At 64.6% G+C, this 53,693-nt stretch carries 55 protein-coding genes, 1 tRNA gene and 7 pseudogenes (2 of these 63 only partly in view); 30 read left to right on the top strand and 33 right to left on the bottom strand.

Annotated elements, in window-relative coordinates:
* Both ACTHQV_RS06595 and ACTHQV_RS06590 read left to right on the top strand, forming a co-directional pair.
* Window positions 1–532 carry the final stretch of a TonB-dependent receptor gene (locus ACTHQV_RS06595; RefSeq protein ID WP_440489029.1) on the top strand. 2,303 nt of this gene lie to the left of the window's left edge, so 532 of the gene's 2,835 nt are visible here — the last part of the coding sequence; its start codon lies beyond the left edge, outside the window; it ends in the stop codon at window positions 530–532.
* A 246-nt stretch (window positions 533–778) separates the two neighbouring features.
* On the top strand, window positions 779–1,741 hold the full coding sequence (locus ACTHQV_RS06590; RefSeq protein WP_440489027.1) for a family 43 glycosylhydrolase: 963 nt from the start codon (window positions 779–781) through the stop codon (window positions 1,739–1,741).
* 4 nt (window positions 1,742–1,745) lie between these two features.
* On the opposite strand, the gene ACTHQV_RS06585 is transcribed toward ACTHQV_RS06590, so the two are convergent.
* On the bottom strand, window positions 1,746–2,306 hold the full coding sequence (locus ACTHQV_RS06585) for an FKBP-type peptidyl-prolyl cis-trans isomerase (protein ID WP_440489026.1): 561 nt from the start codon (window positions 2,304–2,306) through the stop codon (window positions 1,746–1,748).
* Window positions 2,307–2,398: 92 nt separating this feature from the next.
* On the opposite strand from ACTHQV_RS06585, the gene asd reads away from it, so the two are divergent.
* The gene (asd, locus tag ACTHQV_RS06580) at window positions 2,399–3,241 is read left to right on the top strand and encodes an archaetidylserine decarboxylase (RefSeq protein ID WP_440489024.1); all 843 of its coding nucleotides are present in this window, start codon (window positions 2,399–2,401) and stop codon (window positions 3,239–3,241) included.
* Here the strand turns inward: asd and ACTHQV_RS06575 are convergent.
* Complete coding sequence (locus ACTHQV_RS06575; protein ID WP_440489023.1) at window positions 3,238–4,206, bottom strand: 2-hydroxyacid dehydrogenase; 969 nt, start codon at window positions 4,204–4,206, stop codon at window positions 3,238–3,240. The two genes, asd and ACTHQV_RS06575, sit on opposite strands and share 4 nt — an antisense overlap.
* Before the next feature lie 43 nt (window positions 4,207–4,249).
* Window positions 4,250–4,332: transfer RNA gene (locus ACTHQV_RS06570), tRNA-Lys, on the bottom strand.
* Window positions 4,333–4,451: 119 nt separating this feature from the next.
* On the opposite strand from ACTHQV_RS06570, the gene ACTHQV_RS06565 reads away from it, so the two are divergent.
* Window positions 4,452–5,729, top strand: coding sequence for a tyrosine-type recombinase/integrase (locus tag ACTHQV_RS06565; RefSeq protein ID WP_145150167.1), 1,278 nt, complete (start codon window positions 4,452–4,454; stop codon window positions 5,727–5,729).
* 283 nt (window positions 5,730–6,012) lie between these two features.
* Window positions 6,013–7,446, top strand: a complete 1,434-nt coding sequence (locus ACTHQV_RS06560; RefSeq protein ID WP_238995316.1) for a transposase — start codon at window positions 6,013–6,015, stop codon at window positions 7,444–7,446.
* Window positions 7,447–7,469: 23 nt separating this feature from the next.
* Here the strand turns inward: ACTHQV_RS06560 and ACTHQV_RS06555 are convergent, their stop codons facing one another.
* Window positions 7,470–8,114 (bottom strand): recombinase family protein, encoded by a 645-nt coding sequence (locus tag ACTHQV_RS06555; protein ID WP_145150242.1) that lies wholly within the window; start codon window positions 8,112–8,114, stop codon window positions 7,470–7,472.
* Between the two features lie 290 nt (window positions 8,115–8,404).
* Here ACTHQV_RS06555 and ACTHQV_RS06550 point away from each other — a divergent pair, with 290 nt between their 5' ends.
* Entirely contained in the window at window positions 8,405–9,580 is a 1,176-nt protein-coding gene (locus tag ACTHQV_RS06550) for a zinc-dependent alcohol dehydrogenase (RefSeq protein ID WP_035366856.1), read from the top strand.
* A 123-nt stretch (window positions 9,581–9,703) separates the two neighbouring features.
* Here the strand turns inward: ACTHQV_RS06550 and ACTHQV_RS06545 are convergent, their stop codons facing one another.
* From ACTHQV_RS06545 to ACTHQV_RS06535, 3 genes are read right to left on the bottom strand one after another with little or no spacing between them, the layout of a single operon-like run.
* The gene (locus ACTHQV_RS06545; RefSeq protein WP_440489022.1) at window positions 9,704–10,777 is read right to left on the bottom strand and encodes a putative bifunctional diguanylate cyclase/phosphodiesterase; all 1,074 of its coding nucleotides are present in this window, start codon (window positions 10,775–10,777) and stop codon (window positions 9,704–9,706) included.
* On the bottom strand, window positions 10,774–11,193 hold the full coding sequence (locus ACTHQV_RS06540) for a hypothetical protein (protein WP_440489021.1): 420 nt from the start codon (window positions 11,191–11,193) through the stop codon (window positions 10,774–10,776). Before ACTHQV_RS06540 ends, ACTHQV_RS06545 begins: the two co-directional genes overlap by 4 nt.
* Window positions 11,190–11,600 carry a hypothetical protein gene (locus ACTHQV_RS06535; RefSeq protein ID WP_238995143.1) on the bottom strand — a complete coding sequence of 137 codons (411 nt, stop codon included), beginning with the start codon at window positions 11,598–11,600 and terminating at the stop codon, window positions 11,190–11,192. Before ACTHQV_RS06535 ends, ACTHQV_RS06540 begins: the two co-directional genes overlap by 4 nt.
* Before the next feature lie 155 nt (window positions 11,601–11,755).
* Between ACTHQV_RS06535 and ACTHQV_RS06530 the strand changes: the two genes are divergently transcribed.
* Window positions 11,756–12,460 (top strand): hypothetical protein, encoded by a 705-nt coding sequence (locus ACTHQV_RS06530; protein ID WP_440489020.1) that lies wholly within the window; start codon window positions 11,756–11,758, stop codon window positions 12,458–12,460.
* 38 nt (window positions 12,461–12,498) lie between these two features.
* Here the strand turns inward: ACTHQV_RS06530 and ACTHQV_RS06525 are convergent, their stop codons facing one another.
* Entirely contained in the window at window positions 12,499–13,161 is a 663-nt protein-coding gene (locus tag ACTHQV_RS06525; protein WP_238995142.1) for a recombinase family protein, read from the bottom strand.
* Window positions 13,162–13,222: 61 nt separating this feature from the next.
* Between ACTHQV_RS06525 and ACTHQV_RS06520 the strand changes: the two are divergent.
* A pseudogene (locus ACTHQV_RS06520) lies at window positions 13,223–16,119 on the top strand (Tn3 family transposase).
* A 140-nt stretch (window positions 16,120–16,259) separates the two neighbouring features.
* A pseudogene (locus ACTHQV_RS06515) lies at window positions 16,260–16,566 on the top strand (integrase core domain-containing protein); the annotation flags it as partial.
* 164 nt (window positions 16,567–16,730) lie between these two features.
* On the opposite strand, the gene ACTHQV_RS06510 reads toward ACTHQV_RS06515, so the two are convergent.
* On the bottom strand, window positions 16,731–17,585 hold the full coding sequence (locus ACTHQV_RS06510) for an SDR family oxidoreductase (RefSeq protein ID WP_145147047.1): 855 nt from the start codon (window positions 17,583–17,585) through the stop codon (window positions 16,731–16,733).
* A gap of 29 nt (window positions 17,586–17,614) precedes the next feature.
* The gene (locus tag ACTHQV_RS06505) at window positions 17,615–18,454 is read right to left on the bottom strand and encodes a DODA-type extradiol aromatic ring-opening family dioxygenase (RefSeq protein ID WP_238995141.1); all 840 of its coding nucleotides are present in this window, start codon (window positions 18,452–18,454) and stop codon (window positions 17,615–17,617) included.
* A gap of 112 nt (window positions 18,455–18,566) precedes the next feature.
* Between ACTHQV_RS06505 and ACTHQV_RS06500 the strand changes: the two genes are divergently transcribed.
* A complete protein-coding gene (locus ACTHQV_RS06500) occupies window positions 18,567–19,454 on the top strand; it encodes a LysR family transcriptional regulator (protein ID WP_440489018.1) in 888 nt (295 codons plus the stop codon).
* A 218-nt stretch (window positions 19,455–19,672) separates the two neighbouring features.
* Here ACTHQV_RS06500 and ACTHQV_RS06495 read toward each other — a convergent pair whose 3' ends face one another.
* Window positions 19,673–20,689 carry a zinc-binding alcohol dehydrogenase family protein gene (locus ACTHQV_RS06495; RefSeq protein ID WP_075800947.1) on the bottom strand — a complete coding sequence of 339 codons (1,017 nt, stop codon included), beginning with the start codon at window positions 20,687–20,689 and terminating at the stop codon, window positions 19,673–19,675.
* 84 nt (window positions 20,690–20,773) lie between these two features.
* A complete protein-coding gene (locus tag ACTHQV_RS06490; protein ID WP_132884494.1) occupies window positions 20,774–21,709 on the bottom strand; it encodes a LysR substrate-binding domain-containing protein in 936 nt (311 codons plus the stop codon).
* Between the two features lie 113 nt (window positions 21,710–21,822).
* Between ACTHQV_RS06490 and ACTHQV_RS06485 the strand changes: the two genes are divergently transcribed.
* From ACTHQV_RS06485 to ACTHQV_RS06460, 6 genes are all read left to right on the top strand, one after another.
* Complete coding sequence (locus ACTHQV_RS06485; protein ID WP_145147043.1) at window positions 21,823–22,617, top strand: type 1 glutamine amidotransferase domain-containing protein; 795 nt, start codon at window positions 21,823–21,825, stop codon at window positions 22,615–22,617.
* A 71-nt stretch (window positions 22,618–22,688) separates the two neighbouring features.
* The gene (locus ACTHQV_RS06480; protein WP_132884492.1) at window positions 22,689–22,985 is read left to right on the top strand and encodes a putative quinol monooxygenase; all 297 of its coding nucleotides are present in this window, start codon (window positions 22,689–22,691) and stop codon (window positions 22,983–22,985) included.
* Window positions 22,986–22,995: 10 nt separating this feature from the next.
* Complete coding sequence (locus ACTHQV_RS06475) at window positions 22,996–23,175, top strand: hypothetical protein (protein WP_066781563.1); 180 nt, start codon at window positions 22,996–22,998, stop codon at window positions 23,173–23,175.
* Window positions 23,176–23,193: 18 nt separating this feature from the next.
* A complete protein-coding gene (locus tag ACTHQV_RS06470; protein ID WP_037528221.1) occupies window positions 23,194–23,934 on the top strand; it encodes an SDR family oxidoreductase in 741 nt (246 codons plus the stop codon).
* Window positions 23,935–24,036: 102 nt separating this feature from the next.
* Window positions 24,037–24,666, top strand: coding sequence for a cupin domain-containing protein (locus ACTHQV_RS06465; protein ID WP_420822845.1), 630 nt, complete (start codon window positions 24,037–24,039; stop codon window positions 24,664–24,666).
* A 10-nt stretch (window positions 24,667–24,676) separates the two neighbouring features.
* Window positions 24,677–24,970 (top strand): putative quinol monooxygenase, encoded by a 294-nt coding sequence (locus ACTHQV_RS06460; protein ID WP_037528225.1) that lies wholly within the window; start codon window positions 24,677–24,679, stop codon window positions 24,968–24,970.
* A gap of 215 nt (window positions 24,971–25,185) precedes the next feature.
* Here the strand turns inward: ACTHQV_RS06460 and ACTHQV_RS06455 are convergent.
* The 4 genes and pseudogenes from ACTHQV_RS06455 to ACTHQV_RS06440 form a co-directional block, all read right to left on the bottom strand.
* Window positions 25,186–25,425, bottom strand: a pseudogene (locus tag ACTHQV_RS06455) (integrase core domain-containing protein); the annotation flags it as partial.
* A gap of 11 nt (window positions 25,426–25,436) precedes the next feature.
* Entirely contained in the window at window positions 25,437–26,546 is a 1,110-nt protein-coding gene (locus ACTHQV_RS06450; protein ID WP_145147039.1) for an S-(hydroxymethyl)glutathione dehydrogenase/class III alcohol dehydrogenase, read from the bottom strand.
* A 418-nt stretch (window positions 26,547–26,964) separates the two neighbouring features.
* Window positions 26,965–27,255: a metal/formaldehyde-sensitive transcriptional repressor gene (locus ACTHQV_RS06445; protein WP_145147037.1), complete on the bottom strand. Its 291-nt coding sequence runs from the start codon at window positions 27,253–27,255 to the stop codon at window positions 26,965–26,967.
* Between the two features lie 284 nt (window positions 27,256–27,539).
* On the bottom strand, window positions 27,540–28,529 hold the full coding sequence (locus ACTHQV_RS06440) for a zinc-dependent alcohol dehydrogenase family protein (RefSeq protein WP_145147035.1): 990 nt from the start codon (window positions 28,527–28,529) through the stop codon (window positions 27,540–27,542).
* Between the two features lie 96 nt (window positions 28,530–28,625).
* On the opposite strand from ACTHQV_RS06440, the gene ACTHQV_RS06435 reads away from it, so the two are divergent.
* The 3 genes and pseudogenes from ACTHQV_RS06435 to ACTHQV_RS06425 all read left to right on the top strand — a co-directional run bounded on the left by ACTHQV_RS06435 (window position 28,626) and on the right by ACTHQV_RS06425 (window position 30,882).
* Window positions 28,626–29,246, top strand: a complete 621-nt coding sequence (locus ACTHQV_RS06435) for a TetR/AcrR family transcriptional regulator (RefSeq protein WP_145147033.1) — start codon at window positions 28,626–28,628, stop codon at window positions 29,244–29,246.
* Between the two features lie 151 nt (window positions 29,247–29,397).
* Window positions 29,398–30,228: pseudogene (locus ACTHQV_RS06430) on the top strand (aldo/keto reductase).
* A 6-nt stretch (window positions 30,229–30,234) separates the two neighbouring features.
* Entirely contained in the window at window positions 30,235–30,882 is a 648-nt protein-coding gene (locus ACTHQV_RS06425; RefSeq protein WP_145147031.1) for a TMEM175 family protein, read from the top strand.
* A 43-nt stretch (window positions 30,883–30,925) separates the two neighbouring features.
* Here the strand turns inward: ACTHQV_RS06425 and ACTHQV_RS06420 are convergent, their stop codons facing one another.
* The 5 genes from ACTHQV_RS06420 to ACTHQV_RS06400 are packed head-to-tail and all read right to left on the bottom strand — an operon-like array spanning window position 30,926 to window position 36,886.
* Window positions 30,926–33,172, bottom strand: a complete 2,247-nt coding sequence (locus ACTHQV_RS06420) for a xanthine dehydrogenase family protein molybdopterin-binding subunit (protein WP_440489016.1) — start codon at window positions 33,170–33,172, stop codon at window positions 30,926–30,928.
* A 12-nt stretch (window positions 33,173–33,184) separates the two neighbouring features.
* The gene (locus tag ACTHQV_RS06415; RefSeq protein ID WP_145147027.1) at window positions 33,185–34,198 is read right to left on the bottom strand and encodes an FAD binding domain-containing protein; all 1,014 of its coding nucleotides are present in this window, start codon (window positions 34,196–34,198) and stop codon (window positions 33,185–33,187) included.
* The gene (locus ACTHQV_RS06410; RefSeq protein WP_145147025.1) at window positions 34,195–34,707 is read right to left on the bottom strand and encodes a (2Fe-2S)-binding protein; all 513 of its coding nucleotides are present in this window, start codon (window positions 34,705–34,707) and stop codon (window positions 34,195–34,197) included. The genes ACTHQV_RS06415 and ACTHQV_RS06410 overlap by 4 nt, the downstream gene beginning before the upstream one ends.
* A gap of 23 nt (window positions 34,708–34,730) precedes the next feature.
* Window positions 34,731–35,813 carry a catalase family protein gene (locus ACTHQV_RS06405; RefSeq protein ID WP_145147023.1) on the bottom strand — a complete coding sequence of 361 codons (1,083 nt, stop codon included), beginning with the start codon at window positions 35,811–35,813 and terminating at the stop codon, window positions 34,731–34,733.
* 8 nt (window positions 35,814–35,821) lie between these two features.
* Window positions 35,822–36,886: an L-dopachrome tautomerase-related protein gene (locus tag ACTHQV_RS06400; protein WP_440489015.1), complete on the bottom strand. Its 1,065-nt coding sequence runs from the start codon at window positions 36,884–36,886 to the stop codon at window positions 35,822–35,824.
* Between the two features lie 204 nt (window positions 36,887–37,090).
* Between ACTHQV_RS06400 and ACTHQV_RS06395 the strand changes: the two genes are divergently transcribed.
* Window positions 37,091–37,927, top strand: coding sequence for an alpha/beta fold hydrolase (locus ACTHQV_RS06395; RefSeq protein ID WP_440489013.1), 837 nt, complete (start codon window positions 37,091–37,093; stop codon window positions 37,925–37,927).
* 420 nt (window positions 37,928–38,347) lie between these two features.
* Here the strand turns inward: ACTHQV_RS06395 and ACTHQV_RS06390 are convergent, their stop codons facing one another.
* Window positions 38,348–38,560 carry a helix-turn-helix transcriptional regulator gene (locus ACTHQV_RS06390; protein WP_145147017.1) on the bottom strand — a complete coding sequence of 71 codons (213 nt, stop codon included), beginning with the start codon at window positions 38,558–38,560 and terminating at the stop codon, window positions 38,348–38,350.
* Window positions 38,561–38,618: 58 nt separating this feature from the next.
* Complete coding sequence (locus tag ACTHQV_RS06385) at window positions 38,619–39,095, bottom strand: helix-turn-helix domain-containing protein (RefSeq protein ID WP_145147015.1); 477 nt, start codon at window positions 39,093–39,095, stop codon at window positions 38,619–38,621.
* A 398-nt stretch (window positions 39,096–39,493) separates the two neighbouring features.
* Here ACTHQV_RS06385 and ACTHQV_RS06380 point away from each other — a divergent pair, with 398 nt between their 5' ends.
* The 3 genes and pseudogenes from ACTHQV_RS06380 to ACTHQV_RS06370 form a co-directional block, all read left to right on the top strand.
* Window positions 39,494–39,817 (top strand): TrbC/VirB2 family protein, encoded by a 324-nt coding sequence (locus tag ACTHQV_RS06380; protein ID WP_145147013.1) that lies wholly within the window; start codon window positions 39,494–39,496, stop codon window positions 39,815–39,817.
* Between the two features lie 29 nt (window positions 39,818–39,846).
* Window positions 39,847–40,134, top strand: coding sequence for a type IV conjugative transfer system protein TraL (gene traL, locus ACTHQV_RS06375; protein ID WP_145147011.1), 288 nt, complete (start codon window positions 39,847–39,849; stop codon window positions 40,132–40,134).
* 11 nt (window positions 40,135–40,145) lie between these two features.
* Window positions 40,146–40,569, top strand: a pseudogene (locus tag ACTHQV_RS06370) (type IV conjugative transfer system protein TraE); the annotation flags it as partial.
* A 4-nt stretch (window positions 40,570–40,573) separates the two neighbouring features.
* On the opposite strand, the pseudogene ACTHQV_RS06365 reads toward ACTHQV_RS06370, so the two are convergent.
* From ACTHQV_RS06365 to ACTHQV_RS06350, 4 genes and pseudogenes are all read right to left on the bottom strand, one after another.
* Window positions 40,574–41,080, bottom strand: a pseudogene (locus ACTHQV_RS06365) (ParB/RepB/Spo0J family partition protein); the annotation flags it as partial.
* 103 nt (window positions 41,081–41,183) lie between these two features.
* Complete coding sequence (locus ACTHQV_RS06360; RefSeq protein WP_145151950.1) at window positions 41,184–41,642, bottom strand: PIN domain-containing protein; 459 nt, start codon at window positions 41,640–41,642, stop codon at window positions 41,184–41,186.
* Window positions 41,639–41,872: a type II toxin-antitoxin system Phd/YefM family antitoxin gene (locus tag ACTHQV_RS06355; RefSeq protein ID WP_145151953.1), complete on the bottom strand. Its 234-nt coding sequence runs from the start codon at window positions 41,870–41,872 to the stop codon at window positions 41,639–41,641. The genes ACTHQV_RS06360 and ACTHQV_RS06355 overlap by 4 nt, the downstream gene beginning before the upstream one ends.
* Before the next feature lie 74 nt (window positions 41,873–41,946).
* Window positions 41,947–43,860, bottom strand: a pseudogene (locus tag ACTHQV_RS06350) (strawberry notch C-terminal domain-containing protein); the annotation flags it as partial.
* A 101-nt stretch (window positions 43,861–43,961) separates the two neighbouring features.
* Here ACTHQV_RS06350 and ACTHQV_RS06345 point away from each other — a divergent pair.
* The gene (locus ACTHQV_RS06345; RefSeq protein WP_440489011.1) at window positions 43,962–44,456 is read left to right on the top strand and encodes a lytic transglycosylase domain-containing protein; all 495 of its coding nucleotides are present in this window, start codon (window positions 43,962–43,964) and stop codon (window positions 44,454–44,456) included.
* 21 nt (window positions 44,457–44,477) lie between these two features.
* Here the strand turns inward: ACTHQV_RS06345 and ACTHQV_RS06340 are convergent, their stop codons facing one another.
* The gene (locus ACTHQV_RS06340) at window positions 44,478–44,660 is read right to left on the bottom strand and encodes a hypothetical protein (RefSeq protein ID WP_145147289.1); all 183 of its coding nucleotides are present in this window, start codon (window positions 44,658–44,660) and stop codon (window positions 44,478–44,480) included.
* Between the two features lie 74 nt (window positions 44,661–44,734).
* Between ACTHQV_RS06340 and ACTHQV_RS06335 the strand changes: the two genes are divergently transcribed.
* On the top strand, window positions 44,735–45,385 hold the full coding sequence (locus ACTHQV_RS06335; RefSeq protein ID WP_203234456.1) for a S24 family peptidase: 651 nt from the start codon (window positions 44,735–44,737) through the stop codon (window positions 45,383–45,385).
* Between the two features lie 23 nt (window positions 45,386–45,408).
* The gene (locus ACTHQV_RS06330) at window positions 45,409–45,810 is read left to right on the top strand and encodes an HIRAN domain-containing protein (RefSeq protein WP_145147287.1); all 402 of its coding nucleotides are present in this window, start codon (window positions 45,409–45,411) and stop codon (window positions 45,808–45,810) included.
* Window positions 45,811–46,230: 420 nt separating this feature from the next.
* Here ACTHQV_RS06330 and ACTHQV_RS06325 read toward each other — a convergent pair whose 3' ends face one another.
* From ACTHQV_RS06325 to ACTHQV_RS06310, 4 genes are all read right to left on the bottom strand, one after another.
* Complete coding sequence (locus ACTHQV_RS06325; protein ID WP_145147285.1) at window positions 46,231–46,764, bottom strand: DUF4142 domain-containing protein; 534 nt, start codon at window positions 46,762–46,764, stop codon at window positions 46,231–46,233.
* Between the two features lie 69 nt (window positions 46,765–46,833).
* A complete protein-coding gene (locus ACTHQV_RS06320) occupies window positions 46,834–47,328 on the bottom strand; it encodes an arsenate reductase/protein-tyrosine-phosphatase family protein (RefSeq protein WP_162527095.1) in 495 nt (164 codons plus the stop codon).
* A gap of 4 nt (window positions 47,329–47,332) precedes the next feature.
* Window positions 47,333–48,274 (bottom strand): DUF1259 domain-containing protein, encoded by a 942-nt coding sequence (locus ACTHQV_RS06315; protein ID WP_238995162.1) that lies wholly within the window; start codon window positions 48,272–48,274, stop codon window positions 47,333–47,335.
* A gap of 17 nt (window positions 48,275–48,291) precedes the next feature.
* The gene (locus ACTHQV_RS06310) at window positions 48,292–48,621 is read right to left on the bottom strand and encodes a Rap1a/Tai family immunity protein (RefSeq protein ID WP_440489010.1); all 330 of its coding nucleotides are present in this window, start codon (window positions 48,619–48,621) and stop codon (window positions 48,292–48,294) included.
* Between the two features lie 115 nt (window positions 48,622–48,736).
* Between ACTHQV_RS06310 and ACTHQV_RS06305 the strand changes: the two genes are divergently transcribed.
* On the top strand, window positions 48,737–49,696 hold the full coding sequence (locus ACTHQV_RS06305; protein WP_238995161.1) for a chromate resistance protein ChrB domain-containing protein: 960 nt from the start codon (window positions 48,737–48,739) through the stop codon (window positions 49,694–49,696).
* 12 nt (window positions 49,697–49,708) lie between these two features.
* On the top strand, window positions 49,709–50,938 hold the full coding sequence (gene chrA, locus ACTHQV_RS06300) for a chromate efflux transporter (RefSeq protein ID WP_145147277.1): 1,230 nt from the start codon (window positions 49,709–49,711) through the stop codon (window positions 50,936–50,938).
* Between the two features lie 12 nt (window positions 50,939–50,950).
* Here chrA and ACTHQV_RS06295 read toward each other — a convergent pair whose 3' ends face one another.
* Window positions 50,951–51,271 carry a hypothetical protein gene (locus ACTHQV_RS06295; RefSeq protein ID WP_440489008.1) on the bottom strand — a complete coding sequence of 107 codons (321 nt, stop codon included), beginning with the start codon at window positions 51,269–51,271 and terminating at the stop codon, window positions 50,951–50,953.
* A 212-nt stretch (window positions 51,272–51,483) separates the two neighbouring features.
* Here ACTHQV_RS06295 and ACTHQV_RS06290 point away from each other — a divergent pair, with 212 nt between their 5' ends.
* Window positions 51,484–52,704, top strand: a complete 1,221-nt coding sequence (locus ACTHQV_RS06290) for a TolC family protein (protein ID WP_440489007.1) — start codon at window positions 51,484–51,486, stop codon at window positions 52,702–52,704.
* On the top strand, window positions 52,704–53,693 hold the 5' portion of the coding sequence (locus tag ACTHQV_RS06285; protein ID WP_440489005.1) for an efflux RND transporter periplasmic adaptor subunit. Its footprint extends 243 nt past the window's final position; 990 of the gene's 1,233 nt are visible here — the first part of the coding sequence; its start codon is at window positions 52,704–52,706; the stop codon falls past the right edge of the window. Before ACTHQV_RS06290 ends, ACTHQV_RS06285 begins: the two co-directional genes overlap by 1 nt.

Genomic DNA, 53,693 nt, shown 5'->3' with positions numbered 1-53,693 from the left:
CCGCTTCAACGGGGCTGAGGTCGCCTTCACCAGCTTCCTCGATTTCGACAGCCTTCCCGAATGGATGCGCGGCTTCGGCGTACAGGCGAACGCGACCTATATCGACGCACGCGGCGACCTCGCCACGGGCCTCAGCGCCTCGCCCAATGTCGCGGGCACGCGGGTGCCGTTCACCGGTGTGTCGGAATGGTCGGGCAACCTCGTCGGCCTGTACGAACGCTCGTTCTTCTCGGCGCGGCTTGCGTATAACTACCGGTCGGATTTCGTCAGCTATTACAGTGTCGAACCGCTCGATATCGGCGCGGACGGATCGCCGCGCACCCGCGCCGTGATCGAAAAGGGGCGGGGCCAGCTCGACTTCTCGACGACGCTGACCCCGGTGCCGAACGTCACGTTGGCATTCGACATCGTCAACCTGCTCGGCAACCCGATCAAGCGGACCCGCCAGTTCAACGATGCCGGCGACGTCTATACCCGCCAGATCCAGTATCTCGAACGCGTCTATTCGCTCGGCGTCCGCTTCCGCTTCTGATCGGGGACGAAGGCGAGACTTCTGCGCAAGGCTGCTTCACCGTATCCCCGCGAAGGCGGGGATCCAGGGCCGCAGTCGCAAGCCTTTGCTTGCTTGGCTCTGGACCCCCGCCTTCGCGGGGGTACGACAATTTTCGGGATTGAGCGGACAGCGCTTGCAGGCATGATCTGCAAAGAAACGGAGGAGCCGTTTCGCCAAAGTCCCGACGAACCGACATGCAACCCTCCGAACCTAAGGGACCCCACCATGCGCAAACGCCTGTTCCTCCCGCTGGTCCTCCTAACCAGCGTCGCCGCCGCCCCGGTCGGCAATCCGCAATTCGAGGGTGCCGATCCCCACGCCATGTTCATCGGCAACGAACTATGGGTGTTCCCGACCGGCGGCCCGGGCGGCAGCTGGGCCGCCGACCGCTTCGGTGCCTTCTCGACCCGCGATCTCAGGAACTGGCGCCCGCGTGGCGAACTGATCCGCCGCGACCAAATCGGCTGGATCAAGGATGACGGCGCACCCGAACATTTTCTCTGGGCGCCGGGCGTCGCGACGCGGAACGGCAAATATTATCTCTATTTCTCGGTCGGGCCGCAGAACCCGACACCCAGCCGCATTGGCGTCGCCGTCGCCGACCGGCCGGAGGGGCCGTATCGCGACAGCGGCCGTCCGCTGGTGACCGGAGGGCAGGGGTTCGAGGCGATCGACCCGATGGTCTTCAACGACGCCCGCTCGGGGAAAAGCTATTTTTATGCGGGCGGCAGCGCCGGTTCGAAACTGCGCGTCTGGGAACTCAAACCCGACATGGTGACGATCGCCCGCGAAGTACCGGTCGCCAACCCGCCGCAATTTACCGAAGGGGCCTTCATGCACGAACGCGGCGGCACCTATTATCTGTCGTACAGCCATGGCCGCTTCAACGGCGCCAGCTATTCGGTCCATTACGCGACCGCGCCTTCGCCGGTGGGTCCCTGGAACTATCGCGGCGCGATCCTGACCAGCGATGCGACGCACAAGGGGCCGGGCCACCACAGCTTCGTGAAGGCGCCCAATGGCGAATGGCTGATCGTCTATCACCGCTGGGAAAATCCGCAGGGCGCCGAACCCTATCGCGGCGAACGACAGGTGGCGATCGACCGCGTCCGCTACGCCCGCGACGGTCGCATCCTGCCGATCCGGATGACCGACGGCGCCGCCGCACCGACGTTGGCGGCGCGCTAAGAGCTTACGGTTTGGCCGGCGCGGCCGGCTGCGCCTCGGCCGGGGCGGGGGCAGGCGGGTTGTTCATCGCCTGCACCTCGGCGGCGGTCTTGAAATCGAGCAGTTCGACCTGGAACACCAGATCGGAATTGGCCGGGATCGATCCGGCTTCCCGCGCGCCATAGCCGAGCGCCGCGGGAATGCAGAACCGCACCACCGCCGTCCGGTTCATCGTCTGCAACGCTTCGGAAAAGCCCGGGATCACCTGATCGATCGGCAGCGGCGACTGCATGTTCTGGTCGAACACCGCACCGGTCGCCGCCAGATATCCGACATAGTTGATGAGCGCGATATCGCTCGCGGTCGGCTTCGCCCCGGTGCCGGGACGCAGCACGCTATAGCCGAGGCCCGACGCGGTCTTGGCCGAACACAGCCGCTGCGCCGCCGGGACGATCGGGTTGAGCGGCAGCGGGATGATCGCCGTGCTGGGCTTTACCGCCGGGGCCGGAGTCTGGGCATGGGCGATGGGCGATACCGCCAGCAGGGGTAAGGCGACGATGCGCGCGACGCGGGACAGGATGGTCATGGGCCGCGCCTATAGGTCGGACCGGCCCGCGGCGCCATGCGTTTCCGCTGGACATATCGTCCTGCTCGCCTAGCGTCGCAAACCGAGGCCCGATGTCCGACCGTCTTAAGATCCTGTTCCAGCATCTCCTGCCCAAACGCCACCTGACCGGCTTTGCCGGCCGGGTCGCGCGTGCGGAATCGGCGTTGCTGACGCCGCGCCTGATCCGCTGGTTCGCGCGTCGCTATGGTGTCAACATGACCGAGGCGGCGAATGCGGACCTTAACAGCTACAAATCGTTCAACGATTTCTTCACGCGCCCGCTGCGCGATGGCGTGCGTCCGCTCGCCGGTGTCAACTTCGTGTGTCCGGTCGACGGCGCGATCAGCCAGTTCGGCCCGATCGAGGACGGCCGCATCGTCCAGGCCAAGGGCCACTGGTTCAATACGGTCGAATTGATTGGAGGCGATCCGACCCTCGCCAAATCGTTCGAACGTGGCAACTTCGCCAACTTGTATCTCTCGCCCCGCGACTATCACCGCCTGCACATGCCCTGCGACGGCACGCTGACGCGCATGATCTATGTTCCCGGCTCGCTCTACTCGGTAAACCCCGTCACCGCCCGCGGCGTCCCCAATCTGTTCGCCCGCAACGAACGCGTCGTCTGCGTCTTCGACTCGGCCGACCATGGCCGTTTCGTCATGGTGCTGGTCGGCGCGACGATCGTCGGCAGCATGGCGACCGTCTGGCACGGCGTCGTCAACCCGAAACGCACCGGCCGGATCGCCGAATGGACCTATCCGCCAGGCGACATCGTGTTGAAACGGGGCGAGGAAATGGGCCGGTTCCTGCTTGGATCGACGATCGTCATGCTCTTCGAACCCGGCCGCATCGCCTTCAACCCCGACTGGGCCTCCGAACGCCCCGTCCGCCTTGGCGAGGCGATGGGCGTCTAACGACGGTTCAATGCGGCCGTCTCGGGCACCGGCGTCAGCGCCGGACGACCGTCGAACCACGCCACCAGATTGTCGACCACCAGCCGCCCCATCGCCGCCCGCGTCGCGACCGACGCCGACCCGATATGCGGCAACAGCACGACATTCGGCATTGCGATCAGAGCCTCCAGCACATGCGGTTCGTCCTCGAACACGTCCAGCCCCGCACCGCCAATAATACCGTCCTGCAATGCTGCCACCAGCGCCGCCTCGTCGACGACGCTCCCCCGCGCGACGTTGATGAGCACCCCCTCGCGTCCGAGCGCCTCGAGCACCGCTGCGTCGATCAGGTGCCGCGTGCCGCTGTTACCAGGCACGATCGCGATGACCACGTCCGACGCCTTCGCCAGCGCGACCGGCGTGTCGTGATAGCGATAGGCGACACCCTCCTGCCGCGACCGTCCATGATAGGCGATCGCGACGCCGAATGCTTCCAGTCGCCGTGCAATCGCCTTTCCGATCGCGCCCAGCCCGATGATCCCGATCCGCCGCCCACGCAGCGTCGGGGACAGCGGGAACGCGCCCGCGGGCCACTGTCCCGCGCGAACAAAGGCATCGGCCTGCGGAATGCGGCGCAGCGTCGCCAGCAACAGCCCGACGGCCAGGTCGGCTACCTCGTCGTCCAAAACCCCCGGCGTGTTCGTGACGATGACGCCCTGCGCCGCAGCCGCCTTCGCATCGACATTGTCATATCCGACCCCGAAGCTGGCAATGATCTCCAGCGCAGGCAGCCGGTCGAGCCACGCCGCATTGATCCTGCCCGCCAGCGTTGTCGCCGCCATGCCGACGATCGCCGGCCCGACCTCCGCCAGAAACGCATCGCGGTCGTCCTGCTCCCACAAGCGGTGCAGCGTGAAGCGTTCGTCGAGCGCGGCGACGACGTCGGGAGCCAGCGGGGCGGGCATCAGGATCTGGGGTTTGGCCATCGCCCGTCGATAGCATGGCAAATGCCGTTGCCGATGCAAAAACTGGTGGACGCACTTGGGCTCGAACCAAGGACCCGCTGATTAAGAGTCATTTTTTGGGGTGTCCCGCAAGGCCCCAGAACGTCCAAAAACCGCAGAAATCCGCCATTGCATTATCCCAAGGTTTCCCGCAGTTTACCGGGGTATCTGACCCCAAGTGATACCTAAGGTAACACATCAGCGGGTCCGGAATTGAGGTGGGACGAATGGAGAACATAGGTAACATCCTAGGTAACAAGACGGCTCTCACCGACGCGAAGCTGAAGGGTCTGAAGGCGCCGGAGCGCGGCCAGATCGAGGTCAGCGATCCTGCCGTTCCAGGGCTTCGCGTCCGGATTGGCGCCACCGGCTTGAAAACGTTCATCGTCCGGAAGCGGGTAGGCGGCAGGGTCAAGAACATGACCATCGGCCAATACGGTGCCCGTTTCGGTCTTGCCGACGCCCGGAAGAAGGCTCGCTCAATCATCAGCGACATCGAGACAGGCGGGGACCCTAGCTCCAAACTAAGGATGCCAAGTAAGCGAACCAGCGCGCTCACGATCCGCAGCATGGTCCCGGACTATCTGGCGGCAAAGGCAGATCGCCGGTCCGTAGGGGAGATGAAGCGGGTCCTTGAGAACTACGTCATCCCGGTGCTGGGCGACCGAATGGCGGAGGCGGTCACCCGGGGGGACATCACGGCACTGGTCGACAGCGTCGCCGCTACAGCGCCCGTGATGGCGCGCAACGTCCACGCGCAATTGTCCGCATTCTACTCGTGGGCACTACCGAGGCTAGATCGACTTCCCACAAACCCGTGCCGAGATGCCGGCCGTCCGAAGGCGCCGAAGGCTCGCGACCGCGTGCTCGACGACCGGGAGCTTGCGACCCTGTGGAAGCTGTTAGACGCCGAACCGCTTCCTTGGGGGCCTGCATTAAAATTGTTGATCCTGACCGGGCAGCGGCGCGCTGAGGTTTTCAGCGCGGACCGTAGCGAGTTCGACCTTAAGCGTGGTGAGTGGTGGATACCCGCTGAGCGGGCGAAGAACGGTGAGCGCCACTTCGTTCCGCTTTCCCGGGAGGCACTGGCCGTTCTCAAGAAGATCGACGAGGTGCCGGACAGCCCCAAGTTGTTTCCGGCGAAAGGTCAGCCGCAGAATGGACCGAGCGGCTTCAGCAAGGTTCAGGCGCGACTACGGGCTACAATGCTTGAGAAACTCGGTGTGGTACGCGACTGGACGCTCCACGACATTCGACGGACGGCGGCAACGGGGCTCCAGCGACTCGGCGTTCGACTGGAAGTCACCGAGGCGGTTTTGAACCATGTCTCGGGAACTCGAAGCGGTATCGTCGGAGTGTACCAGCGCTATGGCTTCGCGGCCGAGAAAAGGGCAGCTCTCGAAGTCTGGGGCGCTGAAGTTACAAAGCTCGTGACGGAACATCCGACGAAGGGGGCAGCCCGAGTCTCCCGTCGGAAGAAGAGCGCAGGCGCTGATACCGATTAGATCAGCTTAATGTATGGCGCACAAACACGGCGCGAGCCTAGCGCTCTTGCCGAGGTTGGTCGTGCCGCCGCTGAGCTGCCAGGCTCCTTCCGACCCGAAGGCAGTCATAGCCGGGGCAAGTTTCCCATCTCAGAACCGGACATTTTTAACCGGCCTTTTGACACCTGCAAACCCTCAGAAATCTGAATACGAGTGCCGGTGTCACAACCGACCGGGCCTGTTGAAAAATGCCGGACATGCCGGGTTACTCCTTCGTTTCACCCCTGCCGAGAGGAGCGCCGCCATGATGGGACCAACCTGTCGCGGTGGGCGGGAAGGGGCGTCCCGCCGCACCATAGAAGCCATGTTGCCCGCAGACCACCTGCTGCGTCGCATTGATAGATGTCTCGACACGAGCGAGCTGAGGCAAGCACTGGCTGGGCATTACAGCACACGAGGGCGACCATCGATCGATCCCGAACTGCTGATCCGCATGACTCTGATTGGCCGCATCTACGCGATCGCGTCCGAGCGGCGCCTGTGCGAGGAGCGGCGCTACAATCTGGCTTACCGCTGGTTCTGCCGCCTCACGCCGGGAGACAGGGTTCCGCACCATTCGACGTTCAGCAAAAACCGGCATGGTCGCTTCCGCGAGGCAGGCGTCTTTCGAACCCTGTTCGACAGCACAGTTCGACGCTGCATCGACGAAGGGCTGGTCGGAGGAAAAGACGCCGCGATCGACGCGTCGTTTATAGCGGCTGATGCAAGCTGGCAGCGTAAGACCGTTCCTGGCTACCTGCCGTATGTCGCCAACGCATCGCGCGCGGTTCGGGAATGGGTGCAAGACACCGGAGATGCCGTTTGGGAAATGGCGCGCTCGAAAAGCTGCCAAGGCGTCTCTCGAACAGATCCTGCCGCGGCCTGGTCGGCGCGAACGGTGCGGGGCCGGTTCGGCTACGCCCTCAACGCGCTGGTCGACACCCCAAGTGGCGTTGCGCTTGATGTCGAGGCGACGCCGGCTCGTTTCGCGGAGGAGGTCGATGCCGGCCGCGTCATGCTCGAGAGGTCGGCAGATCGGTTCGACTTCCACCCCAAGCGGGTTGCGGCCGATAAGGCCTACGGCAGCGCCGGTTTCCTCGGCTTCGTCCGTAACCACGGCGCGATCCCACACATCCCCGTGATCGACCGGACGCAGCAGGCCAAGGGCAAGCTGCCGCGAACGGCCTTCAGCTATGATCGTGACACCGACAGCTTTACCTGTCCGAACGGTAGGCTCCTCCGGCACCACGCATTTCACCTGCCCACCGGCGTACACCGTTATGCTGCCGATGCGCGTGACTGCGAGGCGTGCGTGCTTCGAAAGAAATGCACGACGGCGCGGCGTCGTACCCTGGTCCGACTGGACGATGAGGACGTTCGCGATCTTGCTCGAGCCGAGATGGAAACCGGGCTTTACAAACGGTCGATGCGGTTGCGGCGCGGGGTCGAACGGTTCTTCGCCGACGCCAAAGGCAAGCATGGCATGAGACGCCTTCACCTGCGCGGCATCCGCGGAGCGGAAGAAGAGTTTCTGATCGGCACGGCGGTGATGAACCTGATGATCCTGGCGCGACCACAGCGGCTCACAGGCAAGCCGCGCCGGGGAAGGTGTATTCCCGCGGCCATGACCCCGGCTGCAATCTCCGCCCGGTCCATCGAACATGACGTGATCGTCGCGCCCGCTCGGCGATATGCCTGATCGTTGAGGCGCGGCGTGGTTCATCACGCGGCGCACAGTCGTTCTTTGCGGTACGGCACACCGTCAAGCAGCGCCTGGCCCGGCGCTTTAGGCGTGCCGTCACCGTTCACGTACATATAGAGCGTCGTGGTCGTCATCCCAAGGCGCCGCGCGACATCGGCTGCAATCGCGTTGCGGTCGGACATTGCGGCCATCGCCATCGCCAGCGTCGCCTTATCCATCTTGCGAGGTCGTCCGCCCATCCGCCCCCGGGCGCGTGCCGCAGCAAGGCCGGCCTGTGTGCGCTCGGCGATCAACTCACGTTCGAACTCGGCAAAGGCGGCGAAGATGCCGAAAGCGAGGCGACCGTTGGCGGTGGTGGTGTCGATCTGCGCGCCGGCACCCGTCAGCACCTTCAACCCGATGCCACGCTCACGCAGCGCCTCGGCAGTGATGACCAGATGCCGGAGGTCGCGCCCGAGACGATCCAGTTTCCAAAGGACCAGTGTATTGCCAGGCTGCAACGCCTTTAGGCAGGCAGCCAAACCGGGACGCGCATCGTGGCGGCCCGAAGCGAGGTCTTCATAAATACGCGAGGCATCGACGCCGGCCGCGAGCAGTGCGTCGCGCTGCGGCGCCAGCGTCTGCGATCCATCAGCTTTGGACACCCTCACATATCCGATGAGCATCATTACCTCGCCAGAAAAGATATCCACCACCCCTGCAATATGCCGGTGGTTTCCGCAACGGGTTTTCCGATCTCTAGGAGGCGTCGTTGAGGCAAAAATCGCTGCCGCCAGAAAACCGGCCGTTTTACGAACAGTTTGAGCCTGATGTCGCGGGTGAGCTCGCCGATCGCTGCCCGAAATGGCTGCTCGTTCACGGATCCGACAGACGGGAACCATGCCGCAGCCCAAGGCGTTGGGCGCCTTAGACGAGGTCCTTACCACGGGGACGTCCGATTAGATGGGGAAACGACATGCGCGCACTATGCTGGCACGGTAAGGGCGATGTCCGTGTCGACACCGTCGCGGATCCCGAGATCAAGCACCCGCGCGATGCGATCATCAAAGTAACCGCCTGCGCGATCTGCGGGTCGGACCTTCACCTGCTGGATGGATATCAGCCTACCATGGAGGCCGGCGACATCCTCGGCCACGAGAACATGGGCGAGGTCGTGGCGCTCGGGTCCGAGGTCACCAACCTCAAGATCGGGGACCGGGTGGTGGTGCCGTTCACGATCAGCTGCGGCGATTGCTGGTTCTGCAAGAAGGGTCTGTTTGCGGCCTGCGATCGGACCAATCCGAACGCCGAGATGGCCGCCAAGGCGATGGGCCATTCGCCCGCCGGGCTGTTCGGCTTCAGCCACATGCTGGGCGGCTACTGCGGCGGCCAGGCGGAGTATCTCCGCGTGCCGATGGCGGATGTCGGTCCGATCAAGATTCCCGACAACGTTACCGATGAGCAGGCCCTCTTCCTATCGGATATCTTCCCGACCGGCTACATGGCCGCCGAGAATGCGCAGATCGAGCATGGCGACACCGTCGCGATCTGGGGCTGCGGTCCGGTCGGCCAGTTCGCCATCCGCTCCGCGCTGATGATGGGCGCCGGCCGCGTGATTGCGATCGACGAGGTGCCCGAGCGACTCGCCATGGCGGAGGCCGGTGGCGCTGAGACGATTAACTTCGCCGAAACCGATGTCTATGACGAGCTGCAGGCGCGAACCAAGGGCCGGGGCCCCGACAGCTGCATCGATGCTGTCGGCTGCGAGGCGGCCGCGCACGGGGCGGCGGACGCGGTCATGGACAAGGTGAAGGCAAGCATGATGCTCGCCACTGATCGCGTCCACGTCTTGCGGCAGGCGATCATGAGCTGCCGCAAGGGCGGCACGGTCTCCGTGCCCGGCGTCTACGTCGGGATGGGTGACAAGCTTCCGATCGGTGCAGCGATGAACAAAGGACTAACGATCAAGCTCGGCCAAACCCACGTGCAGCGCTATACTAGACCGTTGCTGGAAAAAATCGTCGCGGGCGCGATCGACCCCAGCTTCGTGATCACCCACCCGGCCAGTCTTGAAGACGCGCCAGAAATGTACGCTAAATTCCGCGACAAGGAAGAAGGTGTGATCAAGGTTGTTATGCGCCCGCACGGCTGATTGGCGGGATAACCGGGAACAGGACGCTTATCGATGCTGATCGACACCGCCGCTGTGGAGCACGTGTAGCGGCGGTGTCGATCAGCTTGCGTCCAAGTATGTCGGCAGACCTAGGCAGCTGCCTTAGCCGAGCGTGCCGCCTGGTCGAGTAGATCGGTGGCCTGAGCCGGTGAGAGCGGCTTTGCGAAAAGATAACCCTGGATCGCGTTGCACCCGGCTCGGGCCAGGATGTCCGCCTGCTGCTGCGTCGGACGCGGCGGCGGTCCTCAGCGGCAAACTGCACGAAGCGACCAACCACTGCCGGAAATCCTCCGCCTCGATTGGTCGTGCGAAGTGGTAGCCCTGTGCTTCCTCGCACCCCATCCCGGCCAGCATCGTCGCAGCGGCGGCGCTCTCAACGCCTTCGGCAACGACGCGGTAGCCCAGATCGTGCGAGAGGGTGATCATTGAACGAACAAGGGCTTGCTCCCGCTCTTCCTCCGCCAGATGCCGGATGAATGACTGGTCGATCTTGACCACCCGCGCCGGTAGGCGCTGGAGATAGGCAAGGCTGCTATAGACCGTGCCGAAATCGTCGATTGCCAGCGGCACCCCGGCGGCTTTCAGCTCGCGAAGCTGCGTCATGGCGCGACCGCCATTCTCCATCACGGCACTCTCCGTCACCTCCAGCTCGATCGCATCCGGGCGCAGCCGGTGCTTCAGGAGATAGAGCTGCACGCGTCCGGCGAAGTCGCTTTCTTCGAGATTGGCCGCAGAGACGTTGATCGAAAGCTGAAGGTGGAGTCCCTCTTTCCGCCAGGCTGCAAGCTGTCGCATGGCCGTATCAAGCACCCATGCGGTAGTGGGCTTCGCAAGCGAGGTCTGCTCGATGATCGGAATGAACTCTCCGGGTGACACTTCCCCCAAGCGAGGATGCTTCCAGCGGAGCAGCGCCTCCGCCCCGATGCACTGCCCCGAGGCGACATCGACCCGCGGCTGAAATACGAGCCTGAGCTGACCCGGCTGGTCGAGCGCAGCACCAAAATCGTTGAGGAGTGTGAACCTGCGGCCGTGAACGCGGTCCTCGTCGGGTGAGTAGAGGCTAACGGCGTTCTCTGACGCACGGGCGTCCTGGGCGGCGCTATAGGCGGTACGCAGCACGTCGCGCGGGTCCGCCTCACCAAGAATGACGGGCGTGACGCCAATCGCGGTGGTCATGGCGAACCGAACGACGGAAGCATTCTGGGCTGTCGCCAGCATCGAGTCGAGCAACGCCAGATATGCGTCCCGCTCCGGCTCAGGCGGGGACAGGAACGCAAACTGCGTTGCAGCGACATGGTAGGCCGTTCGTCCGGGGCGAGTGCTGCCCGGAGCGACCTGGCGGCATCCTGCACCATGTCATCGACGAACGAAGGCCCCATCACGCGCAGGCCGTTGTTGAGCTGGTCGTTACGGGCAAGGTCGAGCAGCACGGCATATCGCCGCTCGCCAGGCGCATCCCGACCAAGGTCTTCAAGATCGTCGAGAAACTGGGTGCGGTTGGGAAGGCCGCTGAGGGGATCGATGCGCCCGAATGCGTGCTGCATCTCGATCTGCGCCATGACCATATCGGCCAGATCGCTCAGGCCGGTCATCTCCACCTCAGACACCGTTCGCGGCTCCGTGCCGAGCACACAAAGCGAGCCGAGGCCGAATCCTTCGCGGGTAACGAGCCGAACGCCAGCGTAGAAGCGAACTCCTGTTTCCGCCAGGAGGCTCGTCGCATAGCAGTTGTCGGCGAGAAGGCGGGGATGACCAGCACCTCGGTGGTCTCCGCCACCTGCGCGCACGGTGCCTTGTCGCGCGGTATGGAGCTATGTTCGACCCCGACACGCGATTTGAACCACTGCCGGTCCCGATCGGTCAGTGATACCGCCGAAATAGGCAGATTGAAGATCTGGCTCGCCATGCGCGTGATGCGATCGAAGCTCGCGCTCGGAGGCGTGTCGAGCAGGTTCAACTGGTATAGCGCGTCAAGTCGCGCTTCTTCGTCCTGTTTCACGATCCGTCCCTCTTCGCCCCCAGGACTAGACGGGGTCGGTTCCGGCTGAGGGCGAAATGACACCCTAAGTGGACTGGCTGGGTTTGGGGGGGGCGGCATTCGCGACTTCAGCGAAACTGGCTATGCAGCCCTGAAGGGCCATGTGATGTATGAGCATGATCCGATCTGCCTACATCGCCGCGGCGCTCGTCCTCGGCCAAGTCGCGCCCTTGGCGGCACAGGACACTCCGCGAGCATACGATTTCCAGGAACGCACTCGCGCACTTGCATTTGACCCGGCCCGCTTCTTCCCCGAACGGTCCGAACCGGCAATGGCGGTCCGCTATCTGGGAGACGATTACGGCTTTCCGGTTTACGCGATCGCAGTCCGCAGGGGCTGCACCGATGCCGACCTGGGCGAGGCACGTCGGACATGCGGAGATCGCCTGATAGCCCGGATGGTCCGTTCACCCTATGAAGGTAAACCGCCAAGGGCGCGAGCCCGCGGGCAGCGACTATTTGCCATGATCGCAAAGTCACCGCCGCAAAGCGATGATGCCCTGCTCCGTTCGCTCGATAAGGCAGGACTGGAGTGGCTCGAGGCTGACATTCGCAAATGTCCCATCGCAATGGCGCACCTAGCGACTGGACAAGACCCCAGGTTCTCGTCCGTGTTAAATCAGACCCGCCAGATGCCCGAGATCGTGCTGCACGCCGACAAGATATCGTTCGAGATTGGCGAGTACCTGATGCGATCACGCTACGAGGGATGGCTGAAGCCGGGTAGTCCCGGTGCGTGGGCGAACGACTTCGCAGCGAGCCTGGAATCTTGCTGGAAACCTTCTACGGCGCTCGTGCCTTGGCGGGTGGTCAAACGATAATTCAGCGTCTTCACGACAGGATCAGATGCCGAGAATTCTTACTCCGCGATTTTGATATCGGGAGCCGTGTGCACCCGCGCACGCCCGACGATTGCGGCGACGGTGTTCTTGCTGAGACCCAGGTCGCGGGCAATCCAGCGATAGCTACGGCCCTCGGCGACGAGCGCCAACACCTTGGGGGCGAGCCGGTCGGACTTGGGGCGGTCGCCGGTCTGTCTCCCCAATTTGCGTCCCCGTGCCCGTGCCGCAGCGAGGCCGGAGCGCACCCGTTCGCTCAGCATGTCGCGCTCGAACTGCGCGATGCCGGCAAGCATCGTCGCCATCATCCGCCCGTGCGGGGTGTCGACCTCAAACGTCATGCCGCTCATCGCGACTACCGAGACGCGCCAGCCTGACAGCCGATTGAGCGTATCGAGCAGGTCCTGGGTCGAGCGTCCCCAGCGGCTGAGTTCGGTGACGAGGATCGCATCGATGTGCCGCGCCTGCGCCAGCTTCATCACCTCGGCTCGCGCCGAGCGGTTGGCCTTCATGCCCGAGGCGGTTTCGCGGAAGACCTCGACCACCTCATAGCCGCCGCGTTCGGCGAAACCGGCAAGGTCGCGCAACTGCCGCTCGCACGACTGGTCGGCTGTCGACACGCGGGCGTAGATGGCGGCGCGTTGTCCCAATTGAACCTTCCCGAAATCCGGCCCCGAAAACACTTGATTTGCGTCGGGTCAGTGTTGTCCAAAACAGACTTCTGTTCAACCGGGGCACTGGGCCATGCCGCGCCGCCATATCCTGAGCGCCCGGCAGCGGTCGGCGCTGCTCGACCTGCCGACCGACGAGGCATCGCTGCTGCGGCACTACATCCTGGCCGACGACGACCTGATCCATATCGACCGGCGACGCCGCCCGGAGAACCGAATCGGCTTCGCGCTGCAACTGTGTGCGCTGCGCTATCCCGGTCGGATGCTGGCACCGGGCGAGGTGATCCCGCTGGCGGTGTCGGTCTTCCTCGGTGCCCAGCTCGGCATCACCGGCGACACGCTCGCCCGATATGCCGTTCGCCGCCAGACGCGCCAGCAGCACATGGAGGTGCTGCGCCGGACCTACGGCTACAGGATGTTCCCCGGTCAGGGCGCACCGGGACGGGCATTCCGCGACTGGCTGCTCGCCGAAGCCGAACAGGCCCGCTCCAACGACGATCTTGCCCGGCGCTTCATCGCCCGCTGCCGCGACACCATGACCATCCTGCCGGCGATCACCACCATCGAGCGGCTGTGCGCGGACGCGCTGGTCGCGGCCGAGCGCGGTATCGAGAAACGCATCGCCGCACGCTTCGATCGCGTCGCCTGCACCCGGCTCGACCGGCTGACGACCGAGATGCTGCCGGGCGCGATCAGCCGCTTCATCTGGCTGCGCCGGATCGAGCCGGGCAACAATTCCGCCGCGGCGAACCGGCTCCTCGACCGGTTGGAGTTCCTGCGCGCGATGAACCTCGATGCCGGACTGCTCGCCGGCGTCCCGCCCCACCGCGTTGCCCGGCTTCGCCGGCAGGGCGAGCGCTATTTCGCCGATGGTCTGCGCGACCTGAACGCCGATCGGCGCCGCGCCATCCTCGCGGTCTGCGTCATCGAATGGGTGGCCGCGACCGCCGATGCGGTGGTCGAAACGCATGACCGGATCGTCGGCCGTACCTGGCGCGAGGCAAAGCAGGTGCATGATGCGCGCGCCGCGGAAACCAGAGGAGCGGTCACCGCGACGCTGGACGGGTTCGCCACGCTCGGCCGATCGCTGCTCGACGCACATGGCGAGGGCGCATCGCTGGAGGATGCGGTCGCGCGCGCGGCGGGATGGGACCGGCTCGGCCGCCTCGTCGCGACAGCCCGGACGCTGACCGACACGCTGGGCGACGATCCGCTGGCGCATGTCGATCAGGGCTACCATCGCTTCCGCCGCTATGCGCCGCGTATGCTGCGCTGCCTCGATCTCGCAGCCGCGCCGGTTGCCCGGCCCCTGCTCGATGCGGTCACCGCCATCGCCGCCAGGGGCGAACTGCAGGCGACCGACGATTTCCTGCGCCCGCATTCCAAATGGCGGCGTCAGTTGCGGGTGAAGGGCGATGATGATGCCCGCCTCCGCGAAGTTGCGGTGATGTTCCACCTGCGCGACGCGCTGCGCTCGGGCGACATCTGGCTCGACCGCTCGCATCGCTATGGCGACCTGCGGCACGTCCTCGTGCCGATGGCCGTCGCGCATAGCATGAAGCTGGCGGTCCCGTCCGACCCGCAGGCCTGGCTGGCCGACCGCAAGGCGCGGCTTGCCGATGCCCTCGCCCGGCTCGGTCGTGCCGCGCGCAACGGGACGATCCCACACGGCAGCATCGAGGACGGCACGCTGCGCATCGACCGCCTCACTGCCGACCCGCCGGACAGGATCGAGGAATTGCTGCTCGACCTGTATCGTCGCCTGCCGCCCGTCCGCATCACCGACCTGCTGCTCGAAGTCGATGCCGCGCTGGGCTTCACCGATGCCTTCACGCATCTGCGCACCGGCGTGCCGTGCGGCGACCGGATCGGCCTGCTGAACGTCCTGCTCGCGGAGGGGCTTAACCTCGGCCTGCGCAAAATGGCCGAGGCCTGCAACACCCACGACTATTGGCAGCTCTCCCGCCTCGCGCGCTGGCATGTCGAGAGCGAGGCGATCGACCAGGCACTGGCCGCCGTGGTCGCCGCGCAAGGCGATCTGCCGATGGCGCGGGTCTGGGGCGTGGGCACCACCGCGTCGGCCGATGGCCAATTCTACCCCGCCGCGCGGCTGGGAGAGGCGATGAACACGGTCAACGCCCGCTACGGCAACGATCCCGGCATCAAGGCCTACACCCACGTCAACGACCGCTTCGCACCGTTCTCATCGCGCACCATTCCGGCGACCGTCAGCGAGGCACCCTATCTGCTCGACGGGTTGACGATGAACGAAGCTGGACGCCGGATCGAGGAGCAGTACGCCGACACCGGCGGGTTCACCGACCACCTGTTCGGTATCAGCGCCATGCTGGGCTACCGTCTCGTGCTGCGCATCCGCGACCTGCCGTCCAAGCGACTGTACGTCTTCGATCCTGCCGCCACGCCGACCGAACTGCGCCCGCTGGTGGGCGGCAAGGCACGCGAGGCGCTGATCGTCGCCAACTGGCCCGACCTGTTCCGCTGCGCCGCCACCATGAGCGCGGGGCAGATCGCGCCAAGCCGTATCCTGCGCAAGCTCGCCGCCTATCCGCGCCAGAACGACCTTGCCGCAGCCCTGCGCGAGGTCGGGCGGATCGAGCGGACGCTGTTCATCATCGAATGGATCCTCGACACCGGCATGCAGCGGCGCGCCCAAGTGGCCTGAACAAGGGCGAGGCGCATCACGCGCTGAAGAACGCCCTACGCATTGGCCGACAGGGCGAGATCCGCGACCGCACCACCGAGGGTCAACACTACCGGATCGCCGGCCTCAACCTCCTCACCGCTATAATCGTCTACTGGAATACCCTGCACCTCGGCCATGCCGTCGAGGCCAGGCGCCGCGAAGGGCTGGATACGCCTGACCATCTGCTGGCCCACGTATCGCCGCTCGGGTGGGCGCACATCCTGCTCACCGGCGAATATCTCTGGCCCAAGGACGCCAGCGCTTAGGGTGTCATTTCGCCCTCAGCCGGAACCGAACCCAAGCAGGCGGAGACGGGTACGTCGGTGGCGGAGGTGATCCGCCGGATGGGGATCTCGGAGCAGACGTTCTACCGCTGGAAGAAGGTGTACGGCGGCCTCGGCGTAGGCGAGTTCGTGTCGATAACGGGCCCGAGTTCATCTCGAAGGCGCTCGACCGCTGGGCCTACGAGAACGGCGTCACGCTGGACTTCAGCCGGCCGGGCAAGCCTACGGACAATGCCTTCGTGGAGTCGTTCAACGGGCGCCTTCGGGACGAGTGCCTGAACACGCACTGGTTCCCTGTCGCTGGAGGACGCCCGGGCCAAGATCGAGGCTTGGCGGCGCGACTATAACGAGAGCAGTCCTCACACATCGCTTGGCTGGCTGACGCCGGTCGAATATGCTGCTGCCGCGGCCAAGATCGCGGCCGAATGAACGCCGGAAACTCACCTTCGACCTGGATGAGAAACCGGGGGACCGTCAAATCGCAAAGCCAATTCCGGCCGTCGAACCTGTCACGAGCGCCGTCTTGCCGGAAGGGTCGATATTCATGCGCTATCTCCAGGGATGGTCTTTAACGGTCTGGGGATTGCGTAACGTCAGCCCTGCGCGGCGAGTTGCGCCCGCACGGCGTCGGCCAGCGGTGTCGTCGAACGCCCGATCAGCTTCGAGAGCTGATGGCCGTCATCGAACAACGCGCCCTTCGAGGCATCGACGTCCCACGCGGCAAGCCCTTCGGCGAAGCCGTCGGGCAGGCCGACCTGCTTCAGGATCGCGGCGTAATCTGCCTGCGGCAGATCACGGTACGGGATGTCGCGACCCGTCTGGCGCGAGATCTCGGCGGCAAGGTCGGCGAGCGTCACCGCGTCGTCACCGGCCAGCTCATAGGTCTTGCCCTCATGGCCGTCGCTGGTCAGCACGATGGCTGCGGCTTGGGCATAATCGGCGCGGGTCGCGAGCGACAGGCGTCCCTCGCCAGCGCTGCCGACGAGCGCGCCATTCTCCAGGGCTGCGGGAATCGAGCCGGTGTAGTTCTCGGTGTACCAGCCATTGCGCAGGAGGGTCGTCGAGATACCGGAGGAGGCCAGCAGCGCTTCGGTCGCACGGTGCTCCTCGCCCAGGCTGATCGGCGATCGGTCGGCGTGCAGCAGGCTGGTGTAGACGATACGCTTGATGCCCGCCGTCTTGGCGGCCTCGATGACGTTGCGGTGCTGTGCCTCGCGCTGCCCGACCTCGCTCGACGAGATCAAGAGCAACGTGTCGATCCCGGCCAGTGCCGGAGCGAGCGTCTCAGGCTGCGCGTAATCGAACGCGAGTGCCTCGACACCCAGGTCGCTGGCCTTTTCGGGCGAGCGCACCAGCGCCACGATCGGCTCGTCGGTCGACTTGCGCTTCAAGCTTTCGATGACGAGGCGGCCAAGCTGGCCGGTCGCGCCGGTGACGCCGATGGTCATGACAATTCTCCTTCAGTGACGCGGTGAGATCAGTTGAAACGGAAACCCGAGATGGCGGTCGACAGCACTTCCTCGGCATAGACCCGGGCGCCTTCGCCTTCGGCCGCGCCGGCCGCGACCATCAGGGGCAGCAGATGCTCCTCCTTGGCGGGTGGATGGGCGAACCGCGCCGATGGCGCATCGGCCCAATGCGCCAGACGCTCGGCTCGCTGCGCACCATCCAGTTCCATGCTCTCGGCCAGCCATTGGTCGAACGCCTGCGAGCCGGGCGTCGAGCGCGGGTCGCCATAGGCGCGCATGTTGTGGAAGCTCATGCCCGAACCCAGGATCAGCACACCTTCCTCACGCAGCGGCGCGAGGGCGCGCCCGGCAGCGACATGGAGGGCCGGGTTCAGCCCCCGCTCGACGGACATCTCGATCAGCGGAATGTCGGCATCCGGAAAGGCCACCTTGAGGGGCACGAACACGCCGTGATCCAGGCCCCGTGTCGCGTCGACAGACGAGGGGATGCCCGCATCCTTGAGCAGGGCCGCGGCACGGGCGGCGAGCGCGGGCGAGCCTGGTACGTCGTAGCGCAGCTGATAGGTATGGGGCGGGAAGTTGTAATAGTCGTAGATCAGCTCGGGCCGTTCGGCGCCGGTGAAGGCAAAGCCGTCCGTCTCCCAATGTCCCGAGACGACGAGGATGGCCTTGGGCTTCTCGGCGAGCGTGTTTGGCAGGCTGCGCAGGAACGCTTCCATACCGGTCCACACGCCGCGCGGGTCGTCCATGAAGAAGCAGGGGCCGCCGCCATGCGGGATGAAGTAGGTGGGCTGGACGCTCATGGTCATACACTCCGGTGCAAGCGCCGAGGAGGCGGCCTGGATCATCGTTCGATCTGCTGACCGGAATATGTGCCCGCTATCGCGCGATGATAATCTGCCGAGTAGAAGGATCAGCTTCAACCACGGGTAGGAAATCATGACGGATCGGTTGACGGGTATGGACGTGTTCGTCCGGGCGATCAGGCTCGGTGGCATCTCTGCCGCCGCCCGTGATCTGCACATGTCGCCAGCGATGGCGGCAAAGCATCTGGATGCTCTTGAAGCGCGGCTTGGCACCACGCTGGTGCAGCGGTCGACGCGTCGGCTGTCGCTGACCGAGGCAGGCACCGACTATTTCGAAAAGGCCGAACGCATCCTGATGGAGATCGGTGAAGCCGAGGCGGAGGCATCGTCGCGGTCGATCACCGCGCAGGGGCTGCTGCGCGTCAGTGCGCCCGCCACCTTCGGCGTTCTGCACCTTGCCTCTCTCATCCCTGCTTTCTCCGCACGTCATCCCGAGGTGACGATCGAACTGGGCTTCAACGATCGCTACGTCGACCTGCTGGAAGAGCGATGGGACGTCGCCGTGAGGATCGGGCGGCTGGCCGACAGTGCGCTTGTTGCCCGCAAGCTCGTGGCGATGCGCATCGTGCTGTGTGCCGCCCCCGCCTACTTGGCGCGGCGCGGAACGCCCACCCGCCTGGCCGATCTTGGCGTTCACGATTGTCTCGGCCACACCAACGCGTCGTTGGCAGGGACCACGTCGTGGGCGTTCGGCAAAGACGGGACGATCAAGGTGCCGATCTCCGGATCGATGTGCTCCGACAATGGCGAGGCCTTGGTTCGCGCCGCCATCGCAGGCCAAGGGCTGGTCTATGGGCCTCGCTTTATTGCGGCAGAGGCGCTTCGCGCTGGCCAGTTGAGCGAGCTTAAGCTGGATGAGCCGCCTATGATGCTGGGAGCGGCATATGCCATCACACACCCGACGCGGCGCCCCGCCGCCAAGACGCGGGCGTGGATTGACTTCTTAGCCGAAGCACTCCCCGCTCTTGGCACCGATTGGTGAGATGCCGAGCTAGAAGACGTCCCGAGTTTTCACCCGAGGATCGCGTCTGCTATCTCGAAACATCACGGTCTTTTATGATTGTAGATATCAGTGACCCAGCGAAAGCGACGCCCACAACCGCACATGGCTGGCATCGATAACGCCGAGGCTTGGTCCCTTTCAGTTGGTGCAGCGGGGGCCGCGGGCGCGGCGGACGTTGCGGGTGAGCGTGAACCGCATCACTGCCAACCCTCGATGACGATCTTGCCGCGTGCGGTAGTGCTCTCAAGCGCCTGGTGCGCGCGCTTGAGGTTCGCGGCGTTGATTGGGGAGAACCGTTCGGTGAGGGTGGTGCGCACCTCGCCGGCGTCCACGAGGCTGGCGATGGCCGACAGGATCTGACCCTGCGTTTCCATATCAGCGGTCTCGAACATTGACCGGGTGAACATGAACTCCCAGTGGGTCGACACTGATTTCCGTTTGAACGGTACGACATCGAGTGTCTTGGGGTCGTCGATGAGTGCGAAGCGTCCCTGCGGGGCGATCAGCTCGGCGATCTGCTCAATATGCTCGTCGGTGTGCGTGGTCGAGAAGACGAAAGCCGGCGCGCCGATGCCCAAATTCGCCACTTGCCGAGCCAGCGGCTGGCGATGATCGATGACATGGTGCGCACCGAGCTCACCCACCCAGGCCTGCGTTTCAGGGCGCGAGGCCGTCGCAATGACGATCAGCTCGGGTACTTGGCGAGCAAGCTGGATTGCCATCGAGCCTACCCCGCCGGCACCCCCGACAATCAACAGCGCATGTGCTGCACCGGCTACAGGAGTACGCACGGACAAACGCTCGAAGAGGGCCTCCCACGCGGTGATCGCCGTCAGCGGCAACGCCGCTGCCTCTGCCCAATCGAGGCTGGCCGGCTTCTTCCCGACAATGCGCTCGTCGACCAAGTGCAACTCGGCGTTGGTCCCATCACGGCCGATGCTGCCCGCGTAGAACACCTCGTCGCCCGGTTCGAAGCCGCGCACTTCAGGGCCAACAGCGCGAACGACACCGGCGGCATCCCAACCCAGGACACGCCAATCACCGTGGATCGAACCCGAGCCAGCGCGCACCTTCGTGTCAACCGGGTTTACCGAGACAGCCTTGACCTCGACGAGGAGATCACGGCCGGTAGCGTTGGGATCGGGAAGTTCGATATCGACGAGAGCTTCCGTGCGATCGATCGTTCCGGGCTGCTGGTAGCCGATTGCGCGCATGATAAATCCTATTGTCAGGGGCTGTATAGCGAACTTTGTCGTGTACGGGATACGCACAAGCGACGTCGCGGTTCGGCATCGTCGTCAGGCTGGCGACGGCGTGGCTGCCGCTGCCGTCTTCCCCGTGAGGTCGGTGATGACCGCGCCGATCAGCGCCCGTAGCCAGCGGTGTGCGGGATCATGCCGATAGCGGACGTGCCAAGCCATTTCCACGGGAAAGCTGCCAAGGTCGACCGGAGCCGGCAGGATCTTCAGCCGGGGGTCGTGCATCAGCCGCCTGCAGATGAGCGAGGGCAAGGTGGCGCAATAGTCGGTCACCGCCACCATCTCGGCTACCGCGAAGAAGTTTGTCACGGAGATTGCGACGTCACGCTTCAGCTGCTGCTGCGCCAGCGCCTGGAACAGCCCGGCGCGCATCCGTCCGGGCGGCACGATGTTGACGTGCTTCATCGCCTCGAACTGCTCGCGCGTCATGGCATCGCCGACGCCCGGATGGTCGGCGCGGACGGCGCAGGCGAGCCCTTCGTCCATCAGGTGCTGGACGACGAGGTTGTCGGGCGGATCGACGATGCGGCCCAGTACGAGCGCCGTCGTGCCCGATACGACGCCTGTTTCCACAAGATCGTTGCCGTAGGGCGTCAGACGAAGCTTTATGCCGGGGGCGACCTTCTCCAGGCGCGCCACGACAGCGGGGACGAGGACGAACTCGACATAGCCGTTCGGCGCGATCGTGAAGAGCCGTTCGGCCTGTACGGGGTCGAAGGCCTGCTGACCGAGGACCGCGTTGTCGAGCTGCGCGAGTGCCTCGGCGATCAGCGGTGAGAGTTCAAGCGCGATCGGGGTCGGCTGGATGCCGTAGCGCTCGCGGACGAACAGTTGGTCCTGAAGCATCAGTCGTAGACGCGATAGGGCGTTAGACAGGGCGGGCTGTGTCATGCCCATGCGCTCGGCGGCCCGCGTGACGCTGCGCTCCTCCATCAACGCGACGAAGATCGGCAGCAGGTTCAGATCGTAGCGCATGCAGTCATCCTGTTAGCGTTATATCTGAAATCAAAAAGATAAACTTCTGGAATATGTCAACGAGGCCCATTTCCCATCCATCGGCGACGGACGCCGCGAACATGGAGGTTCAGATGAGCAAGGGACAGGTTCTCGTTCTTGGATCGAACGCGACGCAGATCGGTCTGCGTGGCGGCGGTACCGCGACGGTCGGTCAGTATCTCAACGAGACGGCGGTCCCCGCGCTGGCTCTGCTCGACGCCGGCTATGACATTGTTCTCGCCACGCCCAATGGGGCCAAGCCGCACATCGACGCCGTCTCCTTTTCGGTTGATCATTTTGGCGGCGATCAGACGGCATTCCAGCGCGCCAAGGACTTTTTTGCCAGCCACCCGGCGATGAACGACGTCCGCAGCTTGCGCTCTGTCGTCGAGGGCGGCCTGGACGGCTTTGTCGGAGTGTTCGTGCCGGGCGGCCACGCTCCCGTCGTCGACCTGATGCAGGACCACGACGCGGGCACGATCCTCCGTCACTTCCACACGGCGGCCAAGCCGACCGCGCTCCTCTGCCACGGACCGGTAGCCGTTGTCGCTACGCTCGACGATGCTCCGGCCTTCCGCAAGGCGCTGGAGGAAGGCGATGACGCCGGGGCGGCCGACCTGGCGCGAGACTGGATCTACTCGGGCTACCGCATGACCGTCTTCTCGGCGAGCGAGGAGAAGATCGCCGAGGAGCAAGTGCTGAAGGGCGAGCTCTTCTTCGACATGGAAAAGGCGCTGCGCTCGGCCGGTGGCGACGTCTCGGTCACTGACAAGAACTTCGCTTCGAATGTCGTCGTGGACCGGGAGCTGATCACGGGCCAGAATCCGGCGTCGGACCAGGCCATGGCCGACGCTTTGATCGAAGCCCTCGATCGCGCCGCTGCGTGAGTACCAGGATGACGGGCGGGGCGCTCAGGATGCGCCCCGCTTCGCATATAACCATGACAAGGAACGGTGCCATGACAGCCAACGTGAAGATCGTCGCCGTGCTCACCGCCCGTGCGGATACCGTCGACCGCCTGCACGCTCTGCTCGACGCCATGTTAAAGCCGAGCCGTGCGGAGCCGGGCAATTTGCGCTACGATCTCTGGCAGGACCAGAGCGATCCGAACCGCTTCGTCCTCGACGAGCTGTACGCGGACTCGGATGCGGTTGCCGCCCACCGCGCGACGCCCCACTTCCAGAACTACCTCTCTCAGATCGGCGATCTGGCCGAGCGCGGCGCGTTCGTCCTCAACCCCGTCTCCGCGACCTGAAGGTGCTGCCATGGGCAAGCTTAAAGAATGGGTGGGGTCGGCGCTGCTGGCACAACCGTTCTATGTAGAGGAGCTGCGGATGATCGGCCTGTTGGCACCTGCGCTTCGCCTGGGCCTTATTGGCCTCGTTTATCCACGCGGCGGCTACCGCTGGCGCGGGGCCGCGATCCAGCGGAAAATCAACATCTGAAATCAAGGACACACAGTCATGACCAAAGGTATCGAAGGCAAGGTTGTTCTCATCACCGGCGGCAGCACCGGTATCGGCGCGGAAACCGCGCGGCTTCTCGCTGAACGCGGCGCCAAGGTGGCCATCGCCGCCCGTCGCAAGGACAGGCTCGACGAGGTTGTCGCGGACATCGCCTCAAGCGGCGGCACGGCACGTAGCTACGCGCTCGACGTCACCGACAAGTCGGCGGTCCAGTCCGTCGTCGCCGCGATCATCGCCGACTTCGGTCGCCTCGACGTGCTGATCAACAACGCCGGGCTGATGCCGATCCGTCCGATGGCCGAGGTCAACACCGACGAGTGGGACCAGATGATCGACGTCAATCTGAAGGGTACGCTTTACGGCATCGCGGCGGCCCTTCCCGGCTTTCTCGAGCAGGGCAGCGGCCACATCATCAACCTGAGCTCGGTTGCGGGCATCAAGGTCTTCGCACCAGGCGGCACGGTCTACTCCGGCACCAAGTTCGCCGTCAGCGCGATCAGCGAGGGCCTTCGCCAGGAGGTGGGCGAAAAGGTCCGTGTCACGTCTATCGAGCCCGGAGCCGTCGAAAGCGACTTGAAGTTCACGACGTCGGGCACGGCTGCCGAGACGGTACTCGACTTCTATAAACAGGCCATCCCTGCGGCGTCGGTGGCGCGTGCTATCGCGTTCGCTGTCGAACAGCCTGATGACGTCGACATCAACGCGATCGTCATCCGGCCGACCGCACAGCAGTTCTGACGATGGAGAGGAGGCGGAGCGGTGTGTGCTCCGCCTTCGTTACGTCAGTCAATCACACCGCCGTTCAGCTAAAATTGCGGCGTAGCGACAAACGTGCTGACGATGGTGTATCTCACACTTCAAATTAGTCCTTGGTCGGCGCAGCGAGCCTTCCGGAAAGCAGCCCATTTCATGCCGAACGCGAACCCTATCGATGGGGCGGCTCAACCCGATACTGACGCTGGCTTCCGCCAGCGTCCGCATGGACATGATAGCGCCAAGGACGCTCCTTCCCCATCAACGCCGTCCGAGGGTCCTGCAGTGGGCAGCCCCCCTTGGAGCGATCCGGGAGCAGCGCCAGAGCTTGCAGGTAACAAGCCGGCCGGCGGGGTGGATGCTGACCATCCGCACCTGTTTCATCTGGCCGAAGCGCCTGCCAATGTATTTGACGGCGGGGGTCTGCAAGGCGGACACGAGCACAATTGGCCAATCCTGAAGGGGCAGCAGGGGGCGTGCTACATCGCTCGCCTAGCGCCTGGCGGCATACGCGAACCGCATTGTCACCCCTACGCTTGGGAGATGAACTTCGTCCTTCAGGGTCGCGTTCGCTGGACCGTCGTGGGGCCGAACTCGGCGCAAGACGGTCCATTTGAGGCCACGAAGGGAGACATGATCTTCGCGCGTGCCCGCTGTGCAACGTTTGCACCCTCTCGTTCGTTATTTAGACAACTAATACCTAGTCATTTATCTTGAGGAGTTGGTCATGCCCAAACTTGCGCTGTACGTGCCACTGAAGGCCAAGCCCGGAAAGGAGAGCGAAGTCGCGGATTTCTTGACCTCGGCGCTACCGCTCGTTCAAGCCGAACCCGGTACCCTGACTTGGTATGCGATCCAGGAAGGCCCCGGTGCGTACGCGATCTTCGATACGTTCGACACAGAGCAAGATCGGCAGGCGCATCTTGACGGCAAGGTTGCCGCCGCACTCATGGACAAGGCCGATGAGCTGTTCTCCGAACCGCCGCAGATCCATAAGTTCACTCTACTGGCAGCTAAATAGCAAAGTGCTCGACACCGTTTCGTCGGGCTTGGCTGAACGGTGAGATACGCCTGCCATTCGGGATGAACGGGCCGGCTTTGGACTTCAATCAGAAGGACCACGACAGGCCATCCGCTGTAGTGGATGGCCTGTCTTTTGCGTTTTATCCTGCTTTTGATGCTGCTGCTGATGACGTGCTCCCGGTTGTTACCGCTCAGACGTAGAGTCCACATGGTTCATGGCTGGTGGTTGAGGACATACCAACTTGGTCCGGGGCATGCCGGACCAAGTTGGTCGGCGATCTGGGTGTGGGTACGCCCGCCGAGTTGTGAGGCCGACCTGACGGTGTTGTAGTCCTGCCGCCAGGCAGCCAGCACGGCCTTGGCGTGAGCCAGCGAGGTGAACAGCGTATCGTTGAGGCATTCGTCGCGCAGGCGGCCGTTGAAGCTCTCAACGAAAGCGTTCTGGGTCGGCTTGGATCGGCCGGTCAGTAGTGGATAACCGTGCGGATCGACTTTCCTTCGAGCATCAGTTCAAACGCCTCGTTGATTTCCTCTAAACCCATGGTGTGGGTAACGAACGGGGCCAGATCTATATCGCCTCTCATGGCGTCCTCGACCATGCCGGGGAGCTGTGTACGTCCCTTGACGCCGCCGAAAGCGGACCCCTTCCAGACGCGGCCCGTAACGAGCTGGAATGGACGGGTGGAGATCTCTTCGCCCGCGCCGGCAACGCCAATCACGATCGACTGACCCCAGCCACGGTGCGCTGATTCAAGCGCGGCGCGCATGACGTGGACGTTGCCGATGCACTCGAAGGTATGATCGATGCCCCAGCCCGTCATCTCGATCAGCACTTGCTGGATGGGCTTGTCATGGTCCTTGGGGTTGATGCACTCGGTCGCACCGAACTGGCGTGCCAGCTCGAACTTGGACGGATTGGTGTCGATGGCGATGATGCGACCCGCCTTCGCCTGGCGCGCACCCTGAATGGCCGCGAGGCCGATGCCGCCCAGGCCGAACACGGCGACCGAGTCTCCGGGCTGGACCTTGGCGGTATTGTGGACTGCGCCGATGCCGGTCGTGACGCCGCAGCCGAGCAGGCAGACATGTTCGGGGTTTGCCTCAGGATTGATCTTGGCGAGCGAGACTTCGGCGACGACAGTATATTCACTGAAGGTTGAACAGCCCATGTAATGGTAGAGGGGCTGGCCATTGTACGAAAAGCGGGTGGTGCCATCGGGCATCAAGCCCTTGCCCTGCGTTTCGCGGACAGCGACGCACAGGTTGGTCTTGCCCGACGCGCAGAAATCGCACTTGCCGCACTCGGCGGTGTAGAGCGGAATCACGTGATCGCCCGGCCTGACGCTCGTGACGTCCTCACCGACCTCGACAACGATGCCCGCACCCTCGTGGCCTAGAACCACCGGGAAAACGCCCTCCGGATCATTACCCGCCAGCGTGTACGCATCGGTGTGGCACACGCCGGTGTGCGTCACCCGGATGAGCACTTCGCCCTTCCGGGGTGGGGCGACATCAATCTCGACGATTTCGAGTGGCTTGCCTGCCTCGAAGGCTACAGCGGCGCGAGATTTCATGTTGGGATACCCTCGTTGATTGAAGCCGATTGCCGGTGCAAGGCCGTTGCGCCATCAGAAATTCGTCGACGCTCTCATACTGGCAGGGAGTATGTTTAATATACTCCCTGCCAGTATTCAAGAGGTGTCCAAGTGAGGATGTCAAACCAGAGAAGGCATGTGGGGGTGGCTTCGCTTCGCAGGCCTCCACCTCTGTGTCGCCCACAGCCTGCGACCTGCCCATCGATCTTGAAGGGTCCATCGATCCTGACGCCCTGAAAAACGCCGGAGAAGACGCTCGTGCTCGCTACGCCGACAACAAAATCGAGGGACAGAACGCCAAAAGGCTGCACTCTGGTGAACGGCACCGGGTAGCAAGACACGAGGCTTTTGCTCTAACCGCGGAAGAGCGGGGGCAAGAAGAAGATCGCTGATGTCGTTACTTAAGATATGTACGCAGAATCTTCATTACGCCCTCCACCTTGTCATCGTGATCGCCGTTCTCGCTTTTGACGGCCGGAACTGCACCGGCACCGAATGTTTCCCTAAGGTGACTCTCCATCACTTCTGCCATCAGTCCATTTGTCGCGCCTCGCATGGCGACAATTTGCTGCAGCAGAGGAGTGCAATCGGCCCCGGCTTCGATCGCGCGTTCCAAAGCGTCCGCCTGGCCCTTGATACGCCGCAAGCGTGTGATGGCTCGCTTCTTGTCCTCTGGTGAATGTGGCATCGCGCTTTCTCAAGAAATCGCTTCAGCATACTATACAGGGGGGGAGTTTCAATCCTGTCCAGAGACTGGCGCTTCTATAATAAGGCGAGGTTCCCCGGCCATTTTCAAAATGCGCCCCCTCTGATCGGGCAGGCATAGCCGCCATGTTACCCTGAGACAGGTCTGGCACGCGGAGGAGGAGCGGTCATGCTTTCAAGACTGCGCCACAGCGACGGCATGGGCGCTGAGGGTCCGATCCTGTGTCCGGGAGGGGGAGCCATCGCTCGCTCCCCCAGGTTTGCCGGTCAGACCGTAACGACGACCTTGCCGATCTGGTCATTCGATTCGAGGAAGCGGTGTGCGTCTTGGATGGCGTCGAGCGAGAAGGTGCGCGCGATCCGCGGCTTGAGCGCGCCCGATTCCAGTCCCGCCACAATGAACGCCTTGGCGCGATCGAGGGCGGCGTCGTCCGAGACGATCTCGCTGTAGAGATAACCCTTGAGCGTGAGGCTCTTGCCCAGCACGGAGAACAACGGGAACGGCGTCGGCTCGCCGCTGAGCGCGCCATATTCAAGCAGAATGCCGCCGCGCGCCATGCTCGCGGTCAGCGGCTCGAACGACGGGCCTCCGACCGGGTCGAGCACCACGCGCGCACCTGCACCATCGGTTATCTCCATCACCTTTGCTACCAGATCCTCTTCCCCGGTCGCGACGACATGATGTGCACCGGCATCAAGCAGGGCTTGGCGCTTGGTGCCGGTACGCGTCGTCGCGATCACCGTCGCGCCGACCATCCGCGCAATCTGGAAGGCAGCAAGACCGACGCTGCTGGAAGCAGCGGTGACGATGACGAAATCGCCCTCGCCGAGCTTCGCCTGCTCCACCAGCGCACCCCAAGCGGTGACATACTGCATCCACACGGCCGCCGCTTCCTCGAACGAAAGCGCCGCCGGATGCTTGACGACGAGGCGGGCAGGCACGTTGGCGACCTCGCCATAGGTGCCCCAGCGCGCGATATCGAGCGGGGGGATGAGGCTGACGGCTTCGCCTTCCGCAAACCCGGTCACGTCCGCGCCGACCGTGCCGACAATACCGGCAGCCTCGTAGCCGAGGCGGCTCGGGAACTCGGCTTCCTGAAGGTAGGCATGGTTGCGGAACATCACTTCGGCGCGGTTTATGCCTATCGCCTTGACAGCGATCTGCACCTCGTCGGCCGCGGGCGCGGGCACTGCCACATCTTCAATCTTGAGGACGCTGGCGTCGCCATATTCGTGGATCCGAACGATGCGGCTCATGGACCATTCCTTGATTATTGAACGATCGTTCTGTATCGATGTCAGCGACGAGGTTCAAGCTATTATTTATCGATCATTCCATATCGGGCATCAGACATGACAGACACGAAAGCTCGTCGTGGCGCAGGCCGCCCTCGAGAGTTCAACACTGACGCTGCGCTCGACAAGGCGGTACGGCTGTTCTGGCAGCGCGGCTACGAGGCGACGTCGATGGCCGATCTGGTGGCAGAGACTGGCGTCGCCGCCGCCAGTCTCTATGCGGCGTTTGACAACAAGGCGGGGCTGTTCGCGGCGGTGATCGAGCGCTACGCTGCGACGTTCAGCGTCCACCTCTATGAACCCATCAACGATCCGGCGTTGTCCACCTTCGAAGCCGTCAAAGGCCTGCTGGAACGAGCGGCGTCATCGTTCTCGGAACCTGGAACGCCGGCCGGCTGCTTCATGTATTCGGCAGCGGCAGCCGTGTCGCCGGCGTCCGCCGCCATCGAATGCCTGCTGCGCGACAAGCGTATCGCGGCGGAGGCCCTCCTGATCGAGCGTTTACATCGGGGCGCCGCGCAGGGCGAGCTTGCGGCCGATACTGATCCGGCCGTCCTAGGCAAATTCATCAATACGGTCATGGAAGGCATGTCCGTTCAAGCGCGCGACGGCGCTACGATCAACGAACTTCTCTCCATCGCCGAAATGGCACTCGATCGATGGCCGGCTGCGGTTTGATCGTCCAGGCGAGATCCCAGCAGCCTGTTTTTCAACAGCCACGGACGGTTGTGACACCGCCTCAAATGATGCCACGTTTGTACGTAGCGGTGACCGACATATCGGCGTACCTTCAACGAGTAGCCGAGAATATTAAAGGGAGCGAAAGCATATGAGATGCGTGACGCTACCGGGCGGGGACGTCGTTCCTTCGATGGGTCAGGGCACCTGGAAGATGGGCGAGCGTGCCGAGCGGCGATCCGATGAGATTGCCGCACTACGCGCAGGTGTCGATTTGGGCATGACGCTGATCGATACCGCCGAAATGTACGGCGATGGTGCGGCGGAAACGCTGATTTGTGAGGCACTAGGCAACCTCCGCGACCAGTTGTTCCTCGTCAGCAAGGCATATCCATAGAACGCATCGCGCTCCCGCCTTGCCGGTGCGTGCGAGGCAAGCCTGAAGCGGCTCGGCACCGATCGGCTCGACCTCTACCTGCTCCACTGGCGGGGATCTGTGCCGCTTGCCGAGACCGTGGAGGCAATGGAGGCGCTGAAATCGGCAGGAAAGATTCGGCATTGGGGTGTCAGCAACCTCGATACCGACGATATGGACGAGCTTGTCGCTGCCGGTGGGGATGGCTGCGTGACCGATCAGGTCCTCTACAATCTCGTCCGTCGAGGCCCCGAGCTGGACCTGTTGCCGTGGCTCACCGATCATAAAGTGCCAGTGATGGCGTATAGTCCCGTCGAGCAGGGACGGCTCTCAAGCCATCCCGCTCTCGAAAAGATCGCAGCCGAGGTCGGTGCAACCTCTGCCCAAGTGGCACTCTCCTGGACGTTGCGGCACGATGGCCTCATCGCCATCCCGAAGGCGAGTTCGATCGCACATGTGCGGGAGAACCGCGCGGCCGCAGATATCGTCCTCTCCGACGCCGACCTTGCGACACTCGACGCGGCATTTCCCCGGCCACGCGACCGCCGCCCGCTCGAAATGCTCTAGCGTCAGATGGCGATATTCTCTCTCGAAGGAAGCGAACGCAAATCGGATCGCCTCGAGGCTTTCATGGACGCGGTGCTTGCGATCGCGATCACCCTTCCGGTGGTGGAACTGCACGCACCGAAGCCTGAGGAGGGCGACCTCGCAGCGGCCTATCTGAAGCTGGCACCCGAATACGCCGCTTACGGCTTGAGCGTAATCCTCATCGGCCTCTATTGGATTCACAGCCATTTCAGCGGCAAGCTGCTGGAGAAAACCGACCACGGCTACAATCTGCTGAGCATCGGCTTTCTGGCTGCCGTCAGTATCACTCCATTTCCCGCGCGTCCGTTGGTCGAACACTTCGCCGGAGATACGCAGAGCTCAACCGCCGCCCTATGGTATCTGGGCATAGCAGCGACACCAGCGACCTGGTGGTTTCTTCGGTGGGTATACGCCACCGCCAGATGCCTCCCCGACCGGAGGCTGACCGAGGCTTATCTTCGCCGCCTGACCATCAAATATGGCCTGACCGCCGCTGCCTATTGGGCGGCATTCGGCTTGGCATTCTGGAATTGGCGTGCTGGACTAATCGCCGCGGGGATCGTGACGTTGAGCTACATCGTTCCGCCAGCAAAGCCCACCTACAAGCCAGGCTCAGAACCGAAGAATGACTGAAGCCGGCTGTTCGCCCGACACGGCGGATGCCGACTTTGGCTAATCAATCCAAGATTTTATCGATCGTGATCGGCAAAGACCGCACCCGCTTACCAGTCGCGTGATAGATCGCGTTGGCGATCGCAGCAGCGGTGCCGACGATGCCGATCTCGCCTAGGCCTTTCACTCCGAGCGGGGTCACTTCGGGGTCGGGTTCATCGACGAAGATCACTTGGATATCGTGGATGTCGGCGTGCACGGGCACATGATATTCGCCGAAATTGTGGTTCATCCAGCGACCTAGCCGGTGGTCGGGGAAGGTCTCCTCGTGGAGCGCCATGCCCATGCCCATCACTACGCCGCCCAGGATTTGGCTGCGCGCGGTTTTTGGGTTGATGATGCGGCCAGCGGCGACCGCGTCGACAATGCGTGTGACGCGGATCACGCCCAATTCCTCGTCGACCTTCACCTCTGCGAAGATTGCGCTGTGGGTGTTCTTTGACTTGTGCATACCCTTCCACATGTCGCCGAACCCGGGCGCCGCTGTCTCCTCCTCCTCGATCTGCGTCAGGTCCGCGGCACGCATCGCGTCGCCGAACGGCACCCGGACGGTCGGCGCGTCCTTCAACACGATACAGCCATCCTCGAACAGCACGTCGTCTATTGTCGCCTCGCCAAGCGGTGCACCGGCGATCTTGCCGGCTGCCTTCAACAGCTTCTTGCCGACCGCCTGGCACGCCAGCTGCACAGCCGCGCCGGACGACGCCGCGCCCCACGACCCGCCTTCGACCGGGGCGGTCGGCAGGTCGGAGTCGCCCAGCTTGGCGGTGATCTGCTCAGGGGGCAGGCCGAGCGTATCGGCGGCGACCAGGGTCATGACCGTGTAGCTGCCGGTGCCGATGTCCGACGTCGCGCAAGCCACTTCCAGGTGTCCGTTGGCCGTGAGCTTGGCGCTGGCGGACGTCTTCGAGAATTGCGCGTCCCACATGCCGGTCGCGCAACCCCAGCCGACCAGCTCCTTGCCGTCGCGCATCGACCGCACCTCGGCCGAGCGCTTGCTCCATCCAAATGCCTCGGCACCCTCCTGAAATGCCTCGCGTAGCGCCTTGCTGGTGTACGGCGTGCCATTCATCGCATCGATCGGCGAATAGTTGATGAGGCGGAATTCGAGCGGATCGACCTTGGCTTCATAGGCCATCTCATCGATCGCGATCTCGAACAGCGTCATGCCGGTTGCCGCGCCCGGCGCGCGCATGTCCGCCGAGGTCGCGGTATCGACCTGCGCGACAGTATATTCAGCGTCAGCGTTCGGGCAGTCGTAGTTCATCAATCCCCAGGTGACGACATTCTCCATATTGTCCTCGTAGCGCGAGGTGGAGGTGGTCGCCTCGTTGCGGATCGCGGTGAGCTTGCCGGTGGTCTCCGCGCCCAGCGCGATGCTCTGGATCGCCTGGGGGCGGTAGGCGTGGCTGAACATCTGATTGCGCGTCATCGTGACGCGCACCGAGCGTTCCAGCATCTTGGCGGCAAGCACCGCCAGGAACACCTGATGTTGCGGCCGGAGGCCCGAGCCGAAGGCGCCGCCGACATATGGGTTGAGGACGCGCACCTTCTTCTTGGAGAAGCCGAAGACGCTGGCAAGGTAGCCCTGCACGACCTGAGACCCCTGGGTCTTGTCGTGAACGGTGATGCTGCCGTCGTCGTGCCACTCGACGGTGGATCCGAACATCTCCATCGGATTGTGGTGCTCCGGCGGGAGCCGGTAGTCGCCAGACACCTTGAGCGGGGCGTCCGCGAACGCCTGCGCCGCGTCCCCACGGTCCTTGGGCGCCATGTAGCCGCTGCGCTTTTTCTTCGGCACGTACTTCTCGCCGACCGCAACCTCGAAGTCGGTATTGTGCGCCTCCGCCTCGTAGGCGACCTCGACCAGGCTGGCAGCGTAGCGCGCTGCCTCGAACGTCTCGGCCATGACCAGCGCGATCGGCTGCTGGCTGAACTGGATGCGGTCATCGTAGAGTGGCCGGAACGGCGAGCCCGGAATCTTCAGCTCGTCTTGGTAGCTGTGGTCGGTCCAGGCAACATGCGGCCGGTTCAGGTGCGTGATGACTTCGACGACGCCGGGTACGGCGCGCGCCGCCTCTTCGTCGATACTGACGATCCGCCCCTTGGCGATCGCGGCCTCGACGATGTAGCCGTACAGCAGGTTCTCCACCGGATGCTCGGCGGCGTAGCGCGCCGTGCCGGTGACTTTCTCAACCCCGTCGACGCGGTTGATCGCGCTTCCGATCCCGATTTTCGCTGCGGTAGCCATGATGTCTGTTCCTTAAGCGACGCGCTTGTCGGTCTGCGATTGCGGGGTGGCCTCGGCGGCCTGCTTCAGCGCACGGACGATGCCCTTGCGCGCGAGCGGGATCTTGAAGTCGTTCTCGCCCTGACCGACCGCCCCGGCGAGGAGGGCGTCGGCGAAGGTGCCGAACGCCTGCGGCGACGGGTGCTGGCCCTTCAGCAGCTTCTCGGCTTCCGTGCTGCGCCATGGCTTGTGTGCGACACCGCCGAGCGCCACCCGCGCTTCAGCGATCGTGCCGTCTTCGACCCGCATCGCGACGGCTATCGACACCAGCGCGAAGGCATAGGACAGACGATCGCGCAGCTTCAGGTAGGTGTAGGTCTGGGTGAAATCCTCGGCCGGCAGGTCGATGCCCGTCACCAATTCGCCTGGCTTCAGAGTGTTGTCGCGCCACGGCTCGTCGCCGGGTAGCCGATGATAATCGGCAATCGGGATCGCGCGGTCGCCTTCCGGACCGGTCACCTGGACGGTTGCGTCGAGCACCGCCAGCGCGACGCACATGTCCGACGGGTGCGTGGCGATGCACTGGTCGCTCGCGCCCAGGATTGCGTGGATGCGATTGACCCCACCGATCGCACCGCAGCCCGAACCCGGCTCGCGCTTGTTGCAGGGCGTGGCGACGTCATAGAAGTAATAGCAGCGCGTGCGCTGGTTGAGGTTGCCGCCATTGGTCGCGGCATTGCGCAACTGGGGGCTGGCGCCGGCGAGGATCGCGGAGGACAGCAAGGGATAGCGTTGCTCGACCCGCGCATCCCAAGCGGTTTCGGCGTTCGGCACGAGCGCGCCCAACCTCAGCCCGCCGCCGTCCAGCTCCTCGATCGCGTTCAGCGGCAGGCGGTTGATGTCGATCACCGTCGTCGGTCGATCGACGTTCTCCTTCATCAGGTCGATCAGGTTCGTGCCGCCCGCCAGGAAGCGGACCTGCTCACCTGCACCTGCCTGCACCGCTTCGGCAACGCTGGCAGGACGGGCATAATCGAAGCGGTTCATGCCTGCTCTCCGATCACGTCGAGCACCGCATCGACGATGTTCGAGTAGGCGCCGCACCGGCACAGATTGCCGCTCATCAGCTCACGGACCTCGTCGCGGGTCTTGGCCTTGCCCTCGTTGATGAGGCCTTGCGCCGAGCAGATCTGGCCTGGAGTGCAATAACCGCACTGGAACGCGTCGTGGTTGCAGAAGGCGGATTGCAGCGGATGGAGGTCGCCAGGCTGGCCCAACCCCTCGATCGTCGTGATGTCCGCCCCGTCCAGCGTCACAGCCAGCTTGAGGCACGAGTTGATGCGGCGCTCGTCGATCAGCACGGTACATGCGCCGCACTGGCCGTGGTCGCAGCCCTTCTTGGTGCCGATCAGGTCTTCGCCTTCCCGCAGCAGATCAAGCAACGTCGTCCAAGGCTCGATCGCGCGGGTGCGCGTCTCACCGTTGATCGTCAACGTGGTTGGCACCGTGCCGATCGGCACGGCGGCGTAGGTGGCGGTATTGACGGCTGTCGGCATGATCGACGCCTTTCTGCTTCGGGTCAGGCCGGGATGGCGGTGATGTCGGCGGTGTTTTCCTCGGCAACCCCGTTCTCGCGGTGGCGAAAGGCGGACAGCGCGCGATAGACCTGAAGCCGTGCGCGCATCACCGACCCTAGGGGCCGGTGCGCGGCCAGGCTGTGGGCCGGGCGGAAGGTCATTACCTCATCGAAATAGCGGGCGCGTGCCGTGCTGTAGGCTTCCTGCGCAGGGATGCGGATCGTGGCCACGGTGCGATACTGGCTGTCCTGCGACGGCCACTCGACCGAGGCGTCCTCGATCGGCTGCGTCTCCGCGTTTGCCCAGAGTTGGACCCTAAGCTCGAAGACCGCCTCGTGGCCGCGGAAATAATCGATCGCGGCGCGGCGGAAGCCGTCCTCGTCCTCATGCGGGTCGAGTTGCCACTCGCTGAGCGCGTCCTGCGCCTGCGACGCCGGCACGGCGCCGAGCTTGGCGACGTAGTCGCCGTAGCGCACCGGTGCCTGGCTGAAATAGTCGTCGCCGATCGGATGGCTGAACGGGTGGCCGAAGAAATCGGCCTTGGCATAGGCGGTGTTGAACAGGCCCAGCACCTTGTTGAAGTTGCGCGCCATCGACGACACCGCGCTCTTCACACCCTCGGGCATCGGCGTCGCCGCCCCGATCTTCTTGGCGTCGCTGAGAAAGCCCGACGCGGTCCCCGACGGGAATGTCCGTCCCGTGGCAAACACGAAGTCCTGCGTCGGCGCGTCATGACCGGGCAGTTTTTCGCCATCAACGCCGAACACCTTGATCGCCATGCCCCGGTGGGTGGAGACGCGGTCGCCCAGCGTCTCGCCCGGCCCCTGCGCGAAGCGGATCGCGACGTCGTAGGTGCCTGCCGCGGCGAACAGCCCCTGTGCCAGTTCCGGCGGAAGGTCGTCGGCGATCGTCAGCGTGCCGACGACGCAGGCCGAACTCTTGGCATGGCTGGCGCGCACGGCATGCTGCTCGCGCTTCTCGACCACCTCGCTTTGCTGGGTCATGCCCTGGATGATGCCGTCGATCGTTTCCTGTTCGTCGGGTTCGGGCGTCTCGATGTCGTCGCGGTAGCGCAGGTAGGTCATGGCGGTCCTCAACGGGTCGGAGCGAACGAGAACAGCTGGGTGCGGATCGACGGCGGCGCGCCCGGCGTGAACCATGGCGTGTCCTGGATGTGGCTCGCGGTGACGTAGATCGTCCCGTCGGATCCCTCGCTGAACGTATCGGGCCAGCGCAGCCGCTTATCGGTTAGCACGATCTCGGTGGACGAGCCGGCGAGCCGTCTGATCGAATAATCGGTCGGCGAGGTGATGTAGAGCGTTCCTGCCTTGCTCATCCACAGGCCGTCAGCGACGGCGGTGGTGGCGACGGTCTTCACCGCATCCGCGCGGTCGCGCTCGCTGACATCAGCGCGCAGCTTGTCGGTGGCGATCGAATAGAGCGTCTTGCCGGTCAGCGCCTGCCAGTAGAGCGTCTGCCCGTCGTTCGAGATCGCGATGCCGTCGGCGGCGAACGCGGGCTGCCGCCCATCGGGTCGGACCAATGGCTTGCCTTCGATCGCGACGGTGACGCTCTTGTCGATCTGGGTCGACGGATGGCCGTCGAGGGCGCGGAAGCTCTTCCCGCTGGTCAGGTCGACGACGATGATCGCGCCGCGCGTGCCGCTGTCGGTGATGTATCCGGTCCGACCGTCGGACGAGAAGCGGATATCGTTGAGGTAGGTGCCCTGCAATGCGACATCGCCCGGCACCGCAATGACCTTAGTCACCTTGTTCGTCTTGAGGTTTATGCGGACGAGCTTCGGCGCGCCCTCTAGGATCTTCTCGTTGCCCGGCGCGCCCGGGTCGACCACCCAGAGGTTCCCATGACCGTCGGGAACGATCGACTGAACGCAGACGAAGTGTTCGCCGACCGGCATCTCGTTGGCCCTGGCGTTGCGCCAGCTGTTCCACTTGGCGTCGGGATAGGGCCGGAGCGTCCCGTCGGGCATCACCTCGGCAACGGAGATCGGCGCGTCGTCGGTCCAGCGTGGGAAGTTGACGAAGCGGCGCCCGTCGGCAGTGACGGCGACGCCGGTGACCTGATGGTCAAAGCGCGCCACCTGCGTCAGCGCGGCGCTGCGTCCAGCCTGGGCATAGGCAGCCCCCGCCAGCGCCATAGTGAGGGCTCCTAGCCCGATCAGAACACCACGCTTCCGCATCGAACCTGCTCCCGTTCACCAAGCGCAACCCGTCAATTGCTGGTTAACGACCACGCCTCGTGCTTGGATCCGAAAAAAGGCACAGAAAAAAGTAGGTTAGGTAGAAACTTCATGAGCGCAGCTCGTCCACGGCTTAGCACGAGCCGTCGACAGCTGAAGCTGATGGGCTTCGACACCCTTACGCCCCCTCGATCGTTGACCGAATGCGAACGGGACGGAGTCTTCATGCATCAGATCACTCGTGGCAGCGGAAAGCCCCTGCTACTCATCCATGGCGTGGGCAGCAGCTGGCGTGCCTGGCGGCCGATCCTGGATGATCTCGCCGTGGAAAGATCGGTTATCGCCATCGATCTGCCGGGCCATGGAGCGACACCGGCCGAAGAAGATAGCGGCACATTCTATGGACTGGTCGGCAGCGTAGAGCGCTATCTCGTCGCGAACGACCTTGTCGGCGTCGATGTCGTGGGTAGCTCGATGGGCGCCCGGATCGTGCTGGAACTGGGGCGCCGGGGGAAGGTCGGCAACGTCGTCGCCCTCGATCCGGGCGGCTTCTGGCGTGGTTGGGAGCGTTCCTTCTTCCACACCACGATCGGCTTGTCCGCACGGTTGCTGCGCGCGCTGCGATCGCGCTTGCCGGCGCTCAGCCGCAGCGGCGCGGCGCGCATGGCGCTGCTGGCCCAGCTATCGGCGAAGCCCGCGGCGCTGTCGCCCGAGCTGGTATGCACCGAACTGACCAGCATCATCGACACGCCGACCTTCGATGCGCTGGTCCGTGACCTTGCCAACGGTCCGGAACAGCGGGGTCCCGCGGCTGATCCGACGCAGCGCATCGTCATCGGTTGGGGCAGACAAGACCGGCTCTGCCTGCCCCGTCAGGCCAACCGCGCGCAAGCGGCGTTCCCGTCAGCGACGTTGCACTGGTTTGCGCACAGCGGTCACTTTCCGATGTGGGACATGCCGGGGGAAACGACTACGGTCATCCTGCGGGCTACGAACTAAGACTGTCGGTCGTTTCCACGGAAAGGCTACTGGACGACGGACCCGAGACGACCAGTTTTGGAATTCCGGACCGATCTCCGCACGATCGGGAGCCTCAGAAGCCGCCGTGCCGCAGCCGGTGTCATAACCGAACGGTTGTGACACCCGTGCCGGCGGCTTTCGACCGTTCCAATCCTGAAAGCTGACTGGCAGGAAAGTCCCCAATGCCGGTCGTTTTCGACGGCGCCGGTGAGCAAGCGCCGATGGCAGCATCGAGGATCGGCCAGTTTGGCGACTGAAGCCGAGTGTATTGCGCAGAGCGGGCCAAACAGTTGTCCGAGGGACTGCCCGAGGCGTGCACTTGAGAGAGAGAGAGCGATCGCTACAGGAGCCCAGCAACTGCTGCATGAACAATTCGCTCTGCGAACGCGCCATTGCGCCTCAGTCTCTAGCTTGGTCCGTCAGCTTGCCCTCAATCCAGCTGTCGATTTCGCCCTCGGACCACGCAATCGCGCGAGGGCCCAACTTCCGCGCTTTCGGGAATGATCCGAGTTCCATCAGCCGGTAAATGGTTGAGCGACCGAGGCCGACCCGCTGTCTGACTTCGGGCAGCCTGATGAGGCGTTCCGAGGATCGGGAGAGATGAGCTTGCATCAAGCTGTCCTTCGTTGAAGCTACCGCGACCTCTCCCCAGTGGTCGGCTGCTAGTGGGTTAGGCGGTACGTCCGGGCGAGAAGTCGCCAAGACGCTGTTCTCGTTCGATCAGGTCGTGGATGTGGTGGGCAATCCGCTGCGCGACAAAGCGCGCGGCCTGCGTTCCCCAACGGGGGTCGACCCGATCGCTGGTTTCGCCAATTTCCGCGGCGAGCGCATCGGGGAGAGCGGCCACCATCATTTCCAAGAAGCCACCGAGTCCTGAGCGTGCCCAATCGGTCGCGAGATCCTGACGATCGAACAGTGCCAGCGTCAGTGTGCCGCGGGCCGGCAGCCCGGCTTCGTGCAGGATCGTCGCCGCTTCTTCTAGACTCATGTGTCGGGAGCCCTTCAGCGTACGGCTTAATTGATCCTTGGAGAGCCCGACGCGGGAAACGAGGTCGCGCTGGCTCACGCCGCTCTCGTCCACGAGATCGGCGACCACGGCATGCAGCGGCGCCGAGGTAAAAGGTGGAGGGTCGGCATTGGCGGGCACGAAATATCTCCAATTATCGAGTCGTACCGCACGCTAGCGCCAACATGGCCTGTAGGAAAACAAAACAGGAACATCCTAGCGAAGCGTAGGGGTGTGGGTCGGACTACGATGGCGTGGACGACCAACGAATCGAGCCGCAAGTGAGCCGAATCAGGGAAGATGCGGAAGTTGCGACAGCTGTCGCGACGCCGGCTGCTGAGGTGATCGACCGCCGCGACCCCAGTCGCGGAAAGTAGGAAGATTCCAAGGCCAGCTGCGATGGCGATCGCAAAATCCGCGACGACAGCGGTGATATGTTCTCTTCATGTTCCTTTCTGTTGAGGTGGCCCGGCGAGTGGCGCTTGGTGAGTGGGCGGTCGGCGTTCGGCCGCACCGACACTCCCACGGAGACGCTCTCGATGCACAGCCTCAAGCTCCCGCTGGCCCGCGCCAAACTCGGTCGTGCCAGTGACTATGTCCTGCCCGCGGTGGGGCTCATGCTCTGCGCAACCGCCGCCTATGCCGGCGCAGATGCGACCTTCAGCCCGGCGCTGACCAAGTTCACCGACTTTCTTGAGGGTTCGGGCGGCAAGATCATCGCCGTGCTCAGTCTCGCCGGCGGCATCATCGGCATGGCGTCGGGTCGGTTCAGCCTTGGCCAGGTGGCGCTGCCCGTCGGCGTCGGCATCGGTGTCGGCACCGGCGTGCCGATCGTCACCTCCACGGTCACCGCGCTCATCTGAGCGCGGGAAAAGAGGGCGGGGCGGCAGCCATGTCTGACAAGTATATCGTTCCCAGGCGTCTCGATGATCCCGAGCTCATCGGCCTTTGGACCCTTGATGAATTCATGGGGCTGGCGATCCCGTTCGCCTGGGGCATTCTCACCCAGCATATCCTGATTGGCATCATACTCTCCTGCGGAGCGTGGTTTGCGCTGCGCAAGGCAAAAGCTGGCCGAGCCAGCTCGTGGGTGATCCATGCCGCCTATTGGTATCTGGGTGCGACCTTTGTCAGGCTGAAAGCCACTCCGCCCTCCCATTGCCGCCTGCTGGCCGGCTGAGGGAGGACGATATGCTCGCCGACATTGCGCACCAGCGCAGCCAGTCCTTGTTGCGGCAGCGCAAGGTGCTGCTGCTCGCCGCCGCCGCCTCGTTCGTCATCAACCTCGCCCTGTTCTCAGCGCTCTCGTCGAAGGACCGGGAGATCATCCTGCAGCCGATCGCGACGCGTCCGCTGACGATCAGCTCGTCGGGCGTCGAGGCCGATTATCTGGAGCTGGTGACGCGCGACGTCGCGCTGATGCTGCTCAATCGATCGCCCGCCGGCCTCGACTATTGGATGGAGCAGATCCTGAAGCTCGCCGATCCGTCGGCGCACGGGGCGCTCAAGGCCGAACTCGTCAAGATCGTCACCGAGCAGCGCGGTTCCGATGTCAGCCAAGCCTTCGTGATCAACGGCATGACCGTCGATCCGAAGGGCCTGACGTCGGAAGTCGAGGGTGCCTTCGCTATATCGAGCGTGATCTCGCCATCGGCGAGCGCCTGGAAGACCACGGGTGCGAGGCTCGCCAGCCGCAGCCGGCCTTCGACGAACCGCACGGTGACCCCGAAGCGGCGAGCGACGCCTTCGACATCAGATCCCTGCTCGATGAAGTGCTGGAAGGCGAGGCACTCGTCTGCCGGATTCAGCGCAAGCTTCTGGAAGTTCTCCGCCAGGCTCGCTTCCGCCACGGCGCTGCCGAGGTCGTCGAGGACGAGGCAGGGAACGGCGAAGTCGGTGGGGAGCTTTCCTTCGTCGGCGAGAGCCTTCAGCGCGCTGTGCCGCCGTCCCCCGGCCTCGACGGCGTAGGTGCCCCTCGGCTTCTTGTTGGCGGTCACGATCAGGTTCTGGAGCAGCCCACGCGCCTCGATATCGGCACGAAGCTGGGCATCGGCAGCGGCATCGCTGCGGCGGCGGACGTTGCGCTTGGACGGCACGAGCTTGCCGAGCGCTATGGTCTGGATCATCGTCGGTCTCCTTGGTCACGAGCCTCGGGCGCGCCTGCGCCGGCTCGCGTCCTCGACGCCTCCTTTCCTCCTCCAAGTCGTGTGAGGTGGGGGTTGCCCGAACTCAGGCGATGAGGCGGGTCAGACGCTCATCGACCGTCGTTGCAAACGGGTTGACCACGACGGTTCCCCGCCAGGAGAAGCCGTTGGTCATGTCCTCGGACAGGAGGAGCGTGCAGCCGGCCTCGGCGGCGGCGTTCACGATCAACGAGTCCCAGAACTGCAGCTTGTGGGTTGTGGCCAGGTCGAGCGCCGAGAGGAAAGCCGAGCCGTTGCTGTCGGCGGTCCCAAAGGCCTGCGCCATGCGCAGCACGGCGTCGCGCGCTTCGTCGCGTGACGCGCCCGAGCGGGTCAGCACGACGTAGAGTTCACCCAGGACCTGGACGGGAACGACGAGAGCGGCACGTCCGCGCAGCTGCTTCAGGAGCGCGCGGCTGGCGTCGATCTTCGCTGCATCATCGGCATGCCGGTCGACGCCGGCGACATAGGCCAGCACGTTGGTGTCGAAGGCGACCCGGGTCACTCGTACAGATCTTCGCGGCGCCACGCCTCCGCGCGCCGGCGCGGCAGGGTGGCGACGAAGTCGAGCAGCGCATCGAGCGCGGGGCCCTGCCGGTCGAGATCATCGACCGGCGCGACCTTGGCAACGGGACGGCCGCGAGACGTGACGACGAAGGTCTCGCCGTCCTGCACGTCTCGCAGCATCTCGGAGAAATGCTGGTTGGCATCACTGGCGCTGATCGCACGTTCCATGGCCGAACCTTTCTAGTGGTAACGTCTAAATAGATGATGAGCGAGGCGCTGTCGAGCCGAACCCATGATCTCGACTATCTGCTCAATGCGGTCAGGATCTGCGGTGCCTTGGGAGCGGGTACGAACAGCCGGGTCTGGTACCGGATGATCTCGACGAAACAGCCGAGCGCCTTCAGCTCGGGCAGGCGCGCCGGATCAAACCCTGTGAGCTCAAGCCGCTGCGACCCGCCGACGAGCGCCCGCTTGGCGTGCAGCTTGCCACCGTTGCCTACGGGGACAGTTCGCCCATTCTCGAGCACCGCCCTGACGAGATCGTCCGGCGCGACCACGGGCGCATCGAAGCCGAACCGACGGCCAAGCTCCGCCAGCGCCAGCGCCGGGATCTGCCTCCCGAGCAACGATTGTCCTGTCTCGTCGACGACGCGCACCACCTGGGCGAGTTCATCGGGCAGGGCGTCCCAGATCGGCAGGAGCAGTCCGGTGACCAGGTGCATGGTCTCGGTCGACGTCGATGCGATCAGTTCGCCCACTTCGGCGGCCCAGGCGGACGCGAACCGGTCAGCTGTGGCGATGGTCCAGCGTGTGTCGGCGAACGCGTCACGATCGAGGCGCTGCCGACGCAAGGGGCGGACGATCTCGTAGCGCGGGCACAGCGTGCCGTCCTCGCTGAGCACGCTCCGGCTATCCAGGCGCAAGGCGCTGCGGCCTGACTGTTCGTTGACGAGGAAACTGGCATCCTTCCGTCGTGCAAGATCCATCACGTCGTCCAGCGACAAGGGTCGTGGGCGACGTTCCAGGCGCACCGTGAGCAGATGCGTGGTCGAACCGCTGGTGGCATCGGTCCGGATCACGCGATCCTGCTCCACGCGCAACCGCTCGACCGCCAGTGTCTCGACTCCGAGGTCGAGCGTACCCGCCTTGCGCGCCGCGTCCACGCGCGCCTCGACCAGGCCGAGATACTCGTCGAAGATCGCGTTCTGGAGCGCAATCGGGAAGGCGAGGAGGCGGTTGAGCCAGCGCTGAATCGGCGGCAGGTCGTCACGCAATCCGCCGTCCTCGGCCGCGAGGCGGAGCCCCGAACGATCCTCGAAGTCACTCAGCGTCGTCGACTGAAGCTTGCCGGCGTAGAGCAGGCGGTACCAGGCGATCAGCGCATCCTTGGCATAGTCGCTCTCGAGATTATCGGCGGGGTCGAACAGGTTCTGGCCACCGGTCTGGCGTTGCCCCCGAGTGAGGGCGCCAAGCGTGTCGAGACGGCGGGCGATGGTCGAGATGAAGCGTCGCTCGCCGCGCACATCGGTCGTGACGGGTCGGAACAGCGGTGCCGATGCCTGTGCGGAGCGATGGGTACGGCCAAGGCCCTGGATGGCCGCGTCGGCGCGCCAGCCGGGCTCGAGGAGATAGTGGATGCGGCGCGCCTGGTTCTTGGCGCGCAGGCAGGCGTGGTAGCTGCGCCCCGTTCCACCGGCATCACTGAAGACGAGCAGTGTCTTGATCCCGTCCATGAAGGCCTGGGACTCAGCGAGGTTTGACTTGGGTGTGCGGCGTTCGAGGCGCTGTGCACCGTTTGCGTCCACGACGAGGCGGCGGGTGCGCCCGGTTACTTCCGCAACTTGGGAGGTGCCGAACCGCTCAATGATCGCGTCGAGCGCCGTCGCGATCGCCGGCAGGGCGCAGAGTTGCTCGACCAGAGCATCGCGTGCGGCAAGTGCGGTCTGGCTATGTACCGGCCGGCCGTCTTCGTCGGCCATCGGCTCCGAGCGAACCGTGCCGTCCGCATCGGTGAAGACGCGCATCTGGCGGGTAGGAAAGGCACCAAGCAGATAGTCGACGACATATTCGCGAGGGGAGAGGTCGATCTCGAGCGCTTCGCGCTCGGCCGGATCGAGCTCGGCCAATCGCCGCGCGAGCATCGCCTCGGAGGTGGAGACCAGCTGAACCACGACGGCGTCGCCGCGGGCGAGGTCGGCTTCGATGGCCGGCAACAAGCGAGCATCCCTGTTCCGGCGGACGGTTCGAGCAGCGTGTCCGCCGAGGTAAGCGCTGCGGCCCGGCCCAGGAGCCACGCGATCGCAGCAGGTGTCGAGAATTGCTGGAAGGCGAGCTGCTCTTCGGTCCGGATGCTCTGCGTCGGCAGCCGATCGACCAGTGCCGCGAGGGCGGCGAGCGTGCCGAGGTTGTTGTCGTGCTCGCTCCAAGCGGACGAGGTGAGAAGAAGGATCTGCGCGAGCTCCAGCGCGTCATAGGCGTGGCGTATCGACCGATGGTCGCGCGTGCTCGCCTGCGAGCAGGCGGATTGGAGCAGCTGCCGCAGGAGGCGCTGATGGGGCTGTCGCAATTGATGCCCGCAACGGCGCGCGCGCTTGGCGTCCTTAATCCGTTCGACGCACGTGCCAATGTTGATGGGGGCGCCCGGTACCTTCGCGCAATGCTCGACCGCTTCGGATCGATCAATCTCGCGCTCGCCGCCTACAACGCTGGTCCTGGTGCCGTCCTGCGCTCGCGCGGCGTGCCGGCCAATGGCGAGACGCCGGCCTATGTCGGGAAGGTCCTTGCTGCCTGGTCACTTGGCGTCGTCCGATGAGCCGGAGTGGCGGAGGCATCATCAAGCGCCGTGGGCGACGAGGTAGGCCGTCACCTTGCCATGGACCTTTCGCCTAGGACGCCTTCCTGCGCGAAGGTCGAACACGAAGCGTGGATCGTGAACGACGATGCGGCCGAAGCGGGTTGGGCTGAGACCCGCGCGGGCGAGGTACTCCTCCACTTTCTGCAGCAATTCGTTCTCCATCGGCACCGACTCGCTTTACATCGTTCCTGTTATGTTCCATTCTCCTGCCGGTTTTGTCTAGGATGAATCCTATGATGCTTGCCCAGATTGAAGATCCTCGTGCAGCGCTCCAGCGCCTGATTGACGAGCGCAATGAGGAATATGCGGCGCTATCGCGCATGCTTCGGCGCAATGATGCTTACATCCAACAGTACATCAAGCGCGGTACGCCCAAGCGGTTGCACGAAGAGGACCGCCGCGTTCTCGCCGCTTACTTTGGCGTGAAAGAGGCCGTCCTTGGAGGGCCGCAGGAGTGGGAACAGCCGACCTTGCAGCAGGTGCCCGTGCTCGACGTATATGCGTCGGCGGGACACGGAGCCGCCGATTTCGGGGAAGCTCGCCGGGCCACGATCGGCTTTGATCCGCGTTGGTTGCGCGAACGGACCAAGGGATCGGCCGATGGTTTGTCGGTCATCCGGGTGAAGGGCGACTCCATGGCGCCGACCTTGGCTGATGGCGACGACGTGCTTGTCGATCGCAAGGACGGTGTCGGGCGACTTCGTGACGGCATTTACGTGCTGCGGCTTGACGACAGCCTCATGGTGAAGCGGCTTGCGCGCAATCCGTCCGGTCGAGGCATTTCGATCAGGAGCGACAATCCGGATTATCCGAGCTGGCAGAACATCGAGCTTGCCCGGATCGACATCGTTGGCAGGGTGCTATGGTTCGGCCGCACCCTGAGCTGATCGCGGTGGACCGAGACATGGCTATGAAGCAACTCAGCCTGCATGTCGTCGGCGCGAACCATCCGAATGCCGATGGCAGCAATCGTCGGTTCGAGATCCTGCTCTGCGTCCCGGGTGAGAGGATCGAACTCGTGCCGGAGCCGAAGAACCCGGCAGACCCGAATGCCGTTGCGGTATTCAGCGTGCGAGGCGTCCAGATCGGCTATCTGACCGCGGAGCGTGCCCCCTGGATCGGAGGAATGGTGCGCTTGGGGCGCGAGATCCAAGCTGTTTTCCAGGAGCGGACACGCATTGGAGCGGCAATCCGCGTGGCGTTCGATGGAGAGGCGCCGGTGATACCGGCGGCGTCGGTACCGCAGAGGCAGTCTCAGTCTGACCCGGACGATGCAGGCTTCTGGCCGGATTACCTTCCACCTGACGACTAGCACGTCGGGTCGGTCGTCTCGACTGCAACTTACAGCCTTGAACAGGAGACTGCATCATGGATGATCACAGATTGGCCGTGTCAGCGGCGAGTGCACCCGTGTCAGACAACGTAGAAGCGTGGGGCATCGCGGTAGACTTGGTCGCTGATCTTGGTGCCAGAGACGCGATCGCCTGGGCTTCCGACTATATGAACGACTTGGAAGATGATGATCGTCCCCACGCGATCGCGAGATGGCGCTTGGTGACCGAGGCGCTCGCTGAACTAACCCGTGCCCATCTTCACTAAGGTCGAGACGACAAAAGGGTGGGCCACACCACCACTGACACTTCATGCGTTTGAGCGCGGCGAAGCGTCACAGGTGATCCGGTACCAGCGCCAACCTACCACTCTTCATCTGGACCGCGCGCGGGGTTTGACCTTAGGCTTCGGGCAAGTTTCGGGCTGTCGCGAGGTGCTTCCGGATCTTGGGGATGGCCGCTTGAGCCTTGGCCCGTGCCGCCGTGTCACTCCCCCGCTCCGCGTAGGACGTGTGGACTTTCAGCGCCTCCTCGTGGGCGGCGATCTGCCCGCGCTTGTATGCCGCGTTGAACTCGACGCTCGGCGTATTTTCCAGGGAGTTCAGCATCTCCGACAGAGGGCCCGCCAACGCGCTTCCCGGCTCCGAGGTACTTGGAACGTCCAGCAGGCGAGCATGCTCTGCCATTGCGCGCGTGTGGTGAGCGACCATCTCCTGCGCGAACGCACGGGCCGCCGGGGTCTGCGATCGGGTCAGTGCAAGGCGGCTGGCGTCGACCTCGTACTTGCTGAGCGCGTGCACGGCGCTGAAATAATCCCTGGCTTCGACGGGAGCCGGATTGGTGCTGATCCCCGACTGAGCAACGGAGGACGAGAATGGTACCGCGAAGCACGTCATCGTGATCGCGCCGAAGACTGATCTGATCGGCATTCGCATGAGTCACTCTCCTGATATCAGATGGTGTATCGAGCCGCGGCGGATGAAGTTCCTCCAGGCACGGCGCCGTCAGCAGCGCCGCCGCAGGTCGTCCAGGAGTGCGTCGAGCCTCGCGGCGAGCAGCGGGCGGGCCCGGGCATAGTCTGAGTTGAACGAGGGCAGGTCGGACCAGTCGAGTGCTCCGGCTGGCAGTCCGCTTTTGGCTACCGGGTCGAATGCCACGATCGCATCCTGTCGCCGCCAGTCCGTAGACGCGAGCCCCGTCAGCGGCTGTGCGCGCGTGTCCACCCCCTCGGCGCGCAACGCGACTGCGAGTGCTGGCGACATGTGCTCCTCGGGCGTTATGCCGCGCGACCGGATCTCGATCTCAATGCCGCGGTGGGCCGCGCGCCGCTTCATCACCTCGCGCGCGACCGCACTCTTCACGCTCCCGAACTGGCAAACGAGAAGCACGCGCGCCGGGCGGCAGCGCGCAACGGCCCCGGTGCCGATACTTCCGACCACCGCAGCGGATAGCGCTAAAACCGCGCGGCGCGTCAGCGTCCCCGGGTTCGAAAGCTGCATGGGCTTAGCCGGCACCCGGCCGCGCGACGTTGGTCTTGTCCAGCGCTGCCCGAAGACCCCGTGCCAGCTTGGTCGCATCGTCGTTGGCCCAGAAGTGCATGAAGAACAGCCGCGGCTGGTCATCCAGCATATGGTTGTGGAGCGCCGTTACCTCGATCCCGCCAGCGCGCAGGGCGCGAAGTACCGGGTCGACCTCGACTGCGGTGAGCACAAAATCACCAGTGATCGCCGCGCGGCCTGGAGTCGTTGGCTGAAAGTTGATGGCGGTTGCCGTCCCCATCGGGGCGGGCGCAGGCACCCCGCCATCGGTCAGCCGCTCGGCGCGCGGGAAACTGAACTGATAGACGCCCGCGTTCGGCTTGCCCTTGGTGCCCATGAGTTGGTCGAGCGCGGCGGTATCGAGTGCCAAGGGCGGCGACGAGCCGGCACCCGCTGAAGGCGGCTGCGAGTCCCGGGACGGCGCCGTCAACGGCGTTCGGCTGGCGGCGAGCGCTTCGCGAAGCGCCGTCGCGAGCTTCACCGGATCGCCATGGCCGCCGATGTGCATATACATCGTTGCGGGTACGGAACGGAGTAGATGATTATGCAGCGCCGTGATGGTGAAGCCGGAAGCCAGCAGGCGGCTCATGACGGGGTTCACCTCCTCGTGCGTCAATACGAGGTCCCCCATGACCATCACCTCATTACCCATCGGATGGAACGCCGCCCAGGAGCCGAGCGCAAGTGCCGGTTTGATCGCGACACCGTCGAGCTGGACGTTGAGGTCGCTGCGCGGAAAGCCGTAGCGGCGAACCCCGTCCGGTTGCGTCGTTCCCGTCCGGCCAAGGCTCTTGTCAACTAGCGTCCACCTGTCAGCATTCGCATGGGGCGGTGCCGCTTGCGGGGTGGTCTGGGCGGCGGCGGGGACGGCGAGTGCGACCGCTAGCGGGAGCAACAGGTGGCGCAAAGCTTCTCTCCTCGATTTCAACTGGTCGGCCGGCATGGAAAGCGCTGGCGCAGCGCCATCGTCACGCCGGCCAGCCGGGGCATTTTGGCGTTGTGCGGGTTGTTGGTGGCCCATGCCAGAAAGATGCGGCTCAGTTCGCCCGAGCGCACGCCCCGCCCGCAGATACCCGCCGCGCTGCCACCGTTACCGAATGCAGAAAGCGTTTCGGCTGCGCCAGCCAGATAGGCCTCACATCGACCGTTCACCTTCCGCGCCAACTCATCGGCGCAAGTCTGCTGCAACTGCGCCACCGTTTCGTAGCGCGGTTGCGCCGGGGCAGGGGATGCAGCCGCGAGGTACGCCAACATGGCGAAGGCACTTAGTCGGACGGGGTGCATCGCGGTCTCCTCATCCCAAGCTTACCTCATCACGACTGAATGATACAAGTGTACGATACCCTAAAAGCTATGTTACATGTGCTGCATGGTTGAAGCTCCGTCGCCCGGTTTGCATGACTGGCTGTTGTTGATCCCACAGCTGCCGGCCAAACCCGCCAACCTGCGCGTGCGAGTGTGGCGACGCCTGCAAGCAATTGGTGCCGCCCCGCTCAAAAATGCAGTCCACGCGCTGCCCGCACGTGACGGCACGCGTACGCTCTTCGAGGATCTGAGGGCGGAGATCATCGTCGGCGGTGGCGAGGCACTGATCCTCCAGGCCCGCTTTGTGCAAGGAATGACGGATGCGGAGCTTCGTGCCGTCTTCGACGCCGCCCGCGATGCCGATTACGAAGAACTGGCGCGCGAAGCGCTGACGGTCGCCGAGGCGGAATATGTAGCCGCCGTCGAGGTCCGGCGCCTCCGGAAGAGGCTGGATGATATCTCGTCGATTGACTTCTTCGGCGCGCATGGTCGGCAGGCGACGGACTCAGCCATCGCTCGAGTAGAAGGACGCGTCGGCCAGCACCCGGATGTCACTGGCCCGGGCGCGCCGGCGCTGACCTTCACCGACCTGAAGAGCCGCATTTGGACCACGCGCCGACACGTCCATGTGGATCGCATTGCGTCCGCCTGGCTGATCCGCCGGTTCATCGACCCGGATGCGACCTTCAAGTTCGTCGACGGCAAGGGTTATGTGCCCGATCCCGGCGAGCTCCGGTTCGACATGGCGGATGCGGAGTTCACGCACGAGGGCGAGCGCTGCACCTTTGAGACGCTGGTGTACCGGACCGGGCTCGACGGCGATCATGCGCTCATCGCGCTCGCTGAAATCGTCCACGACCTCGACATCGCCGACGACAAGTTTGGCCGGGCGGAGACGGCGGGCATCGCCGCACTCATCAACGGCCTCTGTGCTGGCACGGACGATGATGGCGAGCGGATCGCGCAAGGGTCGGGGGCGCTCGACGGCTTCTACGCCCACTTCACCAAACGCCGCCGCATATAGGGGAGCTGCATCATGGCGAGCATCGAACATCCCGTTCTACCGAGCCCGGTGGCTGGCGAGGCTCGGCCCCCTGAACTCAGCTACCCCGCGCTGTTCCTCCGCTTCTTGCGCTTCGGCCTGATGGCGTTCGGCGGCCCGGTGGCACAGATCGCCATGATCCGGCGCGAGCTGGTCGACGAAGAACGCTGGATAGCGAGCGACCGATTCAACAACCTGCTCGCTGTCATGCAGGTGCTCCCCGGGCCGGAGGCGCACGAGCTGTGCGTCCACCTCGGCATCCGGGCAAAGGGCAGGCTGGGCGGACTGCTCGCCGGGCTCGGCTTCATGCTGCCAGGCCTCGTCCTCATGCTGGTCCTCGCCTGGGCCTATACGCGGCTGCCGATCCAGGAAACCGTGCTGGGCGCGATGTTCCTCGGCGTCCAGGCGGCGGTGATCGCGGTCATCGTGCGCGCCGTCCACCGTATCGGCGAGCATATCCTGCTAGACCCGTGGCTTTGGGCCGCTGCTCTCGCCGCGGCTGCCGCCTCGCTCGCCGGAGTCAGCTTCTGGATTGTACTCCCGGCCGCCGGTGCGGCCTATGCGCTCGGATCAAACGCGCGCTACGCTCTGGCGGCTACGGTGGTTCTGCTCGCGGTCGGCTTGGCGGTCCTGACCTGGGCGGAAGGCGCTGGCCTAGCGGGAGCGGCGACCGAAATCCCGGAGCCCGCGCCGACCGCCACCGCGCTGTTCTGGGCCGGGCTGAAAGGCGGGCTGCTGACGTTCGGCGGAGCCTACACCGCCATCCCGTTCATCCGGTACGACACGGTGGGTCGGGGCTGGATGTCCGACGCGCAGTTCCTTGACGGTCTCGGCCTGTCGGGCATCCTGCCTGCGCCGCTCGTCATCTTCGCCACCTTCGTCGGCTGGATCAGCGGTGGGCTGGCCGGAGCGCTCGCGATGACCGCCGGCATGTTCTTGCCCGCCTTCGCCTTCTCTCTCCTGCTGTACGAGCGGTTGGAGGCGGTGGTCGAGCATAAGCGGCTCCAGCTTTTCCTGGCGGGTGTCGCGGCCGGCGTTGTCGGACTTATCGTGGTAACTGTTGTCGACCTCGCCCGGACTACGGCCGTTCGCACGCCGAGCCTGACCGCGACTGCGGTCATCTTCGCGGTCGCGCTGGGAATCATGTACTGCTGGAAGAGCAAGCTCGCCACGCCGGCGGTCCTTGCGATGGGCGCGGCGATCGGCGCGATTGCCCTGAGCTAGACTGCAACGGCACTACTGAGTGGAGTCGTCAGGACGTTCGATCAGCGAGCTCCCGATGCTGGCGTTGTTTCGATTGTTGGTTGCTGCCCGTGGTGTTAAGCGACCCGAATGCGACAATGGCTCGCCATCTTCATGCTTTGCGTCATGCTCTTCTCGCACGGGAGCATGGGCGCGGCCGTGCCGCACGGTCACGCGCACGACGCTGGCCATGTCGATGCCGCAGATCGGGTAGTGGTCCATCACGCCGATGAGGATCATGACGATCACGCTGACGCGGTTGGCAACGAGGACGAGGACGAGGGCAAGGCGACCGGCCACGCGGTGCATACTCATGTCGTGGGCGACCTGGCCCGGACGACTGATGCGTTCGTGCCGGCTCTTCTCGACGGGGCGGCGAGGAGCGCCTCGACGATCGCGACTTTCGGGCCTTCTCGCGGCATAGCCCCGCTGCTCGAGCCACCCTCGGCCTGACTACCTGCGTCCGCGCGTCGCTATTCGCCGACGACTGTCGTTGAACGTCGGGAGAGTTTCCCATGAAACCATATTTGCGCGCCGCCGTTGTGGCGGCGGCGCTGTCGTTGTCGGCGGTCGTTCACGGCCAGACGCTGACGCTGGAGGATGCGGTCGCGCGCGCGATCGGCGCCTCACCGCAAGGTGCCGCTAATGCCGCGCGCGTCGATGTGCTCACCGCTGCGCGCGCGGGTGCGGATACGCGGCCGCCCGCGTCCATTGACGTGCTCGCCGAAAACTTCGGAGTCGGGGGAGACGATCTCAACCGTCAGATCCAGATTGGCGCGACCTACAGTCAGCGGATCGAGCGCGGTGGCAAGCGCGCCGCGCGCGTCGCCGCGGCCGATGCCGATCTCGACGTTGCACGCGCCGAAGCAGTGGTGCGCCGGCTGGACGTCGCGACGGCGGTGCAGCGCCTCTATGTGGAGGTCCAGGCGACCGAAGCCGCGATCGGCATCGCCCGCGAGCGTGTCGCTATCGCCGAGCAGTTAGCGCGCGAGGTCGGTCGCCGCGTCGCAGAGGCGCGTGATCCGCTCTTCGCGGGGACGCGCGCCCGAACGCAGCTCGCCGAGGCGAAGGTCGATCTGGAGCTTGCCGAGCACGCGCGCGACGCCGCGATGAAGCGTCTGGCATCGCTCTGGGGCGGCGACGCGGCGGGCATGACAGTCACGGCCGATCGCTTCCTGGTACTCGACCCTTCAGCTGGTCCGCTCCAACCCGCCGCCGCCGATCTCGCCATCTTCGAGGCCCGGCGGCGTCGCGCCGCTGCCGGGCTGACTCTGCAACAGGCGGGTGCCCGCACCGATCCGACCTGGACGGCGGGGCCGCGCTATATCGGCACGGGCGACGTCGCAGTGGTCGCGGGCGTGTCGCTGCCGCTCGCCAACCGCGGCCTCAATCGCGCCAACATCGCGCGTGCGGAAGCGGAAGCAAGACAGGTCGAGGCGGATCTCGCCGTGGAGCGGTTTCAGCGAACACAGGCTATCGCGCTTGCGGCGGAGAAGGTTGAGGAAACGCGCCACGAGGTCGAGGCGATCCGCGACCGCGTCGTCCCCGGTGCCCAGCGGACGCTCGCCGAAGTCCGCGCCGGTTACAACCGTGGCGGGTTCACCTTCCTGGACGTGTCCACGGCGCAAATCGCTCTCCACGAAGCGCGCGCACGGATGGTCCGTGTCGCCGCTCGTCATCACGAAGCTCGGGTCGAACTGGACCGGCTCACCGGCCGCTTCGGCGCCTTCGCTCAAGGAACACAATGATGCGGACGTTCACGCTCGCCCTGCTTCTCGTCCTTCCGCTCGCCGCCTGCGGGGACGGCGCCGCAAACACAAATGCGGAACATGAGGCACCGGCGGCCGGCGACTATGAGCGCGGACCTCACAATGGCCGGATGCTCCGTGATGGCGATTTCGCGCTGGAGATGACCGTGTTCGAGGACGGCATCCCGCCCGAGTACCGGCTCTACGCTTATCGCGGTGACAAGCCGCTGCCGCCGGGAGAGGTCCAGGCAAGCGTGACGATCCGGCGCCTCGACGAGGAGGTCACGACCTTCGCGTTCAAGCCGGAAGAGAATTATCTGCGTGGACAAGCGACGCTGGTCGAGCCGCATAGCTTCGACGTGGCGGTCACCGCCAGCGAGGGCGGGCGACGGCATCACTGGAAGTTTCCTTCCTATGAGGGCCGTACGACGATCGCCCCCGCGGCGGCGCGCGCCGCCGGCATCGAAACAGCGATCGCCGGACCTGCCGCGGTTGGCGAGACGCTGGAGATCGTCGGCCGGGTCGAGCTTGACCCGTCGGCGAGTGCCGATGTGGGAGCCAAGTTCCCCGGCCGCGTCGTGTCCGTCCATCGGAACGTCGGCGATCGGGTCGGCCGCGGGGCGCTGCTTGCGCGCATAGAAAGCAGCTACTCGCTACAGACCTACGCCGTCACCGCGCCGATCGCCGGCGTCATCACGCAGCGGAACACCAATGTCGGCGATGTGACCGGGGACGATCCGATCTTCGTCATCTCCGATCCCGCACGCACGGTGGCGACCTTCCCGGTCTTCCCTCGCGACATCGAGCGCGTCCGACCGGGGCAAGCCGTGCAGATCCGCGGACTTGAAGGCGAGCGCAGCCAGAGCTCGACCATACGCGACTTCTTGCCCCTGGCGGAGGTCCAGACGCAGACCGTAACGGCGCGGGCCGCGCTGCCCAACCCCGGCGGCTTCTGGCGGCCGGGCATGGCAGTGCGCGGGATCGTCACC

This window comes from Sphingomonas sp. SAFR-052 (assembly GCF_051965015.1).
Taxonomy (GTDB): Bacteria; Pseudomonadota; Alphaproteobacteria; order Sphingomonadales; family Sphingomonadaceae; genus Sphingomonas.
This window is presented reverse-complemented; position numbering and strand designations above follow the sequence as displayed.

Excerpts from the sequence above, each read along its gene's own strand:
- ACTHQV_RS06330 (WP_145147287.1), top strand. The coding sequence starts at position 45,409 with ATGAAGCAACTCAGCCTGCATGTCGTCGGCGCGAACCATCCGAATGCC.
- ACTHQV_RS06485 (WP_145147043.1), top strand. The coding sequence starts at position 21,823 with ATGAGCAAGGGACAGGTTCTCGTTCTTGGATCGAACGCGACGCAGATC.
- ACTHQV_RS06355 (WP_145151953.1), bottom strand. The coding sequence starts at position 41,872 with ATGGAACGTGCGATCAGCGCCAGTGATGCCAACCAGCATTTCTCCGAG.
- ACTHQV_RS06415 (WP_145147027.1), bottom strand. The coding sequence starts at position 34,198 with ATGAACCGCTTCGATTATGCCCGTCCTGCCAGCGTTGCCGAAGCGGTG.
- ACTHQV_RS06325 (WP_145147285.1), bottom strand. The coding sequence starts at position 46,764 with ATGCGAATGCCGATCAGATCAGTCTTCGGCGCGATCACGATGACGTGC.
- ACTHQV_RS06335 (WP_203234456.1), top strand. The coding sequence starts at position 44,735 with ATGCTTGCCCAGATTGAAGATCCTCGTGCAGCGCTCCAGCGCCTGATT.
- ACTHQV_RS06490 (WP_132884494.1), bottom strand. The coding sequence starts at position 21,709 with ATGCGCTACGATCTGAACCTGCTGCCGATCTTCGTCGCGTTGATGGAG.
- ACTHQV_RS06545 (WP_440489022.1), bottom strand. The coding sequence starts at position 10,777 with ATGACCACCGCGATTGGCGTCACGCCCGTCATTCTTGGTGAGGCGGAC.
- ACTHQV_RS06305 (WP_238995161.1), top strand. The coding sequence starts at position 48,737 with ATGGTTGAAGCTCCGTCGCCCGGTTTGCATGACTGGCTGTTGTTGATC.
- ACTHQV_RS06460 (WP_037528225.1), top strand. The coding sequence starts at position 24,677 with ATGCCCAAACTTGCGCTGTACGTGCCACTGAAGGCCAAGCCCGGAAAG.
- ACTHQV_RS06590 (WP_440489027.1), top strand. The coding sequence starts at position 779 with ATGCGCAAACGCCTGTTCCTCCCGCTGGTCCTCCTAACCAGCGTCGCC.
- ACTHQV_RS06405 (WP_145147023.1), bottom strand. The coding sequence starts at position 35,813 with ATGACCTACCTGCGCTACCGCGACGACATCGAGACGCCCGAACCCGAC.
- ACTHQV_RS06390 (WP_145147017.1), bottom strand. The coding sequence starts at position 38,560 with ATGCAAGCTCATCTCTCCCGATCCTCGGAACGCCTCATCAGGCTGCCC.
- ACTHQV_RS06575 (WP_440489023.1), bottom strand. The coding sequence starts at position 4,206 with ATGGCCAAACCCCAGATCCTGATGCCCGCCCCGCTGGCTCCCGACGTC.
- ACTHQV_RS06505 (WP_238995141.1), bottom strand. The coding sequence starts at position 18,454 with ATGATCCAGGCCGCCTCCTCGGCGCTTGCACCGGAGTGTATGACCATG.
- ACTHQV_RS06320 (WP_162527095.1), bottom strand. The coding sequence starts at position 47,328 with ATGCAGCTTTCGAACCCGGGGACGCTGACGCGCCGCGCGGTTTTAGCG.
- ACTHQV_RS06540 (WP_440489021.1), bottom strand. The coding sequence starts at position 11,193 with ATGACCGGCCTGAGCGATCTGGCCGATATGGTCATGGCGCAGATCGAG.
- ACTHQV_RS06480 (WP_132884492.1), top strand. The coding sequence starts at position 22,689 with ATGACAGCCAACGTGAAGATCGTCGCCGTGCTCACCGCCCGTGCGGAT.
- traL (WP_145147011.1), top strand. The coding sequence starts at position 39,847 with ATGTCTGACAAGTATATCGTTCCCAGGCGTCTCGATGATCCCGAGCTC.
- chrA (WP_145147277.1), top strand. The coding sequence starts at position 49,709 with ATGGCGAGCATCGAACATCCCGTTCTACCGAGCCCGGTGGCTGGCGAG.
- ACTHQV_RS06550 (WP_035366856.1), top strand. The coding sequence starts at position 8,405 with ATGCGCGCACTATGCTGGCACGGTAAGGGCGATGTCCGTGTCGACACC.
- ACTHQV_RS06425 (WP_145147031.1), top strand. The coding sequence starts at position 30,235 with ATGGCGATATTCTCTCTCGAAGGAAGCGAACGCAAATCGGATCGCCTC.
- ACTHQV_RS06510 (WP_145147047.1), bottom strand. The coding sequence starts at position 17,585 with ATGACCATCGGCGTCACCGGCGCGACCGGCCAGCTTGGCCGCCTCGTC.
- ACTHQV_RS06565 (WP_145150167.1), top strand. The coding sequence starts at position 4,452 with ATGGAGAACATAGGTAACATCCTAGGTAACAAGACGGCTCTCACCGAC.
- ACTHQV_RS06530 (WP_440489020.1), top strand. The coding sequence starts at position 11,756 with ATGATCCGATCTGCCTACATCGCCGCGGCGCTCGTCCTCGGCCAAGTC.
- ACTHQV_RS06295 (WP_440489008.1), bottom strand. The coding sequence starts at position 51,271 with ATGAGTATGCACCGCGTGGCCGGTCGCCTTGCCCTCGTCCTCGTCCTC.
- ACTHQV_RS06585 (WP_440489026.1), bottom strand. The coding sequence starts at position 2,306 with ATGACCATCCTGTCCCGCGTCGCGCGCATCGTCGCCTTACCCCTGCTG.
- ACTHQV_RS06310 (WP_440489010.1), bottom strand. The coding sequence starts at position 48,621 with ATGTTGGCGTACCTCGCGGCTGCATCCCCTGCCCCGGCGCAACCGCGC.
- ACTHQV_RS06395 (WP_440489013.1), top strand. The coding sequence starts at position 37,091 with ATGGGCTTCGACACCCTTACGCCCCCTCGATCGTTGACCGAATGCGAA.
- ACTHQV_RS06435 (WP_145147033.1), top strand. The coding sequence starts at position 28,626 with ATGACAGACACGAAAGCTCGTCGTGGCGCAGGCCGCCCTCGAGAGTTC.
- ACTHQV_RS06500 (WP_440489018.1), top strand. The coding sequence starts at position 18,567 with ATGGACGTGTTCGTCCGGGCGATCAGGCTCGGTGGCATCTCTGCCGCC.
- ACTHQV_RS06465 (WP_420822845.1), top strand. The coding sequence starts at position 24,037 with ATGGTGTATCTCACACTTCAAATTAGTCCTTGGTCGGCGCAGCGAGCC.
- ACTHQV_RS06380 (WP_145147013.1), top strand. The coding sequence starts at position 39,494 with ATGCACAGCCTCAAGCTCCCGCTGGCCCGCGCCAAACTCGGTCGTGCC.
- ACTHQV_RS06470 (WP_037528221.1), top strand. The coding sequence starts at position 23,194 with ATGACCAAAGGTATCGAAGGCAAGGTTGTTCTCATCACCGGCGGCAGC.
- ACTHQV_RS06555 (WP_145150242.1), bottom strand. The coding sequence starts at position 8,114 with ATGCTCATCGGATATGTGAGGGTGTCCAAAGCTGATGGATCGCAGACG.
- ACTHQV_RS06410 (WP_145147025.1), bottom strand. The coding sequence starts at position 34,707 with ATGCCGACAGCCGTCAATACCGCCACCTACGCCGCCGTGCCGATCGGC.
- ACTHQV_RS06400 (WP_440489015.1), bottom strand. The coding sequence starts at position 36,886 with ATGGCGCTGGCGGGGGCTGCCTATGCCCAGGCTGGACGCAGCGCCGCG.
- asd (WP_440489024.1), top strand. The coding sequence starts at position 2,399 with ATGTCCGACCGTCTTAAGATCCTGTTCCAGCATCTCCTGCCCAAACGC.
- ACTHQV_RS06445 (WP_145147037.1), bottom strand. The coding sequence starts at position 27,255 with ATGCCACATTCACCAGAGGACAAGAAGCGAGCCATCACACGCTTGCGG.
- ACTHQV_RS06420 (WP_440489016.1), bottom strand. The coding sequence starts at position 33,172 with ATGGCTACCGCAGCGAAAATCGGGATCGGAAGCGCGATCAACCGCGTC.
- ACTHQV_RS06560 (WP_238995316.1), top strand. The coding sequence starts at position 6,013 with ATGATGGGACCAACCTGTCGCGGTGGGCGGGAAGGGGCGTCCCGCCGC.
- ACTHQV_RS06475 (WP_066781563.1), top strand. The coding sequence starts at position 22,996 with ATGGGCAAGCTTAAAGAATGGGTGGGGTCGGCGCTGCTGGCACAACCG.
- ACTHQV_RS06450 (WP_145147039.1), bottom strand. The coding sequence starts at position 26,546 with ATGAAATCTCGCGCCGCTGTAGCCTTCGAGGCAGGCAAGCCACTCGAA.
- ACTHQV_RS06340 (WP_145147289.1), bottom strand. The coding sequence starts at position 44,660 with ATGGAGAACGAATTGCTGCAGAAAGTGGAGGAGTACCTCGCCCGCGCG.
- ACTHQV_RS06495 (WP_075800947.1), bottom strand. The coding sequence starts at position 20,689 with ATGCGCGCAATCGGCTACCAGCAGCCCGGAACGATCGATCGCACGGAA.
- ACTHQV_RS06440 (WP_145147035.1), bottom strand. The coding sequence starts at position 28,529 with ATGAGCCGCATCGTTCGGATCCACGAATATGGCGACGCCAGCGTCCTC.